Origin of the sequence: Nodosilinea nodulosa PCC 7104 (assembly GCF_000309385.1) — a bacterium.
GTDB lineage: Bacteria > Cyanobacteriota > Cyanobacteriia > Phormidesmidales > Phormidesmidaceae > Nodosilinea > Nodosilinea nodulosa.
On record NZ_JH976538.1, the window covers coordinates 189,126 to 237,035 of the forward strand.

At 59.2% G+C, this 47,910-nt stretch carries 38 protein-coding genes; 16 read left to right on the top strand and 22 right to left on the bottom strand.

What is annotated here, in order from left to right:
* The 4 genes from LEPTO7104_RS41985 to LEPTO7104_RS0129105 form a co-directional block, all read left to right on the top strand.
* Positions 1 to 382: transposase (locus LEPTO7104_RS41985; protein WP_017302101.1), on the top strand; the 382-nt coding region annotated here is incomplete at its 5' end.
* Positions 383 to 586: 204 nt separating this feature from the next.
* Positions 587 to 979, top strand: a complete 393-nt coding sequence (gene gcvH, locus LEPTO7104_RS0129095) for a glycine cleavage system protein GcvH (RefSeq protein WP_017302102.1) — start codon at positions 587 to 589, stop codon at positions 977 to 979.
* Positions 980 to 1,130: 151 nt separating this feature from the next.
* On the top strand, positions 1,131 to 3,197 hold the full coding sequence (locus LEPTO7104_RS35985; RefSeq protein WP_155523976.1) for an ATP-binding protein: 2,067 nt from the start codon (positions 1,131 to 1,133) through the stop codon (positions 3,195 to 3,197).
* Positions 3,198 to 3,397: 200 nt separating this feature from the next.
* Positions 3,398 to 3,730, top strand: coding sequence for a hypothetical protein (locus tag LEPTO7104_RS0129105; RefSeq protein ID WP_017302104.1), 333 nt, complete (start codon positions 3,398 to 3,400; stop codon positions 3,728 to 3,730).
* A 59-nt stretch (positions 3,731 to 3,789) separates the two neighbouring features.
* Here the strand turns inward: LEPTO7104_RS0129105 and LEPTO7104_RS0129110 are convergent, their stop codons facing one another.
* The 4 genes from LEPTO7104_RS0129110 to LEPTO7104_RS0129125 all read right to left on the bottom strand — a co-directional run bounded on the left by LEPTO7104_RS0129110 (position 3,790) and on the right by LEPTO7104_RS0129125 (position 11,919).
* A complete protein-coding gene (locus tag LEPTO7104_RS0129110) occupies positions 3,790 to 5,940 on the bottom strand; it encodes a putative bifunctional diguanylate cyclase/phosphodiesterase (protein ID WP_017302105.1) in 2,151 nt (716 codons plus the stop codon).
* Positions 5,937 to 6,371: a response regulator gene (locus LEPTO7104_RS0129115; protein WP_017302106.1), complete on the bottom strand. Its 435-nt coding sequence runs from the start codon at positions 6,369 to 6,371 to the stop codon at positions 5,937 to 5,939. Before LEPTO7104_RS0129115 ends, LEPTO7104_RS0129110 begins: the two co-directional genes overlap by 4 nt.
* Complete coding sequence (locus LEPTO7104_RS37605) at positions 6,368 to 10,312, bottom strand: PAS domain-containing protein (RefSeq protein WP_083887209.1); 3,945 nt, start codon at positions 10,310 to 10,312, stop codon at positions 6,368 to 6,370. Before LEPTO7104_RS37605 ends, LEPTO7104_RS0129115 begins: the two co-directional genes overlap by 4 nt.
* Positions 10,313 to 10,374: 62 nt before the next feature.
* Entirely contained in the window at positions 10,375 to 11,919 is a 1,545-nt protein-coding gene (locus LEPTO7104_RS0129125) for a SagB/ThcOx family dehydrogenase (RefSeq protein ID WP_017302108.1), read from the bottom strand.
* A gap of 248 nt (positions 11,920 to 12,167) precedes the next feature.
* Here LEPTO7104_RS0129125 and LEPTO7104_RS0129130 point away from each other — a divergent pair, with 248 nt between their 5' ends.
* Entirely contained in the window at positions 12,168 to 12,701 is a 534-nt protein-coding gene (locus LEPTO7104_RS0129130; protein ID WP_017302109.1) for a pentapeptide repeat-containing protein, read from the top strand.
* A gap of 105 nt (positions 12,702 to 12,806) precedes the next feature.
* On the top strand, positions 12,807 to 15,692 hold the full coding sequence (locus LEPTO7104_RS37610; RefSeq protein ID WP_017302110.1) for a tetratricopeptide repeat protein: 2,886 nt from the start codon (positions 12,807 to 12,809) through the stop codon (positions 15,690 to 15,692).
* A 190-nt stretch (positions 15,693 to 15,882) separates the two neighbouring features.
* Here LEPTO7104_RS37610 and LEPTO7104_RS40700 read toward each other — a convergent pair whose 3' ends face one another.
* Positions 15,883 to 16,050 carry a hypothetical protein gene (locus LEPTO7104_RS40700; protein ID WP_017302111.1) on the bottom strand — a complete coding sequence of 56 codons (168 nt, stop codon included), beginning with the start codon at positions 16,048 to 16,050 and terminating at the stop codon, positions 15,883 to 15,885.
* A 234-nt stretch (positions 16,051 to 16,284) separates the two neighbouring features.
* On the opposite strand from LEPTO7104_RS40700, the gene LEPTO7104_RS36000 reads away from it, so the two are divergent.
* From LEPTO7104_RS36000 to LEPTO7104_RS0129155, 3 genes are all read left to right on the top strand, one after another.
* Positions 16,285 to 17,463 (top strand): tetratricopeptide repeat protein, encoded by a 1,179-nt coding sequence (locus LEPTO7104_RS36000; RefSeq protein ID WP_155523977.1) that lies wholly within the window; start codon positions 16,285 to 16,287, stop codon positions 17,461 to 17,463.
* Positions 17,464 to 17,466: 3 nt separating this feature from the next.
* Complete coding sequence (gene nei / locus LEPTO7104_RS0129150; RefSeq protein ID WP_017302113.1) at positions 17,467 to 18,291, top strand: endonuclease VIII; 825 nt, start codon at positions 17,467 to 17,469, stop codon at positions 18,289 to 18,291.
* 439 nt (positions 18,292 to 18,730) lie between these two features.
* A complete protein-coding gene (locus tag LEPTO7104_RS0129155; protein WP_017302114.1) occupies positions 18,731 to 19,939 on the top strand; it encodes an ATP-dependent 6-phosphofructokinase in 1,209 nt (402 codons plus the stop codon).
* A 238-nt stretch (positions 19,940 to 20,177) separates the two neighbouring features.
* On the opposite strand, the gene LEPTO7104_RS0129160 is transcribed toward LEPTO7104_RS0129155, so the two are convergent.
* The 4 genes from LEPTO7104_RS0129160 to LEPTO7104_RS0129180 all read right to left on the bottom strand — a co-directional run bounded on the left by LEPTO7104_RS0129160 (position 20,178) and on the right by LEPTO7104_RS0129180 (position 23,611).
* Positions 20,178 to 21,710, bottom strand: coding sequence for a Ppx/GppA phosphatase family protein (locus LEPTO7104_RS0129160; RefSeq protein WP_017302115.1), 1,533 nt, complete (start codon positions 21,708 to 21,710; stop codon positions 20,178 to 20,180).
* Between the two features lie 301 nt (positions 21,711 to 22,011).
* A complete protein-coding gene (locus tag LEPTO7104_RS0129170) occupies positions 22,012 to 22,455 on the bottom strand; it encodes a hypothetical protein (protein WP_155523978.1) in 444 nt (147 codons plus the stop codon).
* A 102-nt stretch (positions 22,456 to 22,557) separates the two neighbouring features.
* Entirely contained in the window at positions 22,558 to 23,241 is a 684-nt protein-coding gene (locus tag LEPTO7104_RS0129175; protein ID WP_040697945.1) for a DUF5671 domain-containing protein, read from the bottom strand.
* 127 nt (positions 23,242 to 23,368) lie between these two features.
* Positions 23,369 to 23,611: a hypothetical protein gene (locus LEPTO7104_RS0129180; protein ID WP_017302119.1), complete on the bottom strand. Its 243-nt coding sequence runs from the start codon at positions 23,609 to 23,611 to the stop codon at positions 23,369 to 23,371.
* A gap of 212 nt (positions 23,612 to 23,823) precedes the next feature.
* Here LEPTO7104_RS0129180 and LEPTO7104_RS0129185 point away from each other — a divergent pair, with 212 nt between their 5' ends.
* Positions 23,824 to 24,042, top strand: a complete 219-nt coding sequence (locus tag LEPTO7104_RS0129185) for a helix-turn-helix transcriptional regulator (RefSeq protein ID WP_017302120.1) — start codon at positions 23,824 to 23,826, stop codon at positions 24,040 to 24,042.
* A gap of 30 nt (positions 24,043 to 24,072) precedes the next feature.
* Here LEPTO7104_RS0129185 and LEPTO7104_RS0129190 read toward each other — a convergent pair whose 3' ends face one another.
* From LEPTO7104_RS0129190 to LEPTO7104_RS0129220, 8 genes are all read right to left on the bottom strand, one after another.
* The gene (locus LEPTO7104_RS0129190) at positions 24,073 to 25,026 is read right to left on the bottom strand and encodes a type I restriction enzyme HsdR N-terminal domain-containing protein (protein ID WP_017302121.1); all 954 of its coding nucleotides are present in this window, start codon (positions 25,024 to 25,026) and stop codon (positions 24,073 to 24,075) included.
* 295 nt (positions 25,027 to 25,321) lie between these two features.
* Entirely contained in the window at positions 25,322 to 25,774 is a 453-nt protein-coding gene (locus LEPTO7104_RS0129195; protein ID WP_017302122.1) for a type II toxin-antitoxin system VapC family toxin, read from the bottom strand.
* On the bottom strand, positions 25,774 to 26,127 hold the full coding sequence (locus LEPTO7104_RS41355) for a ribbon-helix-helix domain-containing protein (protein ID WP_017302123.1): 354 nt from the start codon (positions 26,125 to 26,127) through the stop codon (positions 25,774 to 25,776). The genes LEPTO7104_RS0129195 and LEPTO7104_RS41355 overlap by 1 nt, the downstream gene beginning before the upstream one ends.
* Entirely contained in the window at positions 26,121 to 26,375 is a 255-nt protein-coding gene (locus LEPTO7104_RS0129205; protein ID WP_017302124.1) for a hypothetical protein, read from the bottom strand. Before LEPTO7104_RS0129205 ends, LEPTO7104_RS41355 begins: the two co-directional genes overlap by 7 nt.
* Positions 26,376 to 26,459: 84 nt before the next feature.
* Positions 26,460 to 31,532 (bottom strand): PAS domain-containing protein, encoded by a 5,073-nt coding sequence (locus tag LEPTO7104_RS37615; protein WP_017302125.1) that lies wholly within the window; start codon positions 31,530 to 31,532, stop codon positions 26,460 to 26,462.
* A 345-nt stretch (positions 31,533 to 31,877) separates the two neighbouring features.
* Complete coding sequence (locus LEPTO7104_RS41360) at positions 31,878 to 32,117, bottom strand: hypothetical protein (protein WP_196358201.1); 240 nt, start codon at positions 32,115 to 32,117, stop codon at positions 31,878 to 31,880.
* A gap of 167 nt (positions 32,118 to 32,284) precedes the next feature.
* Positions 32,285 to 32,428, bottom strand: coding sequence for a hypothetical protein (locus tag LEPTO7104_RS40705; RefSeq protein WP_155523980.1), 144 nt, complete (start codon positions 32,426 to 32,428; stop codon positions 32,285 to 32,287).
* 244 nt (positions 32,429 to 32,672) lie between these two features.
* The gene (locus LEPTO7104_RS0129220; protein WP_017302127.1) at positions 32,673 to 33,593 is read right to left on the bottom strand and encodes a vitamin K epoxide reductase family protein; all 921 of its coding nucleotides are present in this window, start codon (positions 33,591 to 33,593) and stop codon (positions 32,673 to 32,675) included.
* Between the two features lie 230 nt (positions 33,594 to 33,823).
* On the opposite strand from LEPTO7104_RS0129220, the gene LEPTO7104_RS0129225 reads away from it, so the two are divergent.
* On the top strand, positions 33,824 to 34,735 hold the full coding sequence (locus LEPTO7104_RS0129225) for an NAD(P)-dependent oxidoreductase (RefSeq protein WP_017302128.1): 912 nt from the start codon (positions 33,824 to 33,826) through the stop codon (positions 34,733 to 34,735).
* Positions 34,736 to 34,825: 90 nt separating this feature from the next.
* Positions 34,826 to 35,299, top strand: a complete 474-nt coding sequence (locus LEPTO7104_RS0129230) for a hypothetical protein (protein ID WP_026073185.1) — start codon at positions 34,826 to 34,828, stop codon at positions 35,297 to 35,299.
* Positions 35,300 to 35,330: 31 nt separating this feature from the next.
* Here LEPTO7104_RS0129230 and LEPTO7104_RS0129235 read toward each other — a convergent pair whose 3' ends face one another.
* Positions 35,331 to 37,601, bottom strand: a complete 2,271-nt coding sequence (locus LEPTO7104_RS0129235) for a hypothetical protein (RefSeq protein ID WP_017302130.1) — start codon at positions 37,599 to 37,601, stop codon at positions 35,331 to 35,333.
* 151 nt (positions 37,602 to 37,752) lie between these two features.
* Between LEPTO7104_RS0129235 and pyrR the strand changes: the two genes are divergently transcribed.
* Together pyrR and fni are read left to right on the top strand one after the other, a co-directional pair.
* Complete coding sequence (pyrR, locus tag LEPTO7104_RS0129240; protein WP_017302131.1) at positions 37,753 to 38,295, top strand: bifunctional pyr operon transcriptional regulator/uracil phosphoribosyltransferase PyrR; 543 nt, start codon at positions 37,753 to 37,755, stop codon at positions 38,293 to 38,295.
* A gap of 142 nt (positions 38,296 to 38,437) precedes the next feature.
* Complete coding sequence (fni, locus tag LEPTO7104_RS0129245) at positions 38,438 to 39,490, top strand: type 2 isopentenyl-diphosphate Delta-isomerase (protein ID WP_422879862.1); 1,053 nt, start codon at positions 38,438 to 38,440, stop codon at positions 39,488 to 39,490.
* Here the strand turns inward: fni and LEPTO7104_RS0129250 are convergent.
* Positions 39,487 to 40,113: a glutathione S-transferase family protein gene (locus tag LEPTO7104_RS0129250; protein WP_017302133.1), complete on the bottom strand. Its 627-nt coding sequence runs from the start codon at positions 40,111 to 40,113 to the stop codon at positions 39,487 to 39,489. The two genes, fni and LEPTO7104_RS0129250, sit on opposite strands and share 4 nt — an antisense overlap.
* Before the next feature lie 254 nt (positions 40,114 to 40,367).
* Between LEPTO7104_RS0129250 and LEPTO7104_RS40710 the strand changes: the two genes are divergently transcribed.
* Positions 40,368 to 41,006, top strand: a complete 639-nt coding sequence (locus tag LEPTO7104_RS40710) for a hypothetical protein (protein WP_225887119.1) — start codon at positions 40,368 to 40,370, stop codon at positions 41,004 to 41,006.
* Positions 41,007 to 41,695: 689 nt separating this feature from the next.
* Positions 41,696 to 42,211: a hypothetical protein gene (locus LEPTO7104_RS0129265; protein WP_017302136.1), complete on the top strand. Its 516-nt coding sequence runs from the start codon at positions 41,696 to 41,698 to the stop codon at positions 42,209 to 42,211.
* Between the two features lie 456 nt (positions 42,212 to 42,667).
* Here LEPTO7104_RS0129265 and LEPTO7104_RS0129270 read toward each other — a convergent pair whose 3' ends face one another.
* From LEPTO7104_RS0129270 to LEPTO7104_RS36015, 3 genes are all read right to left on the bottom strand, one after another.
* Positions 42,668 to 46,168 carry an NB-ARC domain-containing protein gene (locus LEPTO7104_RS0129270; RefSeq protein WP_225887120.1) on the bottom strand — a complete coding sequence of 1,167 codons (3,501 nt, stop codon included), beginning with the start codon at positions 46,166 to 46,168 and terminating at the stop codon, positions 42,668 to 42,670.
* A 154-nt stretch (positions 46,169 to 46,322) separates the two neighbouring features.
* Positions 46,323 to 47,471 (bottom strand): NACHT domain-containing protein, encoded by a 1,149-nt coding sequence (locus tag LEPTO7104_RS0129275; RefSeq protein ID WP_017302138.1) that lies wholly within the window; start codon positions 47,469 to 47,471, stop codon positions 46,323 to 46,325.
* Between the two features lie 154 nt (positions 47,472 to 47,625).
* Positions 47,626 to 47,910, bottom strand: a 285-nt coding sequence (locus tag LEPTO7104_RS36015; protein WP_155524082.1) for a transposase, incomplete at its 5' end; no start/stop codon positions are given.

Consider the following 47,910-nt stretch of genomic DNA (forward strand, 5'->3'; position numbering starts at 1 on the left):
GGTCTATCGGTGTCGCTGGGGCATTGAACAGTTCTTCAAAGATTGCAAGACGGGCGGCTATCACCTGGAAAATGCCAAGGTGAATGACTCTCGGTTTTTAGCCTTAGTGTTGCTGATCGCCTTGGCCTACAGTTGGGCCACGATGTATGGGCAGCAGATGAAACACCTCGGGGTAGAGCAGTATGCTGGGCGTATCCAAGAGCACCACGACAAGACGCCTCGCCAGAGTGATTTTAGTCTCGGCCTCTATGGCCATCGCTGGATCTATGCCATGGAATTATGGGCCGACTGGGCGCGCCACCTGATAGCACTCAAACCCCACAAACACCGCTATTTTCAGCGAGGTTTCTATGCTCTATCCCTGATGCAGCAAGCGCTTTAGGTATGTTGTCACCCGTTAAGGAATTTTGCACTCCCCTACGCTCCCACGCCCCCACGCCCCCACGCACCCACGCCCTACTCCCATCCCCTAACACTTTCCCTGCGCCAAAACCGCCGACTCGTGGCACACTGGCACTTGATTCTACTGCGGTGGTTAGCCGCTGCGGAGCAAACCATTTCTCCTGGGGCGATGTGAGGTTACGCCATGACATTTGAATATCCCGAAACGCTGAAATATCTCGACAGCCACGAATATGCCCGCGTCGATGAGGACGAGGACATTGTTACGGTGGGCATTACCGCCTTTGCCATCGACCAGCTGGGCGACATTGTGTTTTTAGAGCTGCCTGAGATCGGTGACAGCCTTGAAAAAGGCGAAAAGTTTGGCACTGTGGAGTCGGTCAAGGCGGTAGAGGAGCTAAAGTCTCCGGTGTCTGGCGAGGTGCTGGAGCGCAACGAAGCCTTGATTGAAGCGCCTGAGCAGATTGGCGATGACCCCTACGGCGACGGCTGGCTAGTTAAAATTAAGGCCAGCGACCTGGAAGAGCTAGACGATACCCTCACCGCCGAGGAGTATAAAGACCAGGTGGGCGGCTAGGTCTACAGGGCTGGGCTGGGCCGGGCTGGCCAGGGAGTCATTGCGTTTAGCCGAGACATGGCTATACTAAGTCTGACTTTCGCTGCGCTCTCGGCCTGGGGGTTGTGCAATCCCCTGGCTCAGCGATGCGGTGCACCTCTCAGGAAGCGGCATGGCTTCAGAACACGACACTTCGGAGCGACCGATCCACCCAGGGCTGACCAAGGGACCAGCTCGTCCCATGGCGGTGCCGCCTGCTCCAGTGCCCACCGACCCAAGGGGCCTACCGCCGCGTGCTCCCAACCTTCCCTTCCCCCCAGGCCCAGCGCGCTACGACCCGCTGGCCGATCTGCGCCAGCGAGCTGGCAAGGAAGACCACAATACCCCCCAGCCGGAGGATTTCCCCGGCGATCGCCCCGCTGCCCCGGAAGACCTCTACCAACCCCGCCCTACCCTGACGCAGCGCCTGGCCAGCAGCTGGCCGATCTGGTCGGTGGGCCTTTTGGTGGCGGTAATGGGGGTGGGAACCCTGTCGGCGGTGAGCCTGTTTCGCATTCCCAACCTGCCCAACTGTCGGGCTATCTTTTGGCCCACGGCATCGGCGACCACCCGGCTTCAGTGCGCCGATGCCTACGCGGGACAGGGCACCGTTGACGGCTACCTGGATGCGATCGCCCTGCTGGAGTCGCTGCCCTCCGACCATCCCCTGCGGAGTGAAGTCGATCAGCGGATTGAAACCTGGTCTGAAAAGGTCCTTGACTTGGCCGAAAAGACGTTTCAGGCGGGGGAGCTCGCTGAGGCCATTGCCATTGCCGGGCGCATTCCCAACCACACGGCGGCGGCCCAGCTGGTCAGCCAGCGCGTCAGCGAGTGGAACCAAACCTGGCAGGAGGCTGAGGCCATCTACCAGGCCGCCGAGGCCGACCTGAAAAAACTCGCCTTTCAGGATGCCTTTAGCAAGGCGATTCAGCTGCTCGAGGTCAATAACACCCACTGGAAAACCGTCAAGTACGACGAGCTGACCGCCAAAATTAGCGCCGCCCGCGAAGAGCTCAACCAGTTGGGCAAGGCCAAAGAACTGGCCCGCAGGCGCACCCTCAAGGGCATGCAGGAAGCGCTGGCCCTGGCCCAGGGCATCGACAGCCAAAGCCCGGTCTATGGCGAGGCCCAGTCGGTAATCCGCGAGTTTGGCCACGATCTGCTGGATATGGCGGAGACCGCCCTTGAAAATCGTGACGCCGCCGCCGCCGGGCAGATGCTTGGGGCAATTCCAGCATCCCTGGGGCTGGGAGCTGAAATCGCCGATATGCGCACGTTTATCGATGCCAGTCAGCTGGCATGGCAGGGGGGCATTACCGGGCTGGAGGGGGCGATCGTGCGGCTTCAAAGCGTCAGTGCCGATCGCCCCCTCTACGGCAAAGCCCAGGGCCTGATGCGGCGCTGGCAGGCCGAAGTAGAGGGGCGAAATCAGCTGGAGTGGGCGCGACAGGTGGCGCTGCCCGGCACCATTGCCGATCTCCAGGCGGCCATCATTGAGGCCCAAAAAATTTCCCACTCCAACGCCGCCTGGGACGATGCCGAGGCCCAGATCGACCGCTGGCGGGGTCAGATCGAAACCACTGAAGACCAGCCTATTCTCAGCCAGGCCCAGGCCCAGGCCCAGGCGGGCGACCTGGCCAGCGCGATCGCCACCGCCCGCCAGATTGGCCCTGGTCGCGCCCTCTCTGGCCAGGCGCGGGAAAACATTAGCCAGTGGCGGACCAGCCTCCAGCGGGCCGAGGATGGCCCCCTGCTGGAGCAGGCCCGCCAGCTGGCCGCCCAGGGCCGCCTCAGCGAAGCGATCGCCGTGGCGTCGCGCATTGGTGCGGGGCGTGCCCTCTCTGACGAAGCCCAGAGCAATATTCAAACCTGGCGGGGACAGGTGCAGGGGCAGCTACAGCTACAGTCGGCGTACCAAACCGCCCAGACGGGCACCGCCACCGCCCTGGCCGAGGCGGTGCGGCTGGCCCAGCAGGTACCCGAGAGCAGCCCCCAGCATGCCGAAGCCGTCGAGGCCCTGACCCGCTGGAGCTGGGATATTCTGCGGCTGGCCGAGACCGAAGCTGCCGTCAACCCCAGCCGCGCGATCGCGATCGCCGAGACCGTACCGACCAAGACCGAAGCCTACGCCCAGGCCCAGCTGCGCCTGCGGGAGTGGCGCGCCGCCCTGACGCCCCAGGACAAACCAGGGCTGCCCTAGGGCACACCACCGCCTCGCCTTTGGTGCTAGACCAGGGACTAGACAGGGGGCTGTCGGGGCATCGCGGCCTGCCGCCATCCAGCGCCACCCCGCGAGCCGCCTCGGTAAATCTGGCTGGGGCGGTTGATCGATAGGGTCCATACTCCACTAATATTCTTCTAAGCATTCGCGGTTGTTTAGCGCTATCCATGCACGGCTCAATGTCTAACTCGGAGAAAATTCCAGAGATTCTCAAACTGATTGACATCCTCGATGGGCTAGAAGCGTTAATTGACAACGCCCCCAATGAAGACGTAGAGGATGTCCTAGAAGAGGCGTGGCTGCAAATTAGCGACTCTTTCCCGGATGACTTTAAGGCGGCTACCCAGCACGATGCCGGTGCCGAGGGACTGCGCCGCTACCTCAAAGTCAAGGCCTTTTTTGAAAATCCCTCGGAGCGCTCGATCGGGGCGGCGGAGCTAGAGGAGTACTACCGCAGTTATATTGCCGCCGAAGAGGACGAGGAACCGACGGACTTTTTCTTTCCGGAATAGGGGCCAGAGCGGGAGCCAGAGCAGTGGCCAGAGTAGGGATGGTTAGCTCCCGGGCCAGACTAGCGGCGGGTCGACGGGCGGGTCGGGACCGAGGTCAGCAGGATCGTGGCTTCGGCAACGGGCAGGGGTTTGGCAAACCAGTAGCCCTGGGCCAGTTCACAGCCCAGACGGTGGAGATGTTCGAACTGGGCCTGGGTTTCAACGCCCTCGGCAATCGCCGCCAGGCCGAGGCGGTTGCTGAGGGTGATAATCGTTTCGACAATGTCGGAGTTGCGGCGGCTGGCCTCCATGGCCATCACAAAAGAGCGATCGATTTTGAGGGCGTCGACGGGCAGCTGGTGCAGGTAGCTGAGCGACGAGTAGCCGGTGCCAAAGTCGTCGATGGTGATGGTAAAGCCGTGGAGTTTGAGCTGCTCTAGAATGGCAACCATGGCCTGAATATCTTCAATTAGGGTGCTCTCGGTGATTTCGAGGTTGAGGTGGTGGCCCTGCAGGCCGGTTTGGGCCAGGATGCCGGTTAAGTCGCTGAGCAGGTCGCTCCGCAGCAGATCTTTGACTGAAAAATTGATGCTCACCGTCAGATCGGTTCGGTGGGGGTAGTGCTGGTGCCAGAGCGCCAGCTGCTGGGTGGCCTGGGTCAGCACCCAGCGATCGAGGGGCACAATCAGCCCGGTTTCCTCTGCGATAGGAATAAAGCTATCGGGGGTAATAAAACCGCGATCGGGGTGCTGCCACCGCACCAGCGCCTCAAAACCGGAGATCTCCAGGGTTTCTAAGTGAAAGATGGGCTGATAGTACAGCACCAGCTCTCCCCGGTCGATGGCGCTGCGCAGCTCCTGCTCAAGCTGGAGGCGTTGCAGGGCTTGCAGGTGCATCGAGTCGTTGAACACCACGTAGCGACCTCGCCCCTGGGCCTTGGCCCGATACATGGCGATATCGGCGTCGCGCAGCGGCTCCGGCGGGGTGTGGTAGTCGGAGACTCCAATCACGATACCGATGCTGGCGTTGAGAAAGACATTGCGCCCTCCCACGGCGAGGGGGTCCTGCATCTCTTGCAGCAGCCGCTCGGCAATGCGCACGGGCTCTTGCAGCGTGGCAATGTCTTCCAGCAGCAGCACAAACTCGTCGCCCCCCAGGCGAGCGGCCAGATCACTGGTGCGAATCAGCGATCGCAGTTTTTGGGCCACCACCACCAGCACCTCATCGCCGGCCAGATGGCCCAGGCTGTCGTTGATTACCTTGAAGTGGTCTAAATCGAGAAAGAGCACCGCAAACCGCTGCTGATAGCGGTGGCAGCGCTGAATGGCCAAATCGAGGCGCTGCATGAGAAAGTTGCGGTTGGGCAGCTGGGTGAGGGCGTCGTGGAGGCTGTTGAACAGCATTTGATCGGCGACTCGGCGATGCTCGACCTCGGCCAGGCGACGTTCGGTAACGTCGGTATAGGTGCCGCTCATGCGCAGGGGGCGGTGGGCCTCATCCCACTCCACCACTTTGCCCCGATCGAGCACCCACACCCAGTGGCCCTGGCAGTGGCGCAGGCGAAATTCGCAGTCGTAGCTGGGGGTCTCACCGTCGAAATGGCGCTGCAGCGCCACCTTCTTCCGGCCCCAGTCGTCGGGGTGGATAAACCGCTGCCAGGTGTCGATCCGGCTGAGGTCGAGGTCGCCTGGCCCATAGCCAATCAGGGCTGAACAGCGATCGCTGACCCACATCTCCCCGGTTTGCACCTGCCAGTGCCAGATGCCAATGCCAGAGCCTTCGATGGCCAGGTGCAGCAGCTCCCTGGTCCGCTCGAGCTCGGCCATGGCGGCCCGGCGATCGCGGCGGCTGTGGGCCTCTCGCACCTCTCGCCGCACCGCCTCCATCAGCCGAGAGAGGTTGTCCTTCATGACGTAGTCGTGGGCACCGGCCCGCATCATCGCCACCGCCGTCGCCTCCCCCACGGTGCCCGACACCACGATAAAGGGCAGGTCGTAGGGGCTTTGCCGCAGAATATCCAGGGCGGCGGGGGCCGTAAACTGAGGCAGCTGATAGTCCGAAAGCACCACGTCCCAGACCTCGGTGTCGAGGGCGGCGCGAAAGTCCCTGGCGGTTTGAACCCGCACCCAGGTCGGGGAAAATCCGGCCCGGCGCAGCTCGCGCAGCAGCAGCAGCAGATCGTCCTCGGAATCTTCTATAATCAGCGCCCGCAGGGGTTCAGAGGCAGTCATAGCAGAGTGGGTGGCAGCTCACTTATCAATGCCCAATACAGGCCGAGCTGACGCACAGCCTCGGTAAATTCGTCAATGTTTACGGGCTTGCGCACGTAGCTGTTAGCCCCCAGGCTGTAGCTTTCAATCATATCGCGGTCTTCGCTGGACGACGTGAGGATCACCACGGGCAGCAGGCGGGCGCGATCGCTGGATCGGATCTGCCGCAGCACCTCTAGCCCGCTCACCTTGGGCAGCTTGAGGTCGAGCAGTACCACGCAGGGCAGGGGGCTGGGGCCAAATACCTGCCGCAGGGCTTCGTCGCCGCTGCGGGCTACCATCACCGGATTGGCCAGGTGGCCCCGGCGCAGGGCGCGCAGGGTGAGGTATTCATCGTCGGGGTTGTCTTCCACCAGCAAAATTGGGCGCACTGTGGGCATGGCGGCGGTCATAGCGGCCCCTCCGTCCGGGGGTCAAACTGGGGCAGGGTAAAGTAGAAGGTGGCCCCTCGATCTACCGCCGCTTCGGCCCAGACCCGCCCGCCCTGGCGGTGAATTACCCGCTGCACCGTGGCCAGACCAATGCCGGTGCCGGGAAACTCCTCAGTGTTGTGCAGCCGCTGAAACACCCCAAACAGATTGTCGGCATAGGCCATGTCGAATCCGGCCCCGTTGTCGCGCAGGTAGTAGGTGGGCTCCCCTGCCGCCATGGCGACCCCAAACTCAATCTGGGTGCTGGGGCGGTGGCTGGTAAACTTCCAGGCGTTTTGCAGCAGATTGGCGATCGCCACCTGCATCAGCGTTTTGTCGGCGCTGACCACAATGCCTGGGGTTACGGTTATGGTGGCGGCGCGATCGGGTTCGGCAGCCCGCAGCTCGTCGATCTGCTCCTGTACTAGGTCGCTGAGGCTGACGACCTCGTAAACCATGGTCTGCCGCGATACCCGCGACAGCCGCAGCAGATCGTCAATTAGCTGTCCCATGCGGCTGATGTTGTAGCGAATGCGATCGAAGTAATCTCGCCCTTCCTCGTCAAACTGGTCGCCGTAGTCTTCGAGCAGGGCGCGGCTAAAGCCGTCGATCGCCCGCAGCGGTGCCCGCAGATCGTGGGAGACCGAGTAGGCAAACGCCTCCAGCTCGTGGTTGGAGGCTTCGAGCTGGGCCGTGGTGCGCAGCAGGTGGTGCTCAGCCCGCTTGGCCTCGGTAATGTCGGTGTTGGTGCCAATCATGCCTAGGGGTTGTCCCTGGCTGTCGTACTGCGCCAGGGCGGTAGACCTGATCCAGCGCAGCTCGCCGTCGGGGCAGCAGATGCGATATTCCACATCGTAGGCGGCGTTGGTGGCGAGGGTGGCCTGGAGCGCTGCTTCCACCGCCGGCAGGTCTTCGCCGTAGACCCGGCAGCGCCAGTCGGCATAGGTAAAGGGTCGCCCCAGCGGCTCGAAGCCATACAGGTCGATCAGGCGCTGGTCCCAGTGGACAATATCGGCGACTATATCCCATTCCCAACTGCCAAAGCCTCCCGACTCTAGGGCCAGGGCCAGCCGCACGGAGAGGTTTTCAAGCTCCGCTGCCGCGCGCTTCTGGGCCGTAATGTCGTAGTTAATGCCGATTATGCTGAGGGGCTGGCCCTGGGCATCTCGCTGGACCAGGGCGCTGGAGCGAATCCAGCCCAGGCTGCCGTCGCCCCGCCAGACGCGAAACTCCACATCGTAGGGGGTATTGCTGTCCAGCAGGGCCTGGCTAGCGGCTTCCACCCAATCAATATCGTCGGCATAGACCTGGGCTCGCCAGTCTTGATAGGTGGCCTGCCGCCCCAGCCGGTCAAAGCCGTACAGATCGATCAGGCACTGATCCCAGCTCACATGGTCGGTGCTCAAGACTCTTTCCCAGCTGCCAATGCAGCCCGACTCCAGGGCCAGCGACAGCCGCAGCGATAGCCGTTCCAGCTCCAGGGCCACCTGCTTGTGGGCGGTAATGTCGTAGTTAACGCCGATCATTTCCACGGGTTGCCCGCTGGGGGTGCGCCGCACCGAGGCCGCCGCTCGAATCCAGCGCATTTCGCCGTCGCTGCCCCAGCAGCGAAACTCCGCTTCAAACGGCGTTCCCTGGGCCAGGCTTGTTTGCAGGGCGGTTTCAATGGCGGCCAGATCGTCGGGATGCACGCGGCTGGCCCAGTCCTGGTAGGTGATCGCTCGGTTCAAAGTTAGCAGGCCGTAGATCTCGTACATGCGCTGGTCCCAGTACAGCGCCTCGTGCAGGTCCCAATTCCAGGTGCCAATGCCCCCCGACTCCAGAGCCAGAGACAGCCGCAGCGACAGGCTCTGCATCTGCTCTTCCTGCTGCTGGCGCTGGGCTTCGCCGCGCTTGCGATCGCTGATATCCTGAACCGTGCCGGTGAGGTGGGTGAGCTGACCAGAGGCATCGGCAACGGCTTCGCCCTTGACGTGAATGTAGCTGAGGCTGCCGTCGGCGCGCAGGATGCGAAATTCGTCGTCGTAGGACTGATGGGTGGCAATGGCGGTCTCAACGATCTGGCGGTGGCGATCGCGATCGCCGGGGTGAAAATAGCTCTGCAGCACCTCAAAACTGGCCGGTCGCTCTCCCACCCCCAGGCCAAAAATGCGGTAGACCTGGTCTGACCAGACAATGCGATCGGTGGCGATCTCAAATTCCCAGCTGCCCAGGTTGCCAATGCGCTGGGCGGCCCGCAGGTGGGCTTCCTGTTTCCTCAGGCGCGCTTCGGTCTGTTTCAGGGGGGTGATGTCCACATGGCAGCCCACCATGCGCAGGGGCTGGCCCGCCTCATCCCAGCCAATGGCCCGGCCCGCGCACAGCACCCACACCGGAGAGCCGTTTTTGTGGCGATAGCGCACCTCGACGTAGTGCAGCACCTCGCCTCGACTCTCAATGTGGCGCTCTAGGGAGGCCTGGGCGTCGGGAATGTCTTCGGCAAAAATTAGATCTCGCCAGGTGTCCAACTGGTTGGGCAGCTCATCGTCGGCGTAGCCAAACATGGCCTTGAGGCCGGGGCTGTAGTAGGCCCTATTGTGCTGAAAGTCAAAATCCCAATAGCCGGCCAGCACCGAGTCGAGCAGCTGCTCCAGCAGGGTCAGCTCCTGGCGCAGCTGCTCGGTTTGCTGGCCCTTGGCCTCGGCGGCTTTGCGATCGCTGATATCGGTAAAGTAAATGGTAATGCCGTTGTGGTCGGGGTAGAGCCGCACCTCGAACCAGCCGTCCAGGGGCGCAAAGTAGTACTCCAAAAACTCGGGCTGCTGGCGCTCAGCCGCTCGGTGGTAGGCCCCGTAGACGGGGGTGTCTAAGGTTTCGGGAAACTCCGTCCAGAGGTGCTTGCCGAGCAAATCCTGGGCCGATCGACCCAGGGTTTGCTCGGCGCTGGGGTTGAGGTAGACACAGCGCGCAGCGCGGTCAAAGGCAATGATGCCGTCGTTGATGCGATCGAGAACCTGGACCAGAACATCCCGGGCGGCGGTGGCATCGCGGTAGGCGGCCTGGGCCTCGGTGAGCAGCCGCTGCTGCGACTGCTCGGCCATGACGCGATCGCTGATATCGCGCGAAATGCACAAAATCGACGCTATGTCGCCCGTTGCCGACCGCTCTGGGGCCAGCACCATCTCAAAGTGCCGCACCCCCTTCAGGGTCGGGGTGGTAAATTCAATTGCCTGCTTTTCTCCGGTGGCTAACACCGCCGCCGCCGCCGTTTCCCAGTTGGTGACCATGGTCTCGTCGAGACCCAGCTCGCGGCAGCTTTTGCCCAAAAATGCGTCGGTATCAATCCCCAAAATCTCGCTCAGCACCGGGCTGACGTAGAGATGACGCAGCTGGAGGTCAAACCGCTCAACAATATCGGGGGAATGCTCGACCAGGTCCTGGTAGTGCTGGCGGGCCTGCTCCAGGGCGGCAATCGACTGAGGCGACGGCTTGGCAGGGGCCGGGTGTAGCTGTAGCCGCTGGCCCAGCTTGGCCCACAGGGGCTCCGGGGCAAGGTCGCGTTTAAACAGATAGTCGGCGGCCCCCAGCTTCATGGCCTCCAGGGCCATCCGCTCCTGCCCCGGCCCAATCAGCACCAGAATCGGCAGGGGCCGGGTTGGGTAGGTTTCCCCCAGCGCCGCCAAAAACCCCAGCCCGCCGCCCTCGGCCCAGGCGAGGTCGAGGATAGCCCAGGCCGGTGCGTCGGTATGCCACAGGTCTAGGGCCTGGGCTGGGGTATCGGCTTGCAGTAAGCGGTAGGTCGCCGCCTGGGCCAGCACCTGACCCAGGCGATCGCGATCGCCGCCATCGCTGGTCAGCAGCATGACCGCCGCGCGATCGTCCGGCCTCTCGTTCTGCGGGGAAGAACCGCCTGCGGTCTGTCTTAGGGACTTGAGCTGAGCCATAGCCAGGCGACATCACAGAGGGGGAGGGCAGCCGACCTAATGGACAATGCCCTTACCCTAGACTACCCCGGCTGCCCCAGGGTAGTGATATAAATCACCGCTTCGTCGGGCGGAATGCCCAGCACATCGTTGACCTGATCGTCGTAGAAGCCGCCGACGCCGCTTACCCCCAGCCCCAGCCGAACAGCGGCCAGATTGAGCCGCTGGCCCAGGTGGCCGGCATCCATGTGCAGGTAGCGGTAAACGCGATCGCCGTAGGCCGCCACCGCCGCCGCCAGGTCAGCGGTGTGCACCACCACCGCTGCGGCATCCCGGCCCAGCTCCTGGCCCAGGCACAGGTAGTGCAGCTCGCGGCGGAAGCTCTTAAAGCGCACCTGGCGCAACTCTTCGCTGCGGGGGGCGTAGTAGTAGCAGCCGCTGTCTAGCCCTTCGACCCCGCAGGCCACCACAAAGGTGTGCACCAGGGCGCGGCAGCCGTAGTCGGGGTCGGCGTCAAAGCCCTGGTCGCGGTAGTGGTGGGGCTGGTAAGTGAAGTCTAACAGCTGCTTCAGCGTCCCTAGGGAAAGCGATCCGCCGGTAAAGCGCCGGGTTGAGCGGCGCTTGAATAGGGTGGTTTCAAGCTGCTCCAGGTGCGGTCCCCAGGCGATCGCCCCGCTGTCGGTGGGCACCCGCAGGCCAAAGGGCAGATTGTATTTATCTTCCAGGGTGTCGGCCGGTTGGGGGGTGTCAGCGGTGGGGCGCATGGCCCAGTTGGGGGCATCGACAGTGGGCGCGATCGCCGTCACCTGGTGAAAGTAGCCCAGAAGCTCGCCGTCGGGCACCGCCGCAAACTGGGTCTGGGGCGGCGTGGCGAAGGCCACCTGGGCGCAGGGCAGATTTTGCTCCACCGTCAGCAGGTCGGCCAGGGGCAGCACCGCCAGCGCCCCCTCCTCAGCCGGGTCGAGGTAGAGCAGGTCGGCCACGGCGCGATCGGCAAAGCTGGCAATCAGGTGGGGGCGGTAGTCAACCAGGGCGCTGGCCAGCTCCAGGTTGCCCAGCAGGTGGCCGGTGTCGAGGCAAATGCGGCGGTAGGCCCGGTCCTGGTAGCGCCAGGCCGAGCGATAAAACACCCCCGTCACCACCAGCGCCAGATGGGTCGCCTCCAGGGTGGGGTGCCAAAAGCAGGCCCGCTGCAACCCCTGCCAGACGTGGTCGTCCCAGTAGCGCCAGAGGGTGTGGCTGCGGGCCTGATAGTTGTAAAGCCCCGCTGGCAGCAGCCGATTACCGCGCGAAATAATATAGATCTCCGCCGGGTATAGTCCCCCTGCCGACGGAGCCGATCGCAGGTAAAAGGTCTGCCCGGTGGCGGTAGGGAACCTGGCCGTTAGCCCGTAGGCGTTGATCAGCAGCCGCGACAGCCGCATCCAGTCGGCCACATCGCTGCCCACAGCAGCATTCTCATCGTCCAGGTAGGGCTTGAGGTCAATCTCGACGCCCACCCGATAGGTTTTGTAGGGGCTGGGCTGACGGCTAAAGTCGAGGGGCTTAGCCTGCACGGCCAGGGTTTCGGGGTCGTACTTGGTCCGGCTGTGGTAGTGCTGAGCGATGGAAACCAGGGCGTCGGGCATGGCCGCAGGAGGGGGTGGCGAGGGTCGCAGGGCAGAGCCAGCGATCGAGATCAGTGGGGTCAGTGGCGATCGAGATTCAGTGTAGCTTAACCGACAAGCGCAGGTATTTTGCGGCGGCCAGCCCCAGCGACAAAAACCTGAAGACATCCTTAACGCTCCGTTGTTACGAAACGTAAACGACTACATTGGCAGGTGACGTTTAGTTGAGCACAAATACTCAGGCTCACAGCCTGGCTTCAGCAACTGCGATGGATCGAATTACAAAAGATGCCTTGCTAACCGCCTATCAAAACGGCCAGCGATGTTTCTCAAGCCTCAATCTGAGCGGGGTTGAACTATTTGAAGTAGATCTGCGCCAGATTGACCTAAAGGATAGCTGTCTCGATGAGTGCTACATTCCCTACAGCAATCTCAGCGGGGCGGCGCTCAAGGGAGCGAGCCTGGTAAAAGCTCACCTGGGCAATGTCAATCTCTACGGGGCCGACCTGTCGGAGGCCGACCTGTCGGAGGCCGACCTGGGCCGGGCTGATTTACGCGGCGCCAGCCTGGGGGCCGCCAGCCTGGAGGGGGCCAACCTGAGCGGCGCCGACCTGCGCGGGGCGACGCTGCACGGGGCGAATCTAGAGCGGGCCAACCTCAGCGGGGCCAAGCTAGAGGGGGCGACGCTGCACGGGGCCAACCTCAGCCGCTGCAACCTGTTTAGGGCCACAGGGGTAGATCTGGCGGAGAGCCACTGCGATCGCACAACCATTCTGCCCAACGGCTACAACTATGGCCGCTAAGGGAGCCTTACCCCAGGGGTGAATGTTAGGGGCCGCTGCCCTTACCCCCTGAAGTATCAGGTATCCTAGGCATATTCCATTAGGAAAGTCCTGATGAGGCAACCCATGCGTTCCCTGGCCGACGTTCCCCGCCCCCTGTTGTTGCTGGCGCTGATGTTAATCAGCGGTGGGGTGGTGCTGCGGCCTGTGGTTCCCGAACGGGCCGCTGCCCAGATCGACCAGGACAGCAAGGCCCAGTCTGTCGCCCAAACTCCCGCCCAGCCCCCGGTGCTGGTGGCCCAGGCCGCCACCACCGCCGAGATCGAGCGGCTCAGCGGCGAGGCCGATCTGGCCTTTCGCCGCGCCACCACGCTGTTCTTTGTCATGCTGGGCACCCTGCTGCTGCTGCTGGGCCTGGGGGTGGTAATGCTGTGGCTGATGCGGCGATCGGTGATTCAGGAAGTGTCGGTAGTGGTGCGCAACCAGATCAACGACATCACCGATCTCGAAACCAAGATTCAAACCGCCACCCGCGACCTCGACTACATTCTGGCCCAGGCCAAGGAGCGCGCCGCCGAACTCGACAGCCGCACCGATCGCTTTCAGGAAGAGGCCGTCACCAAAAAGCAGGTGCTGAACCGACTGGTGGATGACCTGGCCGAGTTTAAGGCCCGCACCATCAACGACTGGCAGTCGACCCTGAGCGACTTGCAGGTGAAGCTGGAGAGCACCGAGGCCAACTTTGTCGGTCACCTGACCGGGCTGCGGGCCACCGCCGACGACGAGATCACCACCCTGCGCAAAGACACCCAGCTCCAGCGCGACGTGGTGTTTCGCACCCTGGAAGAAAACCAGACCGGTTTTTTGCGCGACGTCAACCGCCTGCGCAGCGATGTGGAAGTGCAGCAGGACGCGGTGCTGCAAAAAATTGGCAACGCCGAAACCAGCTTCGCCGACCAGATGGGCACCATGACCCAGGCCATGCAGGAGGAGCGCGATCGCGTCATGGTGGCCCTGGCCGATCTGCGCCAGAAGCTCACCACCCAGGCCAGCGACCAGGTGGAGCGCCAGGCCACCGTCATTGCCGAAGCCCTGGAGGCGCTGCGCGAGAAGAGCCTGACCCGAGTGCAAAGCCAGACCGACGAGATCAGCCGCCAGCTGGGCGAGCTGCAGGTCAGCGCCCTGGGCGAGCGCGATTTGGCCCTGCAAACCATCCAGCGCTCCATCGACGAATTTACCCAGCGCTTTGCCAACCTGCGCACCGAGGTCGATGGCCAGCGCAGCCGCATTCTGGCCGACCTGCGCCGCCAGGCCGACGAGTTTTTGGCCCAGTTTGGCGGCCTCAAGATCGACATTGAGAATCAGCAGGACAGGCTGCTGGGCGACCTGCGCCAGGCCGCCGACGAGGCCCTGGAGCGCTTTGCCACCCTGCGCACCGAGGTCGATGCTCGCCAGCACAACACCCTCGACGACTTTCAGCGCACCGCCCAGGCGTTGCAGAACCAGCTCAGCCAGATGGGCACGGAGGCCGAGATTCAGCGATCGACCCTGCTGGCCGACGTTGAGGCCACCGCCAGCGCCTTCCGTCAGCAGGTGCGGGTACTGCAAGACAGCGCGGGCGAGCAGCAGATTCAAATCATCGACGGGCTGCGGGCCATGGAGGCCGCCTTTACCGAGCAGCTGAACCAGGTGCGCGAGGTGATCTTCACCCGCCGCGATCGCGTGCTCGACAAAATTGACAGCTTCGACGCCCGCCTCAGCGAAGATCTGGCCAGCCTGGGCAATACCACCGCCGAGCGCGAGGCCGCCGCCCGCGCCCAGCTCGACGGGTTGATGGCCGAAATGGCCGAGCGCTTTGCCCGCCTGGAGGCCGACATTGAGGCCGGGCGCGAGGTCACCCTGGGCCGCCTGGGCGACTTGCAGCAGAGCTACCGGGTGCGCCTGGAGGCGGTCGCCGCCGAGGCCCAGCACCAGAAAGACGGCATCATGCAGCGTCTGGGGGAAGTGGCCCCCCAGTACCTGGCCGACTCGTTTATGAGCGAGGCGCGGCAGCAGTTTGAGACCATTACCGACAAGATCGGTCGGCTGGAGACCAATCGGCCCCAGCTGTTTCTCACCGCCGACGAGTACATTGGCCGGGGCGATCGCTACCTGGCCGAGGGCGACTACGCCCTGGCGGTGGCCGAGTACGACAAAGCCCTCGACATTCAGCCGGTCAACACCCAGGTGTGGCTCAACCGCGGCCAGGCCCAGCAGGCTCTGGAGCAGCTGGAAGGGGCGATCGATTCCCTCGATCGCGCCCTGGAGCTAGAGCCCAAACACACCGGGGCGCTGATGCAGAAAGGCCTGATTCTGCGCGAGCTGCGCCGCCACGAGGATGCCCTGACGGTCTTCGACCAGCTCACCGAGATCACCCCCGACGACGCCAAGGTCTGGCTCAACCGGGGCATGGTGCTGAGCCGCCTGAAGCGCCGCGAAGACGCCATTACCGCCTTTGATAAAGCCCTTGAGATTCACCCCGAGTACCACGAGGCCTGGGTCAATCGGGGCGTGTCCTACGGCATTTTGCAGCAGCACGAGGAGGCATTTAACTCCTTTGACAAGGCGGTGGAGTACCAGGCCAACGACGCGATCGCCTGGCTCAACCGGGGCCTATCGCTAATTGAGCTAGAGCGCTACGACGACGCCCTGGCCAGCTTTGACAAAGCCACCCGCTTCAACCCTGACGCCCCCAAAGCCTGGGATAACCGGGGCCTGGCGTTGATCAAACTGGGCCGCGACGACGATGCAATCAAGAGCTTTGATCGGGCGATCGCCCTCGACCCCGACTACCCCAAGGCCCACTACAACAAAGCCCTCTGCTACGCCCTCCAGCGCCAGTTTGACAACGCCATGGAATCGCTCCAGCAGGCGGTGCGCCTCGACCCCGACTACCGCGAAGAGGCCCGTACCGAGCCCGCCTTCGACGAACTCTGGAGCGACAACTGGTTCCGTGAGCTGGTCGAGGCCTAGGGCGGTAGGTTAGGTACTGTGCCTAACCTGCCAGGGGGCAGGGGAGCCAGGGGACAAGGCGATCTAAATCGGTAGGTGTACCTCAGCCCTCAAGCCAAAGGTCCTGAACGCATAAAGGCCCCTTGCCTGGGCGGCAAGGGGACCTGGGGGCGGCGACACCAGCAAAACCGCTGGTTTTCCCGCTGGTTTCCTAAAGGGTTTCTGCCTTTTCGGTGTGGGCATCGCCTTCAAACGGCTGTACCCCCGTGGCGGGGTAGCTGTTGTCGTCGGGGCCAAATATGCGGCCAAAGGCTTCGGCGAAATACTGCATGACTCCACCAAAAATTTGGCTAAACCCAGAGAGCTTTAGATCTTTCACGACTGGCACCTCACGGCGAAGGGAATTGATTTAAGCAGAGCGTAGCGATGGGCTGTAGCGAGTCAGGGTGGTGGGAGCTAAGGAACCCCTTGCTTGGTGTACCCTGATACCTAAATGCTATGGGATCACCCGAGCCTGGCGGTGGGACGGTGACCATTCTTTACAGCGGTTGGCAAGTTGTAATATATGGAGTGCACCCTTAACAGCTCGGTTTAGACCTAAGGAGAGTTTCCTGTGAAACGCAGTCACGCGGCGATCGCTATTTTGTGTGGACTCATGGGCGGTTGGGCCATCGCTCCCCAGGCCCAGGCCACCGCTCCAGCGCCGCCTTCCCCGGCCTTAAACACTGTGGGGGAAGCGCCCCAGCCGGATCCGCCTCTGTGGCTGGCCCAGAACAGCAGCAACGGCCTCAGCGCCGAGCAGCAGGAGCAGGTTGACGATCTCCTGCGCCAGGGGCAGACCAAGGTGACCGCCGAAGACTACGCTGGGGCGATCGCCATCTATCAGCAGGCGGCGGCGATCGATCGCCAGAACCCCCGCCTGTTCTCGGGCATTGGCTATCTCTACGTGCAGGAGGGCGACTACGCCGACGCCATTGCCGCCTACCGCAGCGCGATCGCCCTCGACGGCGACAACCTGGCCTTTCGCTATGGCCTGGCCCACAGTCAGTACAAAAATGGCCAGCTCGACGATGCCCTGGCTACCTATCGGGATATTCTGGCCAGCAACCCCCGCGAGGTCGATGCTCACCTGGGCATTGGCGGCATTCAAATCGAGCGCCAGAACTACGACGGCGCCCTGGCCACCTACCAGGAGCTGGCCCGCATTGCCCCTGGCAACGCCCAGGTATACGAAGCTTTAGGCTCACTCTACATTCAGCAGGAAAACTACGATGAGGCGCTCAACTACCTCAACCAGGGGCTGAGCGCTAACCCCAACGACGCCAACCTCTACGCCAGCATTGCCAACATCTACCTGCTGCAGGACAACTATCCCGAAGCGGAGCGAAACCTGCGCGAAGCCGTGCGGCTAGACCCCAAAAATGCCAATGCCCAACACCAGATGGGCTACGTGCTCTACCAAGAGGGCGATCGCGAGGCCGCCTTTGACTATCTGCTGCGGGCGGTACGCCTCGACCCTGACCTGGTGGCGGCCCACGCCCTGCTGGGCGAGCTGCTGCTGGAGCGTGAGCAGTACCTGCAAGCGGTGCTCTCCTACCGCAAGGTGACCGAAGCCCTACCCGACGATCCGGCGGCTTTCTACAACCTGGGGCTAGCCCTCCACGGGCAGGGGTTAGAGGCCCAGGCGCTCTCAAACCTTGAGCTGGCGGTCATTTTATACAACCGCCACGGCGATACCGAAGGAGCGGCCCGCGCCCGCGAACTCATGAATTTCTGGGGTTACCAGCAGTAGCCCATGCCCGAAGGCCCCGAAATTCGCCGTGCTGCCGATAAACTCCACCGGGCGATCGCAGGTCATATCGCCACCGATGTGTTCTTTGCCTTCGACCACCTCAAACCCTACGAGGAGGAGCTGATAGGCCGCACGGTAACGGCGGTAAAACCCTACGGCAAAGCCATCGTCACCTACTTTGACAACGGGCTGGGGGTCTACAGCCACAACCAGCTCTACGGCATCTGGGTCGTCTGTAAGCCCAACGCCGTTCCGGCCAGCCGCCGCCAGCTCCGCTTTGCGGTGCACAATTTCAGCCGTTGGGCACTGCTGTACAGCGCCTCCGACATTGAGGTGCTAAAGGCCGAAGCGGTGCCCAGCCATCCCTACATTGCCAAGCTTGGCCCCGACACCCTCGATACCGCCGTCACCCCCGCAGAGGTGGCAGAACGCGCCCTCAGCGCCCCTTTTCGCCGTCGCCAGTTTGCTACCCTGCTGCTAGATCAGGGGTTTTTGGGCGGTGTCGGCAACTACCTGCGCACCGAAATTCTCTACCTGGCCCGCATTCACCCCAGCCAGCGGCCCGCAGATTGCGCTCCTGAGCAGATCGCCGCCTTTGCAGAAGCCGCCCTGGCATTGCCCCAGCAGTCGTACCGCCACAACGGCATCACCAACGACCTGGCCCTGGCGACCCATCTCAAACAAACCGGGCATCGCCGCCGCGACTACCGCCACTGGGCCTTTGGCCGCCAGGGCAAACCCTGCTACCGCTGTGGGGAAACCATCACCAAGATCACGATCGGCGGTCGCCGCTGCTATATCTGCCCTCAGTGCCAGCCGCTGGATTAGTCCTTTGAGGCGGAGGTTTAGGGACTGTTTTTGCGAGCTAGGGAGCAGGGGATCTAGGGAGCCAAGCGTGCCAAAACGGTGGATATATCTAGTGCAAGGGATGGCACAAAGGGGCGGTAGATGGCCCAAACACCAACTGCCTCACACCTGGCTTTTGGGTCGGGCCTGGTAAGTATGGGCATATGGCAGACCTCGTTGCTCGGCGGCTTCTCCATATCGGTAGTCTGTGTTACGAGTCTTGATAAGACTATTGAAGAACTGTTGATTCGTCGCTGCGGCAGCCGCGATCGGCCTGAGGATAGCAATACAGCGAACACTAGCTAGCTTGGGGCCGCCTGTGGTTTGGCGTCATCAACTTGCCCCCCGACCTGTCATGGGTCGAAATAGTTGTGTCTTGAGCTATCTGGCCAGCGCTATATCTGCTCCGGAGCGTTAATTAATGGACACAATTCAACGGATTGGCATTCTCACCAGCGGCGGCGACTGTCCTGGCCTCAACGCCGTCATTCGGGCGGTGGTCAAATGCGCCAACCAGCGCGGCTGGGATGTGATTGGCATTCCCTACAGCACCGACGGGTTTATGCAGGTGGTGGATGGCAAATACGACCTCGACCACCTGCGGCTGACCGACCACGGCTACGAGATTCCCGGCATTTTGCAGGGTCTAGACGTGCTGCAATTTCTCAGCGGCACCATTCTCGGCTCGCTCAACAAAGGCCACCCCGGCGACCCCGACAAAATTGCCAAAATTCTGGCGGGCTACCAAAAACTCAGCCTGGATGCCCTGATTGCGATCGGCGGCGACGGCAGCCTCGACATCATCTACGACCTGGCCCAGCGCGGCGGCTGGAACCTGATTGGCATTCCCAAAACCATCGACAACGATGTGCCCTTCACCGAAAAATCCATCGGCTTTAATACCGCTGTGCAAACGGTGAATAGCGCCCTCTACGACCTCACCTTTACCGCCGCCAGCCACGATCGCGTCATGGTGGTCGAAGTCATGGGCCGCGACGCGGGGCACCTGGCGCTCCACGGCGGCATTGCGGGCGGGGCCGACGTGATTTTGATTCCCGAGCTGGTGCCCGAACTGAACCCCCTGGTGGTAACGCAAATCTGCCAGCACGTTGCCTGCCTGCGCCAGAGGGGCCGCAAGTTTGCCCTGGTGGTGGTGGCCGAAGGGGTCCATGGCGAAGACGGCAAACCCATGCACCTGGTGGGCGAGCACCTGGCCACCGCCATTTCTGAGCGCAGTCGCACCCTCTGCCAAACCGGCGCTGCCGCCTACTGCGACATGGATCAGGTGGAAACCCGCGCCATGGTGCTGGGCCACATCCAGCGCAGCGGCATTCCCACCGCCAGCGATCGCCTGCTGGCCTCGGCCTTTGGCCGCAAAGCCGTGGATCTAATCGCGGAAGGCCGCTACAACCGCATGACGGTGTGGGAGGCGGGCCGGGTGCGCTCTAAAGATTTGAGTGATGTGATCGCCACCGTGCGCAGCTGCCACCAGCGCGGCGTCTGCCCTGGCCCGGTGGAAGTCGATAGCACGATGGTCAAAGTAGCGCGATCCCTGGGGATTTATGTAGGTGATCCAGATACGCTGCCCGATCCCAAAGCCGTTATGCAGGAGGTGACGGCGGTGGTGTAGGTGAATCCAAGGTAAGGCGAGGGGTCTGTGTAATGGTTGGAGGGATCCCCCCTAAATCCCCCTTAAAAAGGGGGGTTTGAGTCCGCTTCAAAGTCTCCCTTTTTAAGGGGGATTTAGGGGGATCGCTAGTTTTGGCCGATAATACCCTAATCTTTAGTTGCGTCTTTGAAAGGAAGCAACCGTCTTGGGCATTTCCGTTGCCAGCGTTGTCCTAAATCACTCACGAATTGCCAGAGACTTAAGCGAAGTGAATGTCAACATCGCGCTCTAGGGCCTCGGCTAATACGTGGCGATCGCGCTGGGCCGCCCAAATTTCCAGGTCCAGATTGCCATGGCCGGCCACTGCGATCGCCAGGGTTTCCGCTGAAATTTCGCAGGACACCGACTTAACCCGCTGATTCTTGGTTTTGTCTAAGCCGACCGCAATTCTGAGCAGGCCCGAGAGGATTTGCACAATCTGGCGGTGGGGCTTGGAGAGTTTTCTAAACCGCTTGTGCTGCTTAGTTGGCGCCGCCTTGCAGTGGTAGCGAGTTAAGGTCGAAATCAGCAAAATCTCTTCGTCGGTGAAGCCCCGGGGATTTTCGCGGTTAATGATGTAGCGCGAGTTTTTGTGGTGCTTTTGGTAGGAAATAAACTGCCCAATATCGTGGAGCAGCGCCGAAAATCTGAGCAAGTCACGCTCAAATTCGCCGTAGCCGTGGAGGGTTTGGGTCTGGTCAAACAGCTGCAGGGCGAGGTCTGCCACATGCTCGTTTCGCGGCCAGTCAGACTCATATTTTTGGGCGAGCTGAGCGGCTTTGCGGTAGCGCAAATTGGTTTCATCGGGAAATGAAGGAACCTCCTGAGAATGCCGCTCCAGATAGTCTAAAATCATGCCCTCGCGCAGGGAGGCATCGCAGAGGGTAATCTCTTTGACATCGACCATCGTCAGCAGCTTGACCAGCAAAATGCCGCCCAGATGGATGGCGTCTGTCCGTTTTTCGCTAATGCCCTCGAACTTGGCGCGCTTGGCCACCTTGGTCTCAAGCAGATCGTCGGTGAGGCGCTTGATGTCTTTTAGCCGCACCGTTTCGGCATTGACCGATTGCAGCGAGTCGCCCCCCGATTCTAGGTAGGCCGCCTCCCCCAGCGAGCGAATGGTGCCGGAGGTGCCGATCACCCGGTCGAAGCCGATCTCCCGAATTTGGTCAATGGCCTGCTGGGCGACAAACTCAATGTGAGACTCCAGCACGTGACGACCTTCGCTGCCCACGGGGCCTTTGTCCTCAAACATATCGAGCAGACGCAGCACCCCCAAGGGCAGGCTATCGCGAAACAGAATGTTCTGCCGATCGCCCATTACGGCCTCTGTGCTGCCGCCGCCAATGTCGAAGACCAGGGCGGTTTCATCCTCCAGGGCAATGGAGTTGCGCACCGCCAAAAAAATCAGCCGGGCCTCTTCTCGGCCAGAGATAATTCTGGGGGCCAGCCCGGTCTGGCGCACCACCTGACTCAAAAACGCCTCCCCATTCTGCGCCTCTCGAATGGCGCTGGTGGCCGCCGTGATGATCTCATCGACCCCCACCTGCTCCGCCAGCTGAACGTAGCGCTGGATCACCTCCAGGCCGTTGTCAAAGGCGCGATCGCTGAGGCGATGGGTGGCAAACACCCCGGACCCCAGCTTGACCATCTCCTTTTCGCGCTCGATCACGTCGAAGTTTCGCTGCGCCAGCACCTCCACGATGATCATGTGAATGGAGTTGGTGCCAATGTCGATCGCAGCAAGTTTCATAGGTCAATTAAGGCGTCAGTTGTGACCATCATGACGCCATTCGCGCCGATGCGCTCGTCGGGTTGCCCTAGGAATGGCGGTTCAGCCTTCAATAGTGAGTGAGCAGCCGCCCATACACATCGCTGTTCTTGGCTAAACTCTCTACATGATCCCCCAGGTGCGCTCTTGCCAAGATCCTCCATCAAGCCCCCTTGAGAAAAGGGGGCAGTTTTGCTCGAATAGAGAGCTATTGCCCCCCTTTTTAAGGGGGGTTGGGGGAGATCGCCCTGGGGCATCCTGTCGAGTCAAGCCCCCGGCGGCTTCAATACCCCAAGGCTGGAAACAGCGTCACGTCAAACTCAAAGCAGTAGTGCCCCGCCGGGTGCTGCCAGCGCTCGGCGTCGGGGTTGGAACCTTGATCGCTGAGTCGGTGGGTGCTGCTGTCGGTGTCGAAGGTGGCGCAGAGTTCAAAGGTGCGATCGCTCAGCCGCTCGTACTCGTAGGGCTGCCCCGTCATGGGATCATTGCGAACCTGAGCCTCATCTAGCGCAGAGGGCAGCCGGAATTTGTCAGCGCCATCGTTGAGGTAGCGGTTGTGGAACTCCTGCGCGATCGCCACAATATCCTGCACCCGCTGGCGATCGGCGGCAATCTGCCGCTGCTGCCCCGGCGTACCCAGCACCCAAAAGCCTGCCGCGATCGCGGCCACCACCGCCGCCGTCGCCACCCCCGCAAACGCCCGATCAAACACCTGATTGTCAGCCATTCCCGCCACCTTCCCCATCACCTCACCTTCCCCACCTTCCCCATATCCCCCACCTCCCCACCTTCCCCATATCCCCACCTTCCCCATCACTCCACCACCCCATCACCCCGCCACCCTCACACCCTTCGGGGCAGGCTTACGCCGAATCCAGTCGAAGTAGTACCACAGCACCCCGCCATCCAGCACCAGCACTACCAGCACCTTCAGCAAAAAGCGCAGGGTCAATTCGCCCCGCAAAAACGAGGTCAAAAAGGCAATCACGGCACTAATCGCAATCAGCGCCGCCGCCAGCAGGGTCAGGTAAGTGAGCCACTTGCGCACCCCCGAAAAGTGCTTTTCGCGGTGGGCGGCCAGGTCGCGGTTGATCTGCCGCATCAGCCCCAGGTAAACGGGGTAGGCCACCAGCAGACGGGCCAGGGCAAAGGCCACCTGCCACGAAGGGTCGCCGTAGTTTTGGTTCAAGCTGTCGGGGATCAGGTGATCCACGAAAATAAACGCCATTTCCCCCAGGGCCTGAATCCAAATGCCCAGGGTGACAAAGGCCAGCAAATAGAAAAACGCATCCCGCGCCAGCTCGCCCGAGCCGCCGCGCGGCGTGGGCAGGGGGCGACCGACCAGTTCTTCGTACACCTCAAAAAAGGCGCGCTCGACTTCGCGGGAGGGCCAGCCATAGTCGCGCAAGAGTTTGCTGATGAACTCGTCGGAAGAGCCGCGATCGCGCGCCAGCAAAATGAACTCCACCAGCTCGCTGCGAGAATCAGGAATGGGAGGCATGTCTGTACTCATGGCCCTAGGGTAATGCGCCAGGAATACCCTGACTATACCGAGCGAGCCACCTGTTTAACTGGGTGAATGGCCAGGATTATGTGCCGCAGGCGGTAAACCCCGAGCGGGCAAGCGCCGATCGCCCTGCTCAGTGGCGTATCCATTTGGTGAGAATGCGGATGGGCTGGCCGGTGGTGGGGTCGAGCTGGGGCTTGCTCCAGGCGCGGGGTTCGGCAAAGCCGAGCTGGTGCAAATGGGCGATGACGAGTTCCATGCCGCTGGCGGTGCCGATTAGCATGACGCGCACGGGTTCGCGCGGGTCGGCGGGTTCTGGTGGGCTGCCGGAGGGCGGCAGGCTATAGATTTCGCTGTTGGGGATGAAGTCTGACATGGCGATCTGGTGAATAAAGGACGAAAGGGATCCAGACCTCCGAGTTTTGTAAAAACTCGGAGGTCTTTTGCCGCAAGAATCTCCGCGAAGAGTGCGAAACCCTCCGTGAGATGGGAAACTGTGGAATCGAGTCGCCCTGAAGAAAGCTTCAATGCGACCAGGCAGATATACCGTTCTTTCTATACCGAACGGTAATTACCGAGCAGTATAGTATGTCTGATCAAAGTCAGCAAGTCACGCTGATGGATTTGCGTACCCGTGCGGGTTTGACTCGCCGCGAGGTGGCAATTGCCCTAGGAATTACCGAAAAGACGATCTATGTGTGGGAAACCAGCGATAATCCGCCTAAAATGACGGTTTCCCAGGTTCAAAAGCTGCTGGAAATTTTTGGTTGCTCTTTGGATGAATTGGCGATCGCGACAAGAAAATAAGTTTGCAGGTTCTATGTGCTGAGACAAATATTACAAATCGCCTAGACCAAGCGCATTTTGAAGAGCGCTCTCCACAACTCCATCATCTAGGGACACATTTTTATCTTGCTCGTCTTTATATGTTGTAGCAAGTTCTAATCTCAATGCCTTGATAACTCGCTCAGAGGCAAGCGCTTGCAGTATTCGCTTTTTGCTGGTGCAGGCTACTAGATGGCTCATATTTTCAAGATCGCCACCAAAGACAGCCTTAGAAGTCAGCAAATACAAATTTTCTGCGTCGACTTCGCTAACTCCATCTTCGTCAAGCAAAGAAACGTCAAATATTTCAATAAAGCGGGGATCTCTTCCAATCTGAGGAATGACCCGGTAGAGCCGCCAAATTTGGCCATTTGTGACAACAGCCCATTCTGCGGAAAGGCTTGTAGCATAGCCAGCAGCTTGATCTCTTACATTATTGTTTAACTTTGCTCGAATATTCTTACATTCAATCACTAGGAAAATATGATCACCCCTCTTAAGAGCAATGTCAACTTTTCCTCCTAGCGTTCTGACTTCTGTATCAAGTTCACTTTTGCTGTACCCAAGAACGTTCTCTAAGGCTTCAATACACCATCTCCTCACTTCTTCTTCGGAGGCCTTTGGTGAGTTAGAGATTTCAACCAATCGAGGATGGAGACGACGGAAACCATCACGAATAGTGTCTATAGTTTCTTGCCGGATTTCCGCTTTTGTACGCCGCTTAACCCTTTTTGAATTGCTCTTATTCTCTGACTCTTCCTCTGGATTGGCGGCCTGAATAGAAGCAGCTTCAAGTGGGGTTGGCTCTACCAGTTCCATCACGAACACATTTCTGCACTTTGGACACCTAACAGGCTTACCAATCTGATTTTGATACTCGCTCTTAACCCTAAATCTAGTCTTGCAGTCGTCACAAGACGTAAAACCTATATAGGTATCAACCATGCTGAGGCTAGTTGTAGTCATATCGTATGTGAGGGGGCTTGCACTCGGAACTGTAATTAAAACACTCGAAACTCTGATAGATCAGAATCTACATCAGTCAGATTGAGTATTCCCAAAACAAGCTGACTACTTCACCTAAAAATTACTGAGAACTTCTAAACTTGGAATACTTGGGCTGTCAACTCATGATGAAATCATTTCAGACCTCAACTGGTTTAAGTTGTCAGCTAAGTGCAAAATGGGCAGGCTGAGGTATAACTTAATACAGATATTGGGCGTTGTGTTCTGCTGGCGCGCCACCTAACCTGCGATTCCATTAAGATGGAGAAACTACAGCTTGTGGATCAACAGCAATAATTCCAGGCACCTGGATAAAGTCTTTCGTATTAAACGTCAGCAGATGCGTCACCCCATATTCAAGCATGATTGCTGCGATGCGGGCATCATGGGCTCGCTTGCCTAAAATGCTCAGGGCCGTAACCAGGTTTAGCCAGACGGAGAAAATCTGCTGAGACTCTTCGATAAGTGGAAACTCGTCCATCAATCGGGCAATTTCCTCTGTGGTGCGGGCTGCTGACCAGCCCAGCCCATTCACTTCTGCGGGACGCGTAGCGACGACCCACAGTTCAGTTATCACCTGAGGGCTTAGATAGCAAACATGCTGCTGCTCAAGTAGCGTTGCAACAGCATCCGTAACGAGCGCATTTTGTGGGCTAGACAAATCTGCTAAGCGAAGCGCTACATTCGTATCCAGCAAATAGTTCGCCACTAATCACCGTAGATGGTTTCACGATCAAAAGCAGCATCGGGCAACCCTTGACTGACCGAGCCAGTGTAATGGGCTGCCCGTTCTCGCAATCTTTGAGCTATTTCTGTAGTGGGCACTTGTTGCCATAGGGGCGTAGCTTGCTTCTGCTCCCACCACTCATTGGTCGCTTCAATAGGGTCGCCGCTCTCCAAGCCCTCTAGCAAAAGTGCTTCGATCTTAGCCTGTTGAGAAAGTCGGTCTTGCTCCCTCAAGACCAGGTGCACTAGGTAATCGGTTGCTGTGTCAAAGCCAGCTCGCTCAGCTTGTTGAGCAATCACCGCTTCTAAATTATCTGGTAGAGAAATATTTAGCATTTGGATACTTTGCTTTGGGCAGCTAGTTGGGCGTTAATCAGGGCAAAAATACGCTGAAGCTCCGTAATGCCAGCATATTCGACCCTTTCTTCATCCGTTGGGGCAGTCGATTTTTGGCGGTCAAGCAGTGCCTCAAAGCGACTTTGCAGTTTATCTGAGAATCTAAACAAATAAACCTCACCAAAATCCCGCTTCTGTACCCCAGACGCCATCAGAGATGAGGGTTGTACCATTAGCTGAGGAGTCATGGTCGCCGTATGGTTTTCCAGAATGGTTCTATTGTAGGCCGTCTCCTTTCAGGTACAGCAGCCAACGGCTCAAACACACGGTCATTAAACTGGCTGCAAGATCTGCTGAATGAGATTTCTAAGCGCTTTCATTTTAAAGGGCTTTGAAAGGTAGTGGTTGGCACCTGCGGCCAGGCATCGCTCGCGATCGCCCGGCATGGCCAAAGCCGTGAGGGCAACAATGGGGATACTGGCGCAGCGAGCATCGCTGCGGATCAGCTGCATCGCCTCCAGGCCGTCCATACCGGGCATTTGAATATCCATCAAAATCAGGTCGGGGGCCTGGGTTTGGGCCAGCTCCACCGCCGTTTGGCCATTTTCTGCGTAGATCAGGCGATACCCCAAGGCCGTGAGATAGCTGGAGACGGTGGCCACATTCATCTCATTGTCTTCGGCCAGCAGAATCAGCGGCGGCTCGACCGCCGGATTGGCCGAGGTGGGCAAAGAGACCATCAGCACCGGAGACAGCGGCTGGTAGTTCTGTTGCAGCCGCTCAAGCGCCTGCTGTAGCTGATCGCGGCTAATCGGCTTCACCAGATATTCAGAGGCCCCCAGAGACAGCCCGTAGGAGCGCTCGTCAATAACAGAGACAACAATCACCGGAATAGACCGGGTTTGGGGAGACGCCTTGAGCTGCCGCAGCACCTCCCACCCTGACAGATCAGGCAGCAGAATATCTAGAACGATCAGAGCTGGCTGCATCCTCACCACTTCGTCCACAGTGATGTTGCCGTCGGAGCAGATCATCACTTCCATGCCCTGCTCTTGAAGGTAGCGGGAGATCACATCGGCGGCGGCGGCAGAGTCCTCAATCACCAGGGCGCGGGCATTGCCATTGCGCAGGAAAAGAGTCTGAGCCGCAGGGTTTTCTGAACTCTCTGGGGTCGTTTCGGTGAGATAGGGTAGGCAAACGGTGAAGCGGGTGCCCTGATCAATCTGGCTGGTAACAGTCACGGTGCCGCCGTGGAGTTCGGTGATTTTTCTCACCAGAGCCAAGCCTAACCCAGTGCCTGCGTACTGGCGGCTTAAGCTGCTGTCAATTTGCACAAAGGGCTGGAACAGTTTGGCTATATTTTCTGGGGCAATGCCAATGCCGGTGTCGGCAACCGACAGTTTAAGGTGGTTTCGCTGCTTCTGCTCAAGTTGAGCGTAGAGGGTGACATTCCCGCCGGGGGGCGTAAATTTAACCGCATTGCTGAGCAGATTGATTAAAACCTGTCGAATGCGGCGTTCGTCAACCACAATATCGGGTATGGGCTGAACGAGTTCTAGGCTCAGGCGAATATCCTTGGCCAGGGCCAACTGTCTCACAAAAGTCAGGCTCGATTCGCAGAGATGGGCCACCGGAACCGATGCCGTCTGTAGCTCTAACTTGCCGGCCTCAACCTTAGACAGATCGAGAATGTCGTTGATCAGCTCTAGCAGGTGCCTGCCGCTGCGCTCGATGGTGCCAAGGGCCTGCTTTTGGCGATCGCTCAAAGGGCCAAAAACCTGCTCTTGCAAACCCTCAGACATGCCCAAAATGGCGTTTAGAGGAGTCCGCAGCTCGTGGCTCATGTTGGTGAGAAATTCGTCCTTGAGACGGGTGGCGCGGTCTAGCTCGGCGTTGGCCAGGCTAAGGCGCTCGTTTGTCTGCCGAAGACGTTCTTCAACGTGCCTGCGTTTGGCTTCGCTGCGCTTGCGATCGCTGATGTCTAAGTTCACCCCAATCATGCTGGTGGGGTTGCCCTCTGCATCGCGCATTACCATGCCGTAGGCTTTGATGTAGTGAGTGCTGCCGTCGGAATGCACGACGCGGAATTCAGGATCGTACACTGCCTGCCCCAAAACGGCCTGGTGCAGCAGCGTTTCTGTCGCTTGGCGATCGTCGGGGTGAACGCCCCTGGCCCAGACATCGTAGGGCACCGAGTCGGGAATGGCGGCGGCGGAGACGCCATAGAGCTCGTACATCCGCTCATCCCAAAGGATGGTGTTTTGCCGAATATCCCAGTCCCAGCAGCCGATCGCCCCAGAGCTGAGGGCCAGGGTAAGGCGGGTGGACAGGCTCTGCCGCTCTAACTCGGCGACTTTGCGCTCGGTGATGTCTAGGGCTGTGCCAAAGATGGTGACAGCCTGGCCCTGGTGATTGAATTTGGCTTCCCCCTGGGCGTCCAGGTAGCGGGTGGTGCCGTCGGTCCTGAGAATGCATAGCTCTATGCTGTAGGCGGCGCCCTCGGCAATGGCCCGATCGACGCACTGCTGCAGGCGATCGCGATCGTCGGGATGAATCTGATTGAGGTGCTCTGCGTAGGCGGGTTCAGGATCGCTGGGATCGAGGCCAAAAATGTGGAACAACTCTTCGGACCAGGTGATTTTGCCCGTGGCCACGTCCATTTCCCAGCTGCCCAGGTGCGCCATGCGCTGGGCTTCGGTCAGGGCGGCCTGGCTCTTGCGCAGCTGGGTTTCAATCTGTTTGCGATCGCCAATGTCGGCCAGGTAGCCCACAATTTCGAGCGGGGCGTTCTGGGCATCGCGAATTAGCCGTAGCTCGTTGCGCACCCAGACGTAATGCCCGGCTTTGTGCAAAAAACGGTACTCGTGGATGTGATGCCCCTGTTCGAGCAGGGTGGGCAGCTCGGCAAACACCTGGGGCGCATCCTGGGGATGGATGCGGCTGGCCCAAAAGTCGGGGCGGGCTAAAAATTCTGCCGCCGTATAGCCGCTCAGGTTGACAATGTTGTCGCTGATGAAGGTCGGCGCGTAGTCACCGCCAAGCTGGCAGGTAAAAATCACCGCCGGGCTAGAGGAGAGCAAAAACTCCAGCTGCTCCCGGAGGCGCTGGGCCTCTAGCTCGGCGTCCTTGCGCTGGGTAACGTTCATCTCAGAGCCAATGATGCGCACCGGATCGCCCGCCTCGTCCCAGACCGCCTGCCCCCGGTCGAGAATCCAGAGGTAGCTGCCGTCTCGGTGCCGAATGCGATACTCCTGCTGGTAGAAGGGGGTCCGCTGAGCCAGGTGGTCGGCCATCGCCGCCAGCACCCGATCGCGGTCCTCGGGGTGAATGAGATCGGCCCAGTCGGCCTGGGTGCCGCTGACCTCGTCCTCCGACAGCCCCCGCAGCTCGTGCCAGCGCCGGGTGCGAAAAATCTGATTGGTTTTTATCCGCCAGTCCCAGAGGGAGACATCGCTGCCCTGAATGGCGAGCTGCCAGCGCTCTTCGCTTTCGCGGAGGGCCGCCGCGCGCTGCTTAACTCTGGCTTCCAGCTCTTGATTGAGCGCGTGGAGGGCGATTTCGGCCCGCTTACGATCGCTGATATCGCGGATCATAAACAGCACTTCGTTATCGCCGCTGACGATCACGCGTACTTCTTCATACTGCTGCCGATCGCCAATCTGAAGGAGCTGCTCATAAACTTGCAGGGTGCGGGTGTCTAGGGTTCGCCGAATGGCGGCCAGGTGGCGTTGGGCCACCTCAGGCGGCAGCAGATCCTCCAGGGATTGCCCCACAGAATTCACCGTGGGGGGCACCAGATCATTGATCTGCTGGTTGTTGATGTACTTCAGGTAAACCCCATCTGCCGTTGTGCGGAACATTAAGTCAGGAATGGCAGATAGGATGGCACGGCTCTGGGCCTCACTCTGGCGCAGCATTTCCTCTACCTGTTTGCGATCGCCAATGTCGCGGATCATCAGCAGAGCTTCACGCTCGCCAATACATATGACCCGCACCTCGTCGTGCTGGAGGCGATCGCCCACCTGAATCTGCTGCTCAAAAACCTGTAGCTCTCGGGTCTCCAGGGCGCGGCGAATCGCGGCCATCTGGAGTTCTGCTGCCTCCGGCGGCAGCAGGTTGGGGATAGACCCGGCCCGCTCAGCGGCCTCTGGAGTAAACAGGTTGAAGCTGCGATTGGGGCCGATGAAATCTAAATACACGCCCTCGGCATTCACCCGCACCAGCAAATCTGGAATGGCCGCCAGAAGGGCGCGATTGGTGGCCTCGCTCTGGGAGAGGGCCAGTTGGGCCTGCTGGCGTTCGGCCTGGCTGCGTTTGCGATCGCTAATATCGCGGACCATAAACAGGGCTTCATTCTCGCTGACAGGGCTGGCCCGCACCTCCTCCCAGCGCAGCTCGCCGTCGATCTCAATCTGCTGCTCATAGACCTGGACAGTCCCGGTCTCAAGGGCTCGCTGAGCCGCCTGAACTTTTTGCTCAGCCAAAGATTGGGGCAGCACGTCGTAGACGGTGTACTTGGAGAAATCCGGCGGCGGCAGCAGCGCTTTTTTCACCGAGCCACCGCTCAGCAGCCCCAGATAGCGCCCCTGCCGGTCAATGCGAACCAGCAGGTCGGGAATGGCCTCTAAAATGGCGCGGTTGATGTCTTCTACCGCCTTGCGATCGGTGATGTCGCGCATCACCACCAGCACCTCGCTGTCGCCGCAGGCCATGATTCTGACCTCTTCGGTACGGGGCGCGCCGTTGGCGCTGATCTGCTGTTCGTAGACTTGCAAATCTCCGGTTTCAAGCGCCCGCTCAAGCGCCTCCAGACGCAGGGTGGCCAGCTCGGGGGGCAAAACATCGTCGGATAGCTGTCCGCCCAGGGCCGTCTCGCGGCGGTGGAGAGCAACGTCGGCGGAAAACACGCGCTCGAGGTAGATGCCCTCCGCCGAGCGGATGCTTAACTCAGGCAGCGCCTGGAGCAGTGATTGGTGCTGCGCGTCCCGCGTTCTCAGCGCGGCTTCGCGCTCCTGCTGCGCCTGGAGCATCTGCCACAGGTGGGGTTGTAGGCTCTCGCGGGTGATCGCTCCCACCAGCACCCCCTGGTCATTCAGGACGGCCAGATAGTCGGTGGGGTGCTGCTCTAGAAGCCCAGCCGGAACCGAGAGGTCGCCCAGGTCAGACCATCGAACGCTGACCACCGGGCTTTGCATCACCTCAGCGATCGCCACATTCCCCAGCGATCGCCCCGCCACCACAAGGGGCAGCAGATCGCGATCGGCAAACACCCCCACCCAGTCGGTTCCATTGGTTACAAACACGCAGGGCAGCCTCGGGTTGCTCTGGCCCATTAGACGCAAAACGTCCACCACAGCGGTATCGCTGTCCACAAAGGCCGTGGCTTGTACGAAGGAATGCTCCATAACCAAAAGATAAAGGGAAACCCAATCTGACGAAAACTACGTCAGAGATTAAGAAACCTAAAATAAAATCTGTTTTGATGCGTTCCTATATTCTACATATATTTTATTGGTAAAGAAAATCGTTGCTTTTTAGGACAGTCATTGTGCCAAAACTGCTGAAACTTTAGTATCCGGCTTCTGGCAATCTTAAAATTTTTATCCTCACTAAAATATAGATACCACTGGATAGAAGGACGCCACCCAGGAGCACGCCATCGTTTCTGCAATCTTAATTCTTTGCGATCCTAATTTTCTGCGTTTCTGGAAAAAGCTCCTGGTCCCTGGGCATGTTTTCGTACTATCTCGTTAGGCCAAGGGCTTTTGCAGGATAGATGCCCCTAAATAGATATCGCCAGCCCAGCCAAACCCTAGACTAAATATTCCCATGGACCGATCTAAATGCTCAAAGGCTTCAGCAATATGGGTTTTAAAAGTCTTCCCCAGGCCATTTGCCAAGCGCCAAAGCATAGAGTTCAAAGCAGCCAGCCATAGATTTTTGGAAATGCCTCCAATCATCCAGCCGTAGGTTGGCGTTGAGCGAAGCAAACCCCAACAGGCCCCAAATTACCGGCTAGGGCTGGGGTCCACTGCGTTTTACCCAACCCAGCCTGTAGATGTGTCAGCCAGCCAGGATATCGCCAGTCAAGCCAAACCCTGGGCTGAATATTCCCATAGACCGATCTAAATGCTTCAAGGCTCCAGCACTACGGGTTCTAAAAACCTTCCCCAAGCCATTTACCAAGCGCCAAAGCATAGAGTTCAAAACAGCCAGCCATAGATTTTTGAATATGCCTCCAATCATCCAGCCGTAGGTTGGCGTTGAGCGAAGCAAAACCCAACACCAAAGACGCTTCCAATGGGTTAGCCCCAGCGCGATCTACCCTGCGACAGAACAGCCGAACAGCAGCAGAATGCCGAGCCGTAGGTTGGCGTTGAACGAAGCAAAACCCAACCCCCTAGACGCTTCCAATGGGTTAGCCCCAGTGCTGCCGGGCCATCCAAACCTGACCCAACCCGCAGAATGCGGCAAAGCAAAGCGAGCCCTGCTTCTACAGAGTGCGGTTAATGGGCACAGTTTGCGCCCATCCTACAGGTGCGGCCCTAGAGAGAATTTTGAAAATTCATCGGCCCGGTGTAGCCGATGGTCTTGGCCAGTTCCTCTAGGGGTTGCGCACCGGACAGCCGCTCGCCATTGATTTCCCAGGTCGGGTACCCGGTAATGCCAGCTTCCTTACAGACATCGGTTTGGGCCTGGCCATCCGGGGTCGAGCACTCCACGTAGGGGAGCATCTCGGTGGCCTCTTTGCCAAACAGCAGCTTTTGCTCGTGGCAGTGGGGGCACCACCAGGCCCCGTAGAAAATTGCCCCCTTGTCTTTTAAGTACTGGGCCAGGGCAATTTCGGCGGGGCCAGACTGGGTGGTAATTTCCAGCCCCGGCTGATTGCTAGGGCTATCAGCGGTGGCGGGGGCGTTGACATTGGCATAGACGCCCAGGGTGCCAACCACCACCAAAAAAGCCGTAATGAAGCCGATAAAGAGGGGCTGAGACAGGTCGGGCCAGTCTTGACCCAGCAGCGCCAGCAAGAACAGACTGGTCGAGAGCAGGGCCGACCCCACGCAGTAAAGGCAAACGGCTTTGATTTCTGCGGTGAGCAGATACATCAGGTAGCCGCTAAAAAACATCATGGCGGTACCGCCAATGAATAGCAGAGGCTGCGTCCAGCGGGTGAGCTTGTCGCGCAGATCGCTTTGCTCGGGGCGGCTGACGAGCAGCGGGGCGATCGCCATGGCCGCCATCCCCAGGTAGGCCAACAGTCCAAACAGCGCCAGGGGTAGCCCAAACACCTCGGCATAGGGGCTGGATAGCACAATATCACAGCCCTTGGTTGGGCAGGCGGTGGTGCTACCCGTGAGTTTGTTGTAGGTCAAGTAGGCGGTGACAACAGCACCTATCATCGCCAGCGCCGCCATCAGCGGGCGCACAAAGCGATGGGTTTTGGCCGTCTTTTTCTTGCGTGGCATGGCCTAGGTATCGATAAACAACAGGGCTCCGGTTGGCATGGCCTTCGCGGCTCCAGATATTGAAAGTAGCAAAAAAACCTTCAGTTCTGCGCCAGCCTGAGACCATTTGATACGCGCCTGGGCGGAGAGTATGCTGGCGCACAGCGGCCGCTGATAGCTGGGAGAAATCTGCCAGCACGGTATCGGTCGATCTGCTGACTGATGTGAATCTAGCACTGGGAGAACGCTCAATGAAAGTAGGATTTATAGGACTCGGCAACATGGGCCAGGGCATGGCCCACAACCTGCTGCGGGCGGGCCACCACCTCACCGTCTACAACCGCACCCGCAGCGCCGCCGACAGCCTGGCGCAGGCGGGGGCCACCGTCGCCGACTCTGCCGCCGCCGCCGCGCAGGGAGTCGAGGTTTTGATCACCATGCTGGCCGATGACGAAGCCGTTAGCGCCGTGATTTTTGGCCATGACGCCGCGCCTGGGGCACTGTCCACTCTTTCAACCGAGGCCGTCCACGTTTCCATGAGCACCGTGAGTGTGGCGCTGTCCCAGCGGCTGGCGGCGGCCCACGCGGCGGCAAATCAAGCCTACCTGGCGGCTCCGGTGTTTGGCCGCCCAGAGGCGGCGGCGGCGGCAAAGCTGTGGGTTATCGCCGCCGGGGCCACAGAGCAGATCGATCGCTGCCGGCCTTTGTTCGATGCGATCGCCCAGGGCGTCTTTGCGGTCGGCGACGAACCCTGGACCGCCAACGTGGTGAAGGTGGCGGGCAATTTTATGATTTTTTCGATGCTGGAGGCCCTGGGGGAATCCTTTGCGCTGATGCAAAAGTCAGGGGTATCGCCAGAGTTGTTCCTGGACATTATCAATACGGCCCTGTTCAAATCGCCAATTTATCAAAACTACGGCTCGATTGTTGTGCAACAGCGGTATGAACCAGCCGGATTCAAGCTCAAGCTGGGCCTAAAGGATGTGCGGCTGGCGATCGCCGCCGCCGAAGAGGCCGTGGTGCCCATGCCGCTGGCCAGCCTGATTCGAGACCACTTTTTGGCGGCGATCGCGCGGGGAGACGGCGAGATCGACATGGCGGCGATCGCGCGGGTGAGTGAAGTAAACGCGGGGCTGAGCACCGGGCCTCGGCAGGGTGAGTGACCTGTAGATCGAAACCAAACTGATGCCCTGTTCCAGTCCTATACAATGGGCAAACCAGCCGAAGCTAATCCGGCAGCGCCAGTTTTTTCAATGACCCATAGGCACTGGAAAACCGTAAACGGCCTCCTGGAGCGCGGGCACCAGGTAGCCTCTGGCGCGGCCTCAGACAGTCCCTATCCCGGTGGGACGATCGAGCTGCAAACCCCGTTTTTTCAGGCCCTGGGCCTAGACCTGACCGGGTACTTCAAGGGCACCCTCAATATTTCCCTCAGCCCCAGCACCGTTCAGCTGACCAACCCCGAATTTACCTTTCGCGGAGTCCAGTGGACTGACAGGCACCCTCCCGAAGATTTCTCGTTTTCCAGGTGTCGGGTTTTGTTTCACAACGCGGCCTACAACAGCTGGATCTACTACCCCCATCCAGAGACCAAGCGGCGAAATTTTCAGCATCCGTCCACGCTTGAAATTATCGCCCCACCAATCCCCGAGCTGGGCTACGGGTGCAGGGTCGCCGTTGAGTACAACCCGCTAGAAATAGCCGTTGACTCGCCCGCCTCGCCCTGAGGTGCCGCTGCCCCTCGGGAACTCAGGACCACTACTTAAACTGCCGGGTGTTGGGGTTCCAGGTGAGCAGGTCGTAGCCCTCGGCGCGATACACCAGCAGATTCACTGGCCCGCCCAGGGCTGGGTTAGTCAGGGCTACCAGGGTTTGAGCGATGAGCAGATCGCTGTAAATGACCTGATTGTCTGGGCTGAGAATCACGGTTTTCGGAGCCGTAGGGTCGATCGGCACCCGCCACCGGGTCAGCTGGTCCAGGGCGGGCTGCTCCCAGGTCAGCACCCGCTCCGGCTGGCCATCGCCAGTCAGATCCAGACTGTACTGGGCCAGATCGCCCACAGTATCGGCGAAATCGGCGGGGGGCGGGCGATCGCCAAAGAGGGCCGCAGCCAGCGGGGGCAAAACGACCGCAGTATCGGGCGGCTGCCGCTGGTTGGCATCGAGCCACGTCAGCGCCCCCTGGGAAAAGACCAGGGGCCGCAGCGCCGACGGATTGACCGCCGGGCCGGTGGCCAGTAGGGTGGCCGCGCCGTTGGTTAGGGTCAGCCCTCGCACAGTGAGCGGGGCGGGCAATCCTGTGGTAGGGCTGACCCACCGCAACAGCTGGGGCGAGGCCTGGGCGGCGGGCCGCACCAGGGGCCAGGCGGCGGCGGGGTCTACCCCTGGGGGAACGGAAAAATGGCCCGGCTGCCAGGCCTGATTTTGGTGGATGGCCCGCAGTTCAACGGCATACCACTGACCAAGGGACGCATCGAGCACCTGGCCTGGGGCCGCGTACCCATCCTGGGGGGGAGAAATGGGCCGGGCCTGACCGATGATCGCATCCAGCGGCGCGATCGCTGGGGTAGCTGCCCCTGCGGCAGGGGCGATCGCGGCTGTTGCCGCCGCCTTAGTGCTGGCCACGGTTTGGTTCTGAATCGTCGTCAGAGACGCCAACACAGCGGCCAATCGCTGGCGGGTGGCGGCGGGCACCGGCTGCCGGCTCAGCCAGTCCTGGGTGGCACCATTCAGGCGAGCGGGCTGATTTTGCTGGGCCTTGAGGGTCAGACCGGCCCACACGTACACCGCCGGGTCCGGGTCGGATAGGGCGGCGGCGGCGCGAATGCGATTCCACATCAGGCCCCGGTCGGTGCCCAGGCGGTTGAGCAGGGTCGGCAGCAGGGCTGGGTCCGCCTCCAGCTCGACCAGGGCGGCCTCCCAGCGACCGTCGATCAGCAGGGCCAGTATACGCTGGGCCGGGGTTGACCAGTCCTGGTCGGCCTGCTGGCGAGTGATGGCGGCATGGCGCTTCGCCAGCCGCAGCTGGGCCTCGGCGGCGGGGGTCCAGGCCGCCGATAGAGCGGGTTTGAGATCGGCCAGGGCCAGCTCGGCGGCGTGCCACAGACCGCTGCGGGCCGATCGCAGGGCCTTTTGGTAGGCCCCGGCCCTGGCGCCAGCATCCACCGGCACCGCCACCCACGACACCGATTGCAGTCGCGGCGGGGAGCCTGCCCCAACCTGCCAGCCCCGCAGGGTCGGCTCCAGGCCAACGGTTTCGTCAACCACCAGATCGCTGGGACCTTCGCCATCCAGATCGGCCCACTGGGGCAGGCGGTTGCTGGGGCTGCTCCAGGGTTCCAGCAGATCCAGCCGCCGGGCCTGGGGATCGTAATGCAACAGCTGCCCGTATCGCAGGGTCAGGCCCTGCTGCCGCCAGTTGCCCTCCAGGGTCAGCCAGACCCCGCCCGTGGCCACGGGCGGCGGCAGCGGCACCAGTCGAGTAAAGGAAAAGGTCGGCGGCGCAGCGGTTGGGGCCTGGGGGCTGTTGAGCCAGGGCCGCAGAATGGTGTCCTTGGGCAGGGGGGGAATGGTCAGGGTCGCGATCGCCCGCAGGCTCTCCCCAGCACCCTCGCGCTGAAATAGGTTGAGCGCCGCGATCGCCCCAGAATCTGCCGCCAGCACGGGCACCACCACGACCCCGGCCCCATCCTCAGCCCCATCCAGCCGCTGGGGTTCGCCCACCTGCTGGTGGGCAGCCGCCGCCTGCCGCCGCAGATCCGCCAGGCTGGTGGCGGGCGGTAGGGGCGCCTGCTGCGATCGCTGCAACCGGGCCAAAACCTGGGGCAGCGCCTCAGGGTTGAGCATCAGCCTTAGCCCCAGCCGAAAGCTCAGCCCCAGCAGCCCCAGCCCGCCGCCCAGCCCCACGATGGCGAGCAGCAGCCCCAGCCAGCGCCCCAGCCGCCGCGGACGCGCCCCCACCCAAACCTGCACCACGCCAGGGGCACCGGGCTTGAGACGCTTGGGGGGAATCGACGGTCGAGAAGGCATAGGCGCTGCGCCAATTTCACCTGCAACTCTATCGCAGGATGCCAAAGAGCGATCCCCATCTTCCCCACTCCCTCACCCCCCCTCCCTCACCCCTAGAATCAATCCCTGGGAAAGATCTATAGTGATCCTTTACCGCTGTCAGGATCTGACCATGAGCACCAGCAGCACCGTCGTCGAAATTTTGTCGGCTGAGGAGATGCGCCGCACCATCAATCGACTGGCCTCGGAGGTGGTAGAACAGGGCGGCGATTTGAGCAGCCTGGTGCTGCTGGGCATTCACACCCGAGGGGTGCCCCTGGCCCACCTGCTGGCCCAGCAGATTCAGCGGCTGGAGGGGGTAGCGCTGCCGGTAGGGGCGCTTGACATCACCCTGTACCGAGACGATCTCGATAAAATCAGCACCCGCACCCCGGCCCGCACCGACATTTCCTTTGATATTACGGCCAAGGTGGTGGTGCTGGTTGACGACGTACTTTTTAGCGGTCGCACCATTCGCGCCGCCCTCAACGCGGTGATTGACTACGGGCGGCCCAGCGCCATTCGCCTGGCGGTACTGATCGACCGGGGACACCGGGAGCTGCCCATTCGGCCTGACTTTGTGGGCAAATCGCTGCCCACGGCCAAGGATGAGTCGGTGAAGGTGTTTGTGCAGGATGTGGACGGGCGCGATGGGGTAGAGTTGCTGAAAGGGTAGGGCCGGAGCCTTAGCGCCCTGGCCAGCGGCGTAGAGAGCTAGCGGCAAAGAGGGCTGGCGGCATGGGTGGCAGCGCGATCGCCCCGCAAATCGGCCAGTTTTTCCCTACCATGGTGAGCATTGATGCGTTGATTTGGCGATCATTCCCGTGACTTTACTGCCCGTAACCCACGAAACCCAGTCCCGCAAAGCCGACCATCTGCGCATCTGTCTAGAGGAGCCGGTGGAGTGCGCCCAGATTACCACCGGGCTGGAGCGCTACCGATTTACCCACTGCTGCCTGCCGGAGCTAGACTACCAGGATCTGGACCTGAGCACGACGTTTTTGGGCCATGCCCTGGGGGCACCGCTGCTAATTTCGTCGATGACGGGCGGCACAGAGGACGCCCTCCAGATCAACCGGCGGCTGGCGGCCGTTGCCCAGCGCTACGGCCTGGCCATGGGGGTAGGCTCCCAGCGGGTGGGGGTAGAAAACCCGGCCCTGATGGAGACCTTCGCGGTCAGGTCGGTGGCCCCAGACATTTTGCTGCTGGCCAATCTGGGGGCGGTGCAGCTCAACTACGGCTACGGCCTCGACCACTGCCGCCGGGTGGTGGACAGGCTCGAGGCCGACGCGCTAATTTTGCACCTGAACCCGCTTCAGGAGGCGGTACAGACCGGCGGCGACACCAATTTCAAGGGGCTGCTGACCAAAATTGAGCAGCTCTGCGCTGCGCTGCCGGTGCCCGTGGTGGTCAAGGAAGTTGGCAACGGCATTTCGGCCCCGCTGGCGCAGCGGCTGATGGCAGCTGGGGTGGCGGCGGTGGACGTGGCCGGAGCGGGCGGGACCTCCTGGGCGCGAGTGGAAAGCGAGCGGGCGATGGATGCCCACCAGCGGCGGCTGGGGCAGACCTTTGGCGAGTGGGGTCTGCCCACCGCCGACTGCATTGTGCAGGCGCGGCAGATAGCCCCAGCGCTGCCGCTAATTGCCTCCGGGGGCCTGCGCCACGGGCTGGATGTGGCTAAGGCGATCGCCCTGGGGGCCGACCTGGCCGGGCTGGCAATGCCGTTTTTGCGGGCGGCCAGCGAGTCGGAGGCGGCGGCGGCGGCCCTGGTGGAGGTGCTGATGGCGGAGGTTAAAACCGTGCTGTTCTGCACTGGCCAGGGCAGGCTGACCGGGCTGAGAGCAGCGGGGGTGTTGGCCAAGGTGGCCTAGGCGATGACCGCCAGCAGGCTGGGCCGCTGGCTGAGGCTGGCCCACCAGTCCTTGAGCTTAGGGGTTTGGCTGGTAGCCGCCGCCAGTTCTGGGGTCTTAGACAGGTAGACCATGATTGGCAGCAGGTAAAAGTCGGCCAGGGTAATGGCCTCACCCAGCAGATAGGGGCTGCATGGGGCGATCGCCTCGATGGCCTCCAGGGCCGTTTTGACCTTGGGCGTCGCGGCGGCAACGGCGGCTTCGTCGGGCTGGCCGCCCTGGCTGGGCACAATCAGCCGCTGAATGGTGATGGTGCCAATGGCGGGGGCGTAGAGGTAGCTGTCTACGATCGCCATAATCTGACGCATGCGGGCCTGGCCCATGGCATCGGTGGGGGTAAAGGCGCGATCGCCCGCCACCGTATCGAGGTATTCAACGATGGCGCAGGTTTCGTAAAGGGCTTCCCCGTCTATTTCCAGGGTGGGCACTTTGCCAAAGGGGTTTTTGGCCAGGTAGGCGGGGTCGCGATCGCTAAAGATATCGACAGGTTTGAGGTCGTAGGGCGTGTTTGTCTCGGCCAGAACCATCCGCACGGTGCGAACGTAGGTGCTGAGGGCGGGACCGTAGAGCGTGAATTGTGTCATTGCAGTAAGCAGAGATCTAAAGGCACATAGCCACTACAACTTACCGCGAGGCCCGATCTATTGCAGGTCGAGGTCGGCGTCGGTGTGAGTTGAATGTCTCTGCCCTATGGGCGATGTACCATTTTCTGCACTGTTGATAGGCTGATGACCTAAATTCAATTTCTCCTTGGGTCGAAGGTAAGTTGCACTGAAAGGGGTAAAAGCAGATGAAATTTAAGCCATCTAATTTTTTACGCTACGGAGGTGGTCTTGGCTTGTTAGCCGGCGCAGTGCTGTGGCCAGCTATTAGCCAGGCCCAGGGATATTGCTACATGGTCAATTCCGACGGTCAGGTAGTCAACCTGGACGATCTGTGTCAGAGCGAAAGCTCGCCCCCACCGATGCCGCCCCAGGCAGAAGCCGCCGGAACGGGCAGCACCGGAGCCCAGCCCCAGGGCAGCTCAACCCCAACGGTGAGAAGCTTCACCATCCTTGGCCCCCCTACTGTACCCGGCTCCACCGAAGCGAGCGGAGGAGCAGGTTCGGGAGTCTCTGGCGGATCTCCAGCCGCCAACTCTCCCGGCGCGACCGGGGTTAGCACCCCTGCTTCGGGAACGTCTTCAGCGACGCCCAGCAACTCTGCTCCCACCAGTTCCCCAGGCGGCTCAAGCGGCGGCAGTCCGGCCTACCCTGCCAGCGAGGGAACCGGCAACTCAATGAACGGCGCTGGCAATGGCATCGGGGGCAATTCTACAAGCGCTCCTGCAAATGGCTCTACCAGCCCCACCATGACCAGCCCCAACAGCGGCACCTCTGAAAGCCAGGGAAACAGCACTAGCCTCCCCGGTACGACCTCCCGCACGACTCGGGTTCGGGTGCTGCAAACGCCAACTTCTACTATTGTTGTGCCCTAGTGCCCGAAAGCAGCAATGCGGCCATTAAAAAATAGCCTTTCCTAGGCACCACCAATACAGAGGCGATCGCGATCGCCTCCGCCAGCATTGGCTGCGATGAAAGCCCTACGGAGATTAGCTCGAATGGATCAAGGAGATCTTTTGGGCCAATTTCTGGCAAATTCTCACCAAACGGCATAAAACGGCATAAAAGTCTCCAACAGGCACTGAGTCAAGCCCTGGATCACTTTACTCATCGGTAATGCAACCCTTGACCTGTATGGGGTTGAGAGAATGGAGAATAGGAGATTCGAACTCCTAACCTCTGCGGTGCGATGGTAGATATCTGGACTCTAAAATCTATGTTCTTGAAGGATTATAGACTTTGCGAAAAAGTCTTCGATCCATTTTCGATCCAAAATTGCTCAATGCTGGCCAGAAACTCACCGCTGGAAGGCAGACCTTGAGGTCAATGCTCTTGCTTTATTGGATCCATAGCTTGCATTGGATGCGGTCTTTTCAGCTTGGTTTCCCCGCCGAGATGAGCCATGGGGGAGAGTTATTGTGGCCGCGTCGGTCTACATGCGCTACCGGGCGCGGAAGCCTTCTATCGACGTTACGATATGCCGGACTATGGCTCTGACCCAGACACAGACGGATTGGTATGCTTCGAGTACGCCGCTTTAACGCTCTAACTCATCCAATCGCTTATGAATGATGCAATCCTGGCTGAGCAACTGAGAAAAACGGGCAACTTGATGGACTTGCTCAATGACGAGGCTTGGGTTCGGGAAGCAGATGCGGATCACGCCAGTGAGGAAGGGCCGGTTGAGGCTGGTCTGGGTCTACAGCCTTATGTGGAGTTACTCAAGGATGCTTCGCCGGAAGCTTTGCAGCGGCAGCGGTGGTATGTGCGAGTGCTATCCATCTTGTTGCCGGAGTTGAAGGGGTGGTTAGAGTCGTGGCAGCTCGGGCGGAGTCTAGAGGCTGTCTATATGGAGGCACAAAGATGCTTATACGATCATCTGAGGTATCTCACCCCCGAACAGACGGCCTGGATTGAGATGCTGTTGGCAGAGGGAGAGCAGGCGTCACCCAACGATCAGAAGGTGATTCGGGCTGAAGCGATCGCCATGCTCGCTCAGATATTCACTACAGAAGACTGGCAGAGCGTTGGCGTAGCCGCCCCAGAGGGGGCATCGCGAATGTGGCCTCCCAAACAATGACAAAAGACATTCTACAAATGGGGCAAGAAGCGGCTGCTCCCACTCTCGCTGTCTAAGCTTAGTACTGTGCGGCGAAAATCTCCTGGCTATCATCGCGCAAGCGTCTTGCCCCCGAGCTGATTCAGGATTTGCTAAACAATCGGGATAACCCGAATGCCCATATGCGGGCGATCGAGGTCTATCGGCAGGGTTTGTTGAGCTACCCCAAAAAGCAGCGAACAAGAAAATAGTGCCCTGCGGCTTGTCAGCTTCCTGCCCTCAACGCAAGGGAACCGGCTGCTGAAGTTGGTCCTCTGGCACTAAGCCTGAAATCAAAAACAAGGGCGTTGCTTATTTCAGGTATGAACCAATCTCTCTAGGTATTAGAAGCTCATTTATTTTTTTGCAAAATCATACCGCTATTCAGCAATGCCAAAACAAGAATATAGAGGTGCCTTGAAACAAGACTTGTGTGCATTATGAGCAAGGTGCTGGCTCTAAAGCGGAATCAACGGCACCCAAAGCTAGTAACGAAGCACGTTGGGCTTTGGTTAGACCTCGCGCCCCAGTAATGTTGCTGCCTTCATAGGGACGAGGAATCTGCCACACTGCCAGGCATCGGCCCGTGCTCGCTTGCCACAGCCGAATAGTCTCATCATCGCTGCCCGTCGCCAGACGTTGCCCATCGGGACTGTAAGCAAGCGATCTGAGCCTGTTGGTATGGCCTGTCAATGTCATTTGGCATTGGCCTGTACTAACCTGCCACAGCCGAATAGTCTCATCATCGCTGCCCGTCGCCAGCCATTGCCCATCGGGACTAAACACAACTGACCTGACCCTGGCGGTATGCCCGGTCAAAGTCTTGTGGCACTGGTCTGTACTCACCTGCCACAATTGAATCGTGGCATCATCGCCGCCCGTCGCCAGCCATTGTCCATCGGGACTAAATACAACCGAGTCAACCCACCTAGTATGCTCTGTCAAGGTCTTGTGGCACTGGCCTGTACTCACCTGCCACAACCGAATCGTGGCATCATTGCTGCCCGTCGCCAGCCATTGTCCATCAGGACTAAATACAATCGAGTTAACCCAGTTGGTATGCCCTGTTAAGGTCTTGTGGCATTGGCCCGTACTCACCTGCCACAGTCGAATCGTGGCATCATCGCCGCCTGAAGCTAGCCATTGCCCATCGGGACTAAATACAACCGACTTGACCCAATTGGTATGCCCGGTCAAGGTCTTGTGGCATTGGCCCGTGCTCACCTGCCACAACCGGATAGTCGTATCACCACTACCTGAAGCTAGCCATTGCCCATCGGGACTAAATACAACCGATTTGACCCAGTGGGTATGCCCGGTCAAGGTCTTGTGGCATTGGCCCGTGCTCACCTGCCACAACCGAATCATGGCATCATCGCTGCCTGAAGCTAGCCATTGCCCATCGGGACTAAACATAACCGAGCCAACCCAGTTGGTATGCCCTATTAAGGTCTTGTGGCATTGGCCCGTACTCACCTGCCACAGCCGAATCGTGGCATCAGAGCTGCCTGAAGCTAGCCATTGCCCATCGGGACTAAACATAACCGAGCTAACCCAGTTGGTATGCCCTATTAAGGTCTTGTGGCATTGGCCCGTACTCACCTGCCACAGCCGAATCGTGGCATCATCGCTGCCTGAAGCTAGCCATTGCCCATCGGGACTAAACACAACCGAGTTAACCCAGTTTGTATGTCCGGTCAAGGTCTTGTGGCATTGGCCCGTGCTCACCTGCCACAGTCGAATCGTGGCATCATCGCTACCCGTCGCTAACCATTGCCCATCAGGGCTAAACACAACCGACCTTACCCAGTCAGTGTGCCCGGTCAATGTCTTTTGGCATTGGCCCGTGCTCACCTGCCACAGTCGAATCGTGGCATCATCGCTACCTGAAGCTAGCCATTCCCCATCGGGACTAAATACAACCGACCTGACACTGATTGTATGCCCGGTCAAGATCTTTTGGCATTGGCCCGTACTCACCTGCCACAACCGAATCGTGGCATCATCGCTGCCCGTCGCCAGCCGCTGCCCATCGGGGCTAAACACAACCGAGCTGACCCAGCCAGTGTGCCCGGTCAAGATCTTTTGGCACTGACCTGTACTCACTTGCCATAGTTGAATCGTAGCATCATCACTGCCCGTCGCTAGCCATTGCCCATCAGGACTAAACACAGCCGAGTTAATCCAACTGGTATGCCCTGCCAGGGTTGAGTGGCACTGGCCTGTACTTACCTGCCATAACCGAATCGTGGCATCATAGCTGCCTGTAGCCAGCCATTGCCCGTCGGGACTGTAAACAACTGCACTTACGAACCCAAATGGATGAGTCAGAGCTGGTTTAACCCATTGGGTGTTGGCTAAGTTAAACTCATGCAGTTGCACTCCCTTTAGGTAAGCTTGTCTGAGGGTGAGTTGCGAGAAGTCAAATTGCTGCTCCTCCGATTTAAATTGACACAGCAGATTTAATAGATTTCCAGGGGCATAGCCCCCATCCCAGCCAGGATGTTGGCGAATTGTTTGCAAAGAATCGTTGACTTGCTGGGCTAAGTTGACAATGCTGGCTGTAATGGGCTTGAGGATAAGGCGGACTTGAGTTTCTCGCACATATTCTTTAGCTGTAGCTTGAATCAGGGCGTGAGTATGAAATAGGTCAAATTCTTGAGTTTCTAGTTCTCTCCTGACCTGCCCTACAAATTGATCAGTGGCAAATTCCATGATTACGTTTTGCAGGGTGAACTGTTTGCCTACCGTTTCTACCAAGTGCCGATCGCTCAACCCCCTTAACGCTCCCCTCACCTCCTGCTTAGTAACCGGCGGCAGCAGGTCTTCCATCAATTCATCTAGGCCAACGGGTTCGCGGTTAATGGCCAGCCAAAACAACACGGATCGCTCCAGGGGGGCCAGTCGGCTCAGGTGCTGGTCTAGTAGGCTCCGCACATCTTCAACCGCCGTCACTTGCTCCTGCAAAAAGTCATCTACGTCGCCCAAAAACTCTCGCTGAATGGCCGTTGCCACCAGATGCAACGCCTGGGGGTTGCCACTACAGCGGCGAATCAGCTCTTGGCCCTGGACATAAGCCTCATCCAGGGCCAAACCCTTAGTTTTTAGAATTTCTCGCCCAGCCTCGGTGTCAATGCTGCCGACTGACCACAGGCGAACCGGCGTCAGGTCACCCGCCAGGGGGGCCAACTCTCGGGGGCATTCTCGGCTGGTGAGCAGCAAGCAGCTTTGGTGCTCAGTGCTGCCGATGCGTTGAATGAGTTCGCCATAGCTCTCATAGCCATCTCGGTAATGGCCCGCTGTTTCGGCCTGCAAGATCGATTCCAGGTTGTCGAGCACCACCAAGCAGCGATGCTCGCGCAGGTAGTGTAGCAAGCGAATGATGCGCTCTCCCAACCGGGTCGGCAGGTTGATTTCGGTCTCTTGCTGGTCAGAGAGGAACTGAATCAGCCGCACCAAGATTTCATCCAGGGGTGGGGCTTCTCGCAGGCTGCGCCAGATCACATAGTCGAAGCGATCATAGATCTGGTTCGCCAGTTTTGCCGCTAGGGAGGTTTTGCCAATGCCACCCATGCCCAATAGTGTGATCAATCGACATTGGTCACCCTGCACCCATTGATTGAGGGTGGCCAATTCTTCGGTGCGGCCAAAGAAAAGGGCTGTGTCGGGTTTCTCACCCCAATCAATTTTGAGCGTTGAGGAAGAATTGTCGCTTGGAAGATGGGTTTCAGGAGTAGATGGGCTTGGCTCGGGTTGGCCATAATCAGCCGGTTCTAGGTTTTCCAATCCAAACGCATTGAATAACGCTCGCACAGAGGTTTCATCGGTAGGAATTTTACCTTCCCGGATTTTCTTAATCGTCTTAATGCTGAGCTTTGCCCGCTCCGATAGTTCTGCCTGGGTGAACCGTGAGCCAAATTTTTCTTGCTCCTGTGCCATGGCAATAGCGTTCTCCAACCGCTGTAGCCCTTGCGGAGTCAGAATAACACCTCGATAACGGTTATGTCTTTGGCTCATATATGTCAGTCAAAATTAACGCTAGTGAGTAGTTGCAAACACATTAATATTTCGAGTCAAACCAATCTTCTATGAGTTAAAAATCTAATAGATTGTCTTCGATTATTGCTTGTACTTTAGGACTAACGAAGTCAGAAATCTTAATGCAATTCAATAAAAGCTGGCTAGAATAAAGGCATGTTGATATTATATCTTTTTGTTGATGAGTTAATTGCCAATATTGACTCATCCCCATGTGTTTATCTAATGTTTCTTTTAAATTCTGGTTCCAGTCATGTCCATTATCATGCCACCATCCTAAAAAATCTTTGTCAGGTTGGGGTAGTAGACTCTTCAGCTTTTCCAAAGACGAGATGAATTCTTTTCCCACCTGAAAACCAGAGCTTCCTGGGAGCTTTTCTCTAATTCTTACAAAGGCAAGGTCAAGGGAGTTTAGCAACCCATAATCCAAGCTAAAAGCTTTGTCTGGATGGTCGGCAAGCGATTGACTTAGCGAAAAGCCAGTATCATATATGCTTTGAAAGTTCAATATGGTTCCAAACAGCAAGTCAAGATAGTTTAGTCTTAAAATACCTCCTTTTCTGATTCCCTGATCCTGAGATTCACTTCGGCATAAATATGCTAATAGGCCTCTCAGTTTAAGATCGTTTAAAATTTGACTATCAATTGCCTCCTTGAGCGACATCAGTAATTCATCAGGTTTTTTCAGCATGCTGAATACAAGAAGGAAAACTTCTCGCCAGTCTCGATCTCCAAAGTGTTGATAGAAGATGTGTTGAGAGTCTGAAGAGAATTTTTCTATAATTGACTTTGCTGCAAAAAATTCCTGGAAGGTGAGGTGAGAAAAAGAATAAATTTCTTGTGCCCTTTCTATGATAATTCCATGTTGGGATTCAATATCACTGAGAACCTCATGAGCGTCTTCAAAATCGATGTCTAAAAATTGAGCTATTATTGCACAAATTTCATCAAGATCAAAAAGCAATCTCTGTTTTTCTTGAAATTTGCTGAATGCAATAAAATTTAGTAGACTTTTCTTTTTTGTTTTGCTTAGAGATTTATAGATCTGATTTTTTGCTTCCCTATCTATTCCTCTGCGTTCATCCCATGTGCCCAAGAGCAAATCAAGGCCATGCTCGTATAGCTTATGTCTTTTCTCGGGAAAATCCCCTGAATCAGAATAAATCCAGCATATCAGGCTCAATAAAATGGGTGTGACAGCCAATTCCGCAGTCTGTTGATTTTGAGGTAGGTAAAGCTTTTCTATAAAAGAGCGATTAATACCACTCCCGGCATCACCAAATTGGGAGGTGAACCAGTTTAGTGAAAATTGCCTAATTTGGTCAGAGGACGTTTTAAAAGATCTGAGGGGTCAAAAATTATGCCAACCGCCTGACCATAATACGGATCATGGCCAGGTAGATGAGGGTCTCTGAGGTTTCGGGTAGCAGTTCATAATCTCGCACCAAACGTCGGCACCCCATCAGCCAACCGAGGGTACGCTCCACCACCCAGCGTTTCTTGAGCAGCACGAACCCTTTAGTTTGTTGAGGTCGCAGCACGACTTGGAGAATCCAACGACAGGTATCCATCACCCACATCATGAAAGCAGGGCCATCAAAGCCCCCATCCGCCCAAATAATGGTCAGTCTCGAGATGGCAGG

Bases quoted from the DNA above. Each gene is read 5' to 3' on its own strand.
- LEPTO7104_RS0129250 (WP_017302133.1), bottom strand. From the start codon at position 40,113: ATGACACAATTCACGCTCTACGGTCCCGCCCTCAGCACCTACGTTCGC.
- LEPTO7104_RS37615 (WP_017302125.1), bottom strand. From the start codon at position 31,532: ATGGAGCATTCCTTCGTACAAGCCACGGCCTTTGTGGACAGCGATACC.
- LEPTO7104_RS0129180 (WP_017302119.1), bottom strand. From the start codon at position 23,611: ATGTCAGACTTCATCCCCAACAGCGAAATCTATAGCCTGCCGCCCTCC.
- LEPTO7104_RS0129225 (WP_017302128.1), top strand. From the start codon at position 33,824: ATGAAAGTAGGATTTATAGGACTCGGCAACATGGGCCAGGGCATGGCC.
- gcvH (WP_017302102.1), top strand. From the start codon at position 587: ATGACATTTGAATATCCCGAAACGCTGAAATATCTCGACAGCCACGAA.
- LEPTO7104_RS0129230 (WP_026073185.1), top strand. From the start codon at position 34,826: ATGACCCATAGGCACTGGAAAACCGTAAACGGCCTCCTGGAGCGCGGG.
- LEPTO7104_RS0129270 (WP_225887120.1), bottom strand. From the start codon at position 46,168: ATGGCACAGGAGCAAGAAAAATTTGGCTCACGGTTCACCCAGGCAGAA.
- LEPTO7104_RS0129185 (WP_017302120.1), top strand. From the start codon at position 23,824: ATGTCTGATCAAAGTCAGCAAGTCACGCTGATGGATTTGCGTACCCGT.
- LEPTO7104_RS0129160 (WP_017302115.1), bottom strand. From the start codon at position 21,710: ATGAAACTTGCTGCGATCGACATTGGCACCAACTCCATTCACATGATC.
- LEPTO7104_RS0129235 (WP_017302130.1), bottom strand. From the start codon at position 37,601: ATGCCTTCTCGACCGTCGATTCCCCCCAAGCGTCTCAAGCCCGGTGCC.
- nei (WP_017302113.1), top strand. From the start codon at position 17,467: ATGCCCGAAGGCCCCGAAATTCGCCGTGCTGCCGATAAACTCCACCGG.
- LEPTO7104_RS0129130 (WP_017302109.1), top strand. From the start codon at position 12,168: ATGGATCGAATTACAAAAGATGCCTTGCTAACCGCCTATCAAAACGGC.
- LEPTO7104_RS0129220 (WP_017302127.1), bottom strand. From the start codon at position 33,593: ATGCCACGCAAGAAAAAGACGGCCAAAACCCATCGCTTTGTGCGCCCG.
- LEPTO7104_RS35985 (WP_155523976.1), top strand. From the start codon at position 1,131: ATGGCTTCAGAACACGACACTTCGGAGCGACCGATCCACCCAGGGCTG.
- LEPTO7104_RS0129205 (WP_017302124.1), bottom strand. From the start codon at position 26,375: ATGACTCCTCAGCTAATGGTACAACCCTCATCTCTGATGGCGTCTGGG.
- LEPTO7104_RS0129190 (WP_017302121.1), bottom strand. From the start codon at position 25,026: ATGACTACAACTAGCCTCAGCATGGTTGATACCTATATAGGTTTTACG.
- pyrR (WP_017302131.1), top strand. From the start codon at position 37,753: ATGAGCACCAGCAGCACCGTCGTCGAAATTTTGTCGGCTGAGGAGATG.
- LEPTO7104_RS0129125 (WP_017302108.1), bottom strand. From the start codon at position 11,919: ATGCCCGACGCCCTGGTTTCCATCGCTCAGCACTACCACAGCCGGACC.
- LEPTO7104_RS37610 (WP_017302110.1), top strand. From the start codon at position 12,807: ATGCGTTCCCTGGCCGACGTTCCCCGCCCCCTGTTGTTGCTGGCGCTG.
- LEPTO7104_RS0129115 (WP_017302106.1), bottom strand. From the start codon at position 6,371: ATGACCGCCGCCATGCCCACAGTGCGCCCAATTTTGCTGGTGGAAGAC.
- LEPTO7104_RS0129175 (WP_040697945.1), bottom strand. From the start codon at position 23,241: ATGAGTACAGACATGCCTCCCATTCCTGATTCTCGCAGCGAGCTGGTG.
- LEPTO7104_RS0129170 (WP_155523978.1), bottom strand. From the start codon at position 22,455: ATGGCTGACAATCAGGTGTTTGATCGGGCGTTTGCGGGGGTGGCGACG.
- LEPTO7104_RS0129110 (WP_017302105.1), bottom strand. From the start codon at position 5,940: ATGACTGCCTCTGAACCCCTGCGGGCGCTGATTATAGAAGATTCCGAG.
- LEPTO7104_RS0129265 (WP_017302136.1), top strand. From the start codon at position 41,696: ATGAATGATGCAATCCTGGCTGAGCAACTGAGAAAAACGGGCAACTTG.
- LEPTO7104_RS41355 (WP_017302123.1), bottom strand. From the start codon at position 26,127: ATGCTAAATATTTCTCTACCAGATAATTTAGAAGCGGTGATTGCTCAA.
- LEPTO7104_RS0129105 (WP_017302104.1), top strand. From the start codon at position 3,398: ATGTCTAACTCGGAGAAAATTCCAGAGATTCTCAAACTGATTGACATC.
- LEPTO7104_RS0129155 (WP_017302114.1), top strand. From the start codon at position 18,731: ATGGACACAATTCAACGGATTGGCATTCTCACCAGCGGCGGCGACTGT.
- LEPTO7104_RS37605 (WP_083887209.1), bottom strand. From the start codon at position 10,312: ATGGCTCAGCTCAAGTCCCTAAGACAGACCGCAGGCGGTTCTTCCCCG.